Source organism: Mesorhizobium sp. M1273 (assembly GCF_040318195.1).
Lineage (GTDB): Bacteria > Pseudomonadota > Alphaproteobacteria > Rhizobiales > Rhizobiaceae > Mesorhizobium.
In genome coordinates, this window is sequence record NZ_JAMYLV010000007.1 from 55,633 (window position 1) to 110,802 (window position 55,170).

The following is a 55,170-nucleotide window of genomic DNA, read 5'->3' on the forward strand; positions in this document are numbered from 1 at the left end:
TGAGAATAGAGTTCGTCCGTCATGTCGTTGATCTTGTCGCCGCCGGAGCGGAGGCTGTCGCCGGTGCCATCGTTGGCCGATGTTCCGAGGGAGATGAGTTGGCGTCCCATTATGGCTCCTGATCGAAGGTGATTTCTGTGGCGTCGAAGGTCAGCACTGACGAATCGAACGTCGGCTCGTAGTTGAGCGGCACGTACCGTTGCGCCTGGTAGCCACGCCCTACGGCGGCGCTGATCATGTAGACGCGGAACAAAAGGAAATCCGGCACCGAGCCGAAGTCCGCCGTGATGTTTGCCGCCGAGTAATGAACGGATCCGGTCGCGCTCGTCAGCGTCCGCTTGATGGTCGACCCATCCATGATGTCGATCTCAAACGAGAGCACCGCCTCGCCGAAATTGGCCGGATTGGTGCCCGCCGCGAGGCGTGACCGATAGTCCCAAGACAGGTCCAGGCCATCCGGGACGCCAAACGCGGCAGCGAGGTTGACCGGCGCGTATGGCGTCTCGGCAGCGCCACGAAGCAAGTGAGATGCGGCAACCGACGCGGCCGGGCTTTGACCAAAGCCTACCGCCTTGTAGAATTTGGTCCTGTTCAGGTCTGCAGCCGGATGCACAACCGGTTCGATCCATGCGGCGCCGACCATTACGAACAGGTCGCCGGCCTGGTGAAGAGGTGCAAAGACTTCTGTGCCCCTATAGCCCCGCACTGTGAAGCCGGAGAGCGTGTAGGAGCCGTCGCCGTTGTTGGTGACAGTCCTGTAGCCAACACCCTCCCAGCGGCCCGCAGAGCCCACGAAGGCGAGGTTCTGTCCGGCAAGAACTTCGTCCTCAGTTCTGTCGGCAAGTAGCGTTGCATCACCGGAAATCTTGCGGATGGTCACCGTGGAGTCATCGGTCGTCGAAAATGGATCTAGGGGGTTGGCCAGGACGTCGACGCACACGCCAATGACGCCGCCGTGTGCCGCCTGGTCGTACTCAATCGAGAGTTCGTTCGCCGTGTCGCCGCTGTACAGACTGCCGCCCCCCCAGTTGGCTTGCCCACGCGATGCAACGACCCCGTACTGAACGAGCCAGGCGCCGCCGGCGTCGTCGGAATAGCGCAGCAACGGGATGTCCAGATGGATGTACTGAGACTGCACACTGGCTGTGGAAGTTCCGGAAAACCCGGTGTTTGTTACGGCGGCAACGTCGGCTGAAAGCGATGTTTGGAAATCGCGGGCGTCGAACTCGACAACCATATTTTCCTTGATATTCACCTTCGCAATTTCGACGGTGTAGGAGACGTCGCCGGATGCAATGGAGATGACATCGCCGGGGATCATTTTGGCGAACTCGCCATATGCCGAGAATGAGTGCGTCCGCGGCTGGATTTTCCAAAGGAGTTCATTGACCAGGCGTTCGCCGTCGACGTCAGAAAGGATGAGGGACGTTGAGAACTGCGATTCCTTGGTGGAGCGGGTCACCTCATAGAGCGCGCTGAAAGAGTCCGCGGTGACGGTGCGCGGCTGGTAATTGTCATCCTTCGAATTGTATTCGAGCGAGACCTTGGTCACCCGGGCAATGTCGCTCGCATCATCCGAATTGATCGAGCCGCCCTTTTTAAAGACGAGATCGGAATCTGCGACAACTTGGTCCGCAGTGAATGACCCGTCAGTCGGCGTTTTGCGGAAGACAATTTTGCTTCCACTGTCAGTCCAGACGAACCCGAGCGGATCCTGATAGGACCGCAGCAGGCTGCGGATGTTTGTGCCGTCCTTGTCGATGACGTCGCCCCAATCGACGAGGCCATCAAACCCTAAGAATTCGATCTGATCGATCGTGTACGGGCCAAGATAGATCAGGATATCTGAAATATGACTTTCAAGGGTGATTTGGCCTGGGGTTGTTCCCGGGATCGTGTACTCCGTCCAGACCGTGTCGCCTCTGGAGGAAAAATACGACAGGCGCGCGTGGTCAAAGAACCCGACCCTGGTCTCCTGCCCGGTCTCGTCTTCAAAATCAGCAAGCATCGTGGCTGTTTTGTTGCCGATGTCGATGATCCAAAGCTCTTGAGAATTAGAGCGAACCATGAGAAAGCCTGGCCGAGGAAAACTCCTTTCGGTCATAGTGAACTGCGACAATTGGAAAAAAGGCTGCGACACCGTGAACGCATCGGCCAGAAAACCAGTGTCTGGCGCAACCAGTTGAACATTGAAAGTGCCGCTCGGATAGTCCTCAAGTACAACGAGATATTCGGTCAACGGGTCGTATTGGATCGCCGTCATGATGCCAAACGACGTGTAGGCAAGGGCGGCTGACCATGTGTCGCCGTCGTAGATGACCTCATAGACAGCAGGGAAGCTACCTAAAAAGAAGGACGCTGAACTCGAACTGACACGACCAGTCGAGACAAATGTGCCATACCCGAGTGAGCCACGAGTTACGGTGAATGAACCGGCGGCGATGTCGATGACCGCAAAGACGCTAACTTGACCGCCGCTGGCGTCGGCATCACCTCCGACCAAAAGCCATTTGTCACCGAAAGCTTCACCGGCAAGCCATAATATTGACTCGTCGGCCGCCTCTTGCCACTCAGCGACTATTTCACCAGTGACCGCATTGTAGACCCTGGTCGGCGCGACCGGTTCTGCCTCGGTTGCGAAGCGAACGACCACATACCCAGACCCGCGGATGGCATTTGTCCACACACCGTTGTTGAAGAAACCGCCGCCGGCATAAGGCTCAGAACCGGCCAGCGGCACCCGATATCTTTCGACATGGCTGTCGACATCAAGGACCGATAAATAGCAGATCCCCAGACCACTGATTTCATCCGAGGTCAGCACCTGATATATGACGCCCTCGACAGGATCGTAGCATGCACCGATATACGACTGGTCCATGTCCGTCGGCGCGGTGCCGGTCCATGCGAGTTCCTCCGTTCCGCCCGTCTCAGTGGCGGCATTGGAGATCACGCAGGTGATCGTCGGTGCTGACGATGCCGGAAAGTCTTCAAGGAAAATCAGAACATCGCCTGTGTGCGCGCCGGCATTTGGCCCGACAACTTCCGTGGCGATCGGGTCAACGGCCGTCTGCAAACCATTGTAGAACCGGAACGCGCATTTCGGAATCGAGCCGTTTTCTGCGTCGAACTGGACCTCGCCGTTGGCCTCGAGCCGGATCAGTTTGTAGCCGCGGCGGAAGTAGTCCTTGCACAGAAGATAGCCGACGCTGATCGTTACGGCAGTCGTCGGCTCGGGCAGTGGCGCGTTATTATGGTCCCAGTATTGGTCAGCGTAACTCGTGTAGCTGTAGCTTGTACGGACTGCTTTCGTCAGTCCATAGACTGGGATGCCATCCACTTTGCCGGTCCCGACGACTGCGGGCTTCGGGCGCCCAAGCGCAATGGGAGTGACGAGGCCGGTGCGGCGCGCATCCTCGCGCTTGCTTGGCGGTCTAGTGGATGTGAACTGATAAGAGCCGAGTTGTCGTTGCTGAACATTGACCATCAGTCGCTCCGCGGCAAATTTCAGAGAAAAGAAAACGCCGCCGCCCGAAGGCAGCGGCTGCAATGACGGTCATTTGGCTTTGGAGCGGTCGTAAGCGGCTCGATTCCGGCATTCTGCGCAACAGTAGCGAGCCGCTGGACTGGCGGGCTGAAACATGTCGCCGCACTGATCGCATGTGCGCGGCGTAGCCTTCTGGCCCGCTGCTCTGCACTCGACCGAACACCAATTCTGGGTATGCCTGTGCGGCTTGAACACGCGCTGGCAATGGCTACAGGGCCGCTCCGGCTTCGTGGTCCGTCCCGCCGACGCGCACACAGGCGAACAATAGAGACCGGCTTTGCTGCGGCTGAGCGGCCGGAATGTCTTCGCGCATGCCGCGCACTCTCTTTGCTCGATGATGTCACCGCGGGCATGTCGCGCGCATGATGATGAGCAGAAGCGGGATTCCTCTACCGACGGCCGAAACGATGTGCTGCAGAATTCGCAGTTGCGCTTGCGAAGCTGCTGTTTTTTGCCCAGGTAGAAAGCCCGCTTCGTGACTTCCTTGCCCCGGTAATCGTCCGCCTGTTCACGCCGGATTTTGGTGGCCAGTCGGCAGAGTTCACTGCACCAAGAAACACGCCGCAACTGGCGCTCCGACGTGTCGAGTAACTGGCCGCAGCCGAGACAGTTCTCTCTATCGACGCCTTCAGGCTGGCCTTGCAGCCAGGTCGGACGCCGGTGACCTCGAAGACATGTTTCGATGATCGAGGCGGCTTCGTCGTCCGCCCGTTGCCAGGAATAGCCATCAAGGCACAGAGCGGAACGAAGCCCGGCGCGGCCGGCTCCCTCGAACTCGAACGGACTGAGCCTCCAATCCGCTATGACGTCCATCATTTGGCTGACGATGTGGCGTCGCTTGTCGGCCCCAAAAATCGGGTGCTTTGCAAGATTCTTCGTCGCCCGAAAGCTGAGCGTTATGGCGAGCATGTCCTGCGCCATGAGTGTTTAAGACTGGGATTCCGCCGTGATCTCAGTTCCATCGCGGAAGCCGAGTTCGCGCAGTCCTTTGATGTCGTAAGTGACTCTCTCGCATTCGACGCGGTCCACTTCGGAGATGTCTGCGAGATAGCGGATACGAAAGATGACCAGGCGCCCGGCGTAGCGCTGATGCTGATCAGGCGCGAAACGCTCGTCTTCTTTTTTGTGGATCTTCTCTGCCCAAACAGTCCGCCAAGTTTGCCACTCAAAAACGGGCGAGTTAAGCAAATCAGTGCCGGTCTCAACGCGCCGAAGGATGATAAGGCGCCGGTTCATGGTGCCGATGCGCATGGGGCTCACCGATAGATGCGAAATGGCGCGATCAGATCGCAGGCCAGGAGTGGAATTTCGTGCGGCGTGGAGAACGCTATTGGCTGCCGTTGTTCGTAGAAGTGGGCGGCCATGACGTTGATCGCTTGCAGAATCGGCGGCGGAACGTTCTCTTCGCTATCGCCGTAGCCGGCGCGAAAACGAATCTGCACCGCGTCCGCGACATAGCGGGTGTCGGGCCAAGTCTCGCCATATGCCGGGGCGATTTCAGGCCGCCAGGAACCGGCGCCAGAAACCCGATACGCCGACGGATCCAGCGTTTGCAGAACCCCGTCGGTATCGAGATATTTGATATGAACGACCTCCTGCAGCGGCGGTAGCGGAAGTTCGATGCAGGTTGGAAAGCAATCGAGGTACAGGGTCCACTCTTGCGTCAATAGGCACCGGCCAAGCCGTCCTTCTTTGCCGTCCAAGCGCGAGACCGCAGCACCGATGCAAGCCAGAATGTAGGCCTTGTCGGTCGGTAGCGAACCGCCAAATTCGACGCGAAGGTGATCGCATACCTGCCGCAAAATCAGGTCGGCGAGCGATTCCGGCGGGGTTTCCAGCACAAGGTTCATGGCGACTCTCGCAAAATGGAAAGGGCGGCCCTGAAGCCGCCCTCTGAGGTAAATGGTGCGCCTGATTACGCGTTGAGTGACGGAGAAGCGCCCAAGTCGAAATAGCCGTGCACGAAAGATTCCGGCCGGTTCACCGCAAGGGCGAGCCGCTCTTCGGCCCGGATAGCGACGAGGTTCCTGACGAAGAAGTCGTCGTGATCGGTGGACACCTCCACCGCGGCGTCTTCTCTGTCGAAAACTTGGGCTCCCATGGTCGCACCGACCAGGAATTCGCCTGAGGTGATTGCGGTCGTTTCGACAACCGCAAGGCGCCACAGTTGCATGGTGCCGCCCGTCTGGACCTGGATCCAAATATAGCGGTGATTGTCGTCCTTCGTCAGTTCGATCGACGCCCAATCGTTCGGGTTGAGCACCACGAACGTAGGCCGGTATTCGGCGTTGCGGACCTGAAGGCTGGCGCGGCGGATCGTGTCGATTCGCGTATCGGTGGCACCGGCGCTGAGCGTCGACTGGCTGAAATCCGTCGCCTGCGGAATAATGCCATGAAGGTTCTGCCCTGTGCCATCGCCGGCGAGAAGCTGGTTCTCCTCCACGTACTTCAGGCCGAACGTCGCGCGACCGTTGATGTAGGACATCAGCATCGGGACGTCAGAAAGAACCTGCTTCGAGGCTGCGAACCAATGCGCGATGCACCTGACATTGGTCGTGATGAGTTCGAATTTCAGATCCGATTGCGCCTTTACCGCGCCTTCCGCCACCGGCGCGGCGTTGTTGGTAAAGCCCGTTTCCTGCATGAATTCGATCGCGTTGGAAGATGTGCGGCCGGGCAGGAGAAGGTCTCGGATCGTCAGTTCGCGCACGGCCGGCGTGATGATGCCAGGCGCACGGTCCGGCCGGATGAGGTCGCCGGCGGAACCGGCGGCATCGGTCGTGGCCGAAGTGATCGTCGCTGCCTTGAGGTTCAGGCGCGCGGTGCCGCGGCCCTTGCTCTGCAGCGCCTTGAAGTCGTCCGTCTCGGTCAATTGTTCGCCGATGGATTTCGCGGGCTCGCTGCCGAACGAACGACGGGAAAGCTTCTGCTCAACCGCCATGAGGCGGTCCTGAAGGCTGGCGCCATCGGTCGAAAGCTTGGTGAGCGCCGCCTTGGTTTCATCCAAGACCTTGCCGTGCGTCTTGATTTCCTCGCTCGCCTTGGTGGCAAAGGTCTGGATTTCGGTGTCGCGCGCCTTGAGCGCGTCCATCACGCTCTTGAGCTCGTTCTGTTCGTCAAGGCGATCGCCGGCGGCCTTCCGCCTGAATTCGCGGGAGTGAATTGTCATTTTGATATCCTCAGATTGGGGGAAGAGAAAAGCCCTGCAGCGCCTTCACAAGGTCACTGGCGGCTGTTGCATTCGCCGGGTCTCCGACATCCGTCAGGAGATGCTTAAGGCCGTGTGCGGCGACAGTGGCGGCCTGCGTGCGAGAGAATCCAGCATCACGCAGGAGTCGCTCGAATTCTGGGAGAGACGGCAGAGAGCCGTGAGCCAGCTTGAACTTCACGGCTTCGACTCTGGAGTCATCATTTGCGGGAAATGTCACCAAACTCACCTCTTCAAGATCGACTTTGGTGAGGGTCCGGATTCCGGTTTTTTCATCGTAAGTGCTGGCCCTGGTCCAGTACCCAATGGAGAGGCCTGAGACGACACCGGACTTGAGAAGTGCGAAGGCTTCGCGGGCAAGCGCAACGTCTTTGACGAGGAGATAGCCCTCGACGTAGAGGCCCTTCTCATCCTCCCGGACGATCTCATAATAGCCGATCGGCATATCCGAGCGGTGCTGCCATAAGACGGGAAGCTTGCGGCCCTTGGTCTTGCGATCGGCCAACGTGTCGGCAAAGGCGCCGGGGGCGACGACTTCGTTGTACGAGTCGACCACGCCGAACACCGACGCATAGCCAGAAAAAAAGCCATCCTCGCGGACGGCTTTGATGGAAAGTTCAAAGTCGCGGAGCCTAATCGACATTCTTGTTTTCCTCGATGCCAAGCCATGACCGAAAAGCGGACTTCGCCGCGGCTGTGTTGTCGCCGCCAAGCCGGTCCAGTGGCGCGAGATTCGTCTGGGCCGTGAGCGCGTCGCCGCCGTCGACTGCTGGCAGGTTGAGCTTTCGACGTCCTTCGTTTCGGCTCATCAATGCATTTTGGACGGCGGTCGAAAGGAAGGCGATCTTGCTTGCGCTATCCGCCTGCAGAAGGGCTTCCCGGTTGAACTCGGCATAGATCCGGCGACGGTCACCTGGTCCGATCAGTTGCTTGAGAACCCGCTTTTCAATCCTCGTCAAAATCGGGTTCAGTCCGGTTGTGAGCCACTGCACTATTATGGCTCCGACTCCGGTTCCCCACATGGTTTGACCTTCGGGACTGTGACCGATGACGATCGGTGGAGTCCCGCACCAACGGCAAATTTCCTCTACGTTGAAACGCCGGGTTTCCAGCATTTGCATGTCTTCCGGATTGAGGGAGAGCTGTTCGAATTTCAGCCCCGCCTCCATTACCATGATCTTTCCGGCGTTCTGCGATGACGCATACTGCTTCAAGATTCCCTCAAGCTGTTTGCGTTGCTCATCGTTCAGTTCGGAATCCGTCTGGAGAAGGCCCGACGGCATCAAACCGTTGCCAAAGATCTTTCCGGCGGTCTCGTCTGCTGCGATTGCACTGCCGAGCGTCTGCACCCCAAACCTTATCGGTGAAAGGCCAAGGTCGCCGCCGAATCCAAAGCCACGAATATGGAGCACCTGTTCGGCCGGAAGATCGATCGCCTTACCGCGATCGCTGAACTTGTATCGGAGCTCGCCCGCCTGATCTCGAGTCACATTTACCTGGTCGGCCGGAAGGAGATTCAGCGCGGTAACACGATCACCGAGCTTAACGATCTCGGCAAAACAATTGCCCCTCACCATCAGCCAAGCGACCATCGCGCCCCAGAATTCGAAGGCCGTTTGGTCGCTGTTCGGGCTCTCCCCGATGATTTCTGCCAACGGATGGTCGACGGGGTTGCGGCCGCCCTTCAAATCCTTTTCGAACATCTGCAGCGGGAGCGAAGAAACGGCTTCAGAATTCAGCCGAACGCAGGCCCAGAACGTCGCAAGCTGCAACGCACTGTGATCAGTCACCGACTTGCCTGCAGCGCTTGAGCCGCCCGCGAAATACGACCATGGCGCCGTATCAGTGAGACCGAAACGACGGCCAATCCAGTTTTTGAAATTCATCAGATCACCATCACTGGATTTCTCAAGAAGCCCTTCAGTGAAGGCTTCACTGGCGGCGGTTCGAACCGGTTTGCGACCTGCAACGCCATGGCGAGCGCAACGGCGCCGTCCACGCGAACCGGGCCCCGGCCGTTTGATTTTTCTTTGTCGATCTTGAGATTGCCTGCCGCGTCAGAAATCGTTATTGCCCCGGCCACGGCCGCAGTTAATACGGGGTGCCCTGAGTGCCTCAGCTTCCCGGATAGGGCGAGCTCGGCAAAGCGCTCTACGGCTGGCCCAAGGCTCAAGAATCCTTGGCGGAATGGCTCGAGTGGCAACTCGCACGCGAGGTCATCCAGTTCTGTTTTCAGATCGTCGATTCTGTATGTGTCGAATCCGATTTTCTTGACGTCGAATTCTTTCGCGAGTTTCGCCAACTCCGCGGCTACGAATGAGTAGCGGACAGTCGGGCCAGGCGTGGCAAGCATGTGGCCGGCTGATATCCACTGTCGGAAACGTTCTTGCTCCGCGGGCCGCCGGGCTTCAAGCTGGCCTTGCGGCGTCCAGAAGAACGGCAAAATGTCGAATGTCGGATCTGGATCGTCTGAGGGAAAAACCAAAACCGCCGCAGTCAAATCGTGCTTGCCGGACAAATCCAAACCGCCGAAACAGGCGCGGCCCTTTAGGGCTGCCCGGTCGACCGGGCCGGCGTTCTGTTTCCAGACAGGCAGCGTTACAATGCGGCTTTCGGGATTGGCGTCGGCGCGCTGGTTGAGCCGCAGGCGCCGATATGAGCTTTCGAACGCCGGCATGCGCCGGGCGCGGTCGCGGGATTTCTGAAGCGCTTTGAGGTCGAGGAAATGGCCGTAAGCAGGATTGCAGGCCTTCAGTGTCTCATCGCTGAAGGGATCCGCGTCATCCGGCGCGGCGTGAAGCTGGAGATATGTGGAAGGGTCCGCACCTGTCAGCGCGTCATCGATCAGACGGGAAAGCGCGTGGTCGTCGTCTGCGCTTTGGGTGCTCAAGACGAGACCAAGCGTCTCGTCGCGCTTGCCCTCCGATTCCATCAGAACGCTGAGCAGCGCGCCGTCCGGTGCCTCACCGAGTTCGTCATAAGCCCAGCACGTCGGGCTCAACCCCTGGCTGCGTCTCGCATCTGCACTGAGTGCCTCAAATACGGAATCGACGCCGTCACCCTCGAGCACGTGAATCTTTTTGTGGAAGTCGACAATGTTCGTCCTGGCCGCAAATTCCGGGACGCGAAGGATCGTCGCCTTCATTTCATCGAAAATCAGTCCCGCCTTGCCGCGATCGATCGACGCCGAAAACACGGCGCCACGCTCTTCGGACTCCGGACCCAGAAGCGCCGCCAGGCAGATCCCGGCAATCAGGCCGGTTTTGCCGTTGCCTTTCGGCTGGCTGAGAATGGCGAGTGAGACCTTGCGTTTTCCGCCCTTGTTGGTCGCAAAGACGTTTTCGATGAATTCCCGCTGTGATGGCAACAGCCGCATTTTCTTGCCGCGGCGGATGCCCTTCGTGACAGGGAGCCACTGAAGGAAAGCAATCATCCGCTTCGCGCGGGACAGGCCTTTCTTTTTCCAAGGCAGGCGCCGCTTGGTTTCCGCCGCCTGTTCCTTCGCAAGGCGCTGGCGAGCCGCGCCCGGTCCGCGGAGCCCCATGCCGAAACCTCATTGAATAAGCGGCGGACGATCGCGCCGACCGTCCGCCTCGATCGTGTCGCCTTGACCCCTTTTCTCGCGAGCGAGTGAAGCGCCAGGGGAGGCGGACTTCCCGTTGTCGGCCCGATCTCAGAGGCCTCAAAGGAGACTGGCGCTCCAATGCGGAAAACTAAACGAAAATCGGAAACTAACTCTGCGTTGAAGAGGCACGCCGGTCTAAGCGGCAAAAAAGCTGACGACTTTTTACCCGCCCCTGCCTCAAGATAATCATCAACGACGTGACCTTCACTGGACAAGACTTATGCCGTCGCCATTTGTTACTTGCGAACGACTGAAGTTATTTGTTGGAAAGACTTGCGATGAGCGTGCAATTGATGCATGATCGCTCATCGAATTGAGAGCATGCCCGCGTCAACGGAACACAGGAGAGAACCAATGAGCCCCAAAGCCGCCCAGGTCGCACGTGAGATTGAAGACTATTTCAAGGACCGCCCTGTTGAGGATCTGCTGGCGTTTCGGGAATGGATGAGAGGCACCTTGCATGCGGCGCTTGTTGCTCCAACCGCCCCGGCCGGCCCCGCCGCAAGGCCCGATAGCTGAGGCGCTTTCCGGAGTCAGCCGCAATGCCAATGGTGGCGCGCGGCGGACTGGACTAACTGGCTGCCAATAGTGGCGACATGGCCAAGCCGTCCCTTAAACCGGGGGCGGCTTTTTCTTTGCCTGAGGCTGGGCCTTGTCGATATCGCCGCCGACGTGATCGAGGCTGACGACCTCCATGCCGAGCTGGCGATGATTGATGAGAACCTTTGCCGAGCAGAATTGTCTGCAACCGACAGAGCAGTTTGGACGGCTCGCCGGAAGGCGATCTATATCGAATTGCATCCCGAAACCGCCCAAGGGTCGGCTCAAGCACTCGGAATGAATAAGGCTGTTGGTAACGTCACGGAAAACTTTTCCGCCACGTCTTTTGCCAAGGATACCGCCGAGAAAACCGGCCAGACTGACCGCATCGTTCGCATGCATGCCGAGCGCGGCGAGAAGGTCATCCAGGAAGCCATAGATCTCATCCCGTGGCACCAAGCTCGACACTGGAACCTATCTCGACAAGCTGAAGAAGCTTCCTCCGAATGAACAGATATCGGTCGCTCGCCTGATGAATGTTTGGCGCTGCTTGGCAAAGAATAAATGCGAAATGCATTTCACATATTTAATATAGAGCGCAAATCTGCCATAGTCGGACCATGCTCGAATATGGCCCAATCATCATCTTGGTTCTGGTAGTCGTCGGGATAGTCATCGGCCTACTGCCGGAGGCGCACGACGCGCAGCTGCAAAAGTTCCGGCAACAGTGCCGCGATCAGGGCATGGATTTCCGAGAGACCGAGGCGGCGATTGCCCTTCGCACGGCCTTTGTCCGGCTCAGGCGGATTGCATCGGACCAATGCATCTCCCAAGGCGGCAAGATGGATCGCGACGAGATCAACCACATTGCGGGCCAGATTGCCATCGGCCTTGCGGCTGCGCGGGGGCGGGAAGCCGCGACGAGCTTTATCGGCTGGGTCGACTCCTGCCCCGACGAGGAAATCCTTTACGACGACGCGCGAGCCGCGCGGCATCGCCATGTCGTCGTGGCGCTGCGCAAAGCGGGTCTCTATCCGCCGAAGCACGTCGGCTTGAGCGAGGATGTCCGGAACGCCTTCCGGATCATCAAGCGTTGAACGGATGCCTCGCATCCGCCGGAATCCCGTCGGCGCCGACGTCGCTACTGTAGCCGTGGATCTCGGTTTTTTGCTTATTGCTGTCGTGACATGCCTTGCATAGCGACGAAAACGGCCCGGCAAAGAATTTTTGCCGATCGCCCCGGTGGCGCACGTCGTGGTCGCAAATAGTGGCAGGGGTTTTTACGCCAGCCCGAGCACAAATCGCGCAGTGCGGTTCCCTCCTCAACTGTCGAGCGCGAATTGCATACCACTCGCGCGTTTTATACCACTGCCGCCACGGCTGCGAAGCCCGGCGCTTGGCATCGTATTGCGAGCGGTGTTTCATTGGCGCCAGCCTGTTGCGGCAAAAGAAAACCCGCCGGCTGCTGATGGCAGGACGACGGGTGATTCGGCGTATTCGTCAGATGTATCGTTCTCGTCGCTTATGACTCGCGCCCGTCACCGACGCAAGCCCTAGATGAAAAATATTTTCTGCCACTAGATTTTGTGTTTACCGAAAGCCAGGGTTTTCGCTTTCTAATCTTGAAAAAAGCGACGGCTGCGATGTGGCGCCAACGACGGCGACGGCTATTCCCGAAGGGAAAGCGGGGGGTCCGGGGGCGATCATCGTCCCCGGGTCTTTCTTTCTTGAAACCCAGGCTGTCACTGGCGGGATGACCAATGACCGGCGCGATAGTCCAATTCGACGTTGATGACACGAATGAACTCCGAAACCTGTCGGTCGATTTCAACCTTAGGGATCCCGTTGGCTTTCATGTCGCGGCGGATTGCTTTGACTTGCCGGTTCCAAAACTTTCTGCCGTCAGATTGATTGCGGGTAGCAAGGCCTCGAGCGGTCTCGGCAATCAGATCCCTGCGGCGGCATAGCGGGAATGCGATCAGCAAAGGCTTTTGGGCAAGCTTGTAGTCGTTGAAAAGATCAAGCTGCGTCATGAGGGTTTACCTTCAGCGGTAGAGTCAAAGGTATTGGGACCACCCGTGTCCGTAAGGTATGGACCACCCGTGTCCATTTGGTCGTGCTCACCAAATGGACCACCCGTGTCCATTTGGTCGACGTCTTCAGTCAGGATTATTCCGTCTGGCAATCGAACCGGATAGGTGAGCCTGATGACCCTTCGCTTTCTCTTTTCCTTGGGGTCATAGACGCTTTTCACGTCGATAATACCGGCCGCTTTGTAGGCGCCCAGGTCGCGGGAAACGGTCTTGGGAGAGCAATTGCCGGCATGTTCGGCAAGGGTTTCGTCCATCGGCCATAGCGTGCCGGTAGACCAGTTCACAAACTTGAAGAACACCCCAAGAGTTCGAAAACTGCAACCCGCTGCGTTGGCAATCTGCATTGCGACGGTGTGCCAAACCTCAAACTGCTTCATCGCTTCAATTCGATTGTTCGGCCATCGAACGGGACGCGATTCTACTCGCGCGTGGTCCTTACGTTTCCCGGCGCCCTCAAAATATTCGGGGGTATCACTTTCTGGCCGGAAGAAGCTGGATGATTTTGCGTCGGATGCTTCGTTTGTGCGCTCGCTCATGCGGACCCGTGCCCTGATCCGGCTAGCAAAACGTCGTACCGCTGCCGAAAACCTTCGAAGGCGTATGTTTCGGCAAGGTCGATAGCCTCTTGCTGCCAGCGTCCTCCCGCCTGGAGGCGTTCAATGAACAATCTAATGAGTTCCTTGGCACCATCCTCGAACTGGCCGAGGAAAATTTGATGGGTTTCCGCGTCGACGTGATCGCGTGGATCCACCAGAAAGAAGTTCTCTGCGATGCCCCCGCCATACGCTCGCATAATCGATCTGAGCTCGGCTTCGGTCTCAGGATCGATCACGATCGCACCGCCATCCGCTGGTGCGCTCGCAATAGCGCCTGAGCGACTTCAAGACGGGCCTGGGCCTTCTCGATGTCCGAACGGGTAGGCATCAGCCCGGCGCCGTCTAGCGAGGCTTCTCGCCGCTCCACCAGGCCGTTCAAGCATGCTTGGGCGGCGTCGGCCTGTTGATGAAGGCGGGTGAGTTCGTCGGCGGGGCTCATCAGGCGACGTCCCGCTCGGCGATGCGGTCAGTGAACCATTGTTCAATTTCCGCTTTGATCCAGCGGTTCATTTTCGGCCCGAATTTCACGGGCTTGGGAAAAGTCTTGGACCCTACCCCGCGATAGATCGCGGATTCGGACAGGCCGACCAGCTTTTTGACATCGGAGATAGAAAGGAGGTCTGAGGCTTTTGGAAGTGTGATCAATAGTAGCTCCTATGGTTGGGGGAGCCACCACACAGAATAGATACAGCGACTCCGGTCATTGAGAGATCGCCTGCAGGGTCGCAGTCTCGATCACTCTATGCGGTCGCCGTCCACTCTTCACGCGGCCGTCATTCGACGGGTGCGCTTATAACAGTGAGCCGGACCTAAGCCGGCGTTGGACTAAGTGCCGTGCACCCGCCATGAGGGTGCGTTTCCTTCAAAACCAGCCAAATACATCAAGTAACCCACCATCTATGAGTTCGCAGGATTCCTTTCAAGAGCTTTTTTTCCGTCAGACAACGAAATGACATCCGCGCTTCCGGCCACTATCCCCCGCAGCCGGTCCGCCCAAAGCTCCAATGCTTCACGCTTCTCTTTCGCGTAATTGTAGCGGGCATAGACACGGCTAGTGATCGTCGCCTTCGTCAGACTGACGTGGTTCAGCACATGCGCAACGACAAACGGCGAGATCCCAAGCTCCTCCATTCCTGTTGCCGCGGTCCGCCGAAGGTCGTGAGCCGTCCAAGGATCGACCCTCATAATCTTCGCCACGCCGCGCTTGATGACCTCTTGGCGCTTGATCGCTTTCGCGATGGCGGCACCGGTGACGGAGGAACTGGCGCCGGGCCCAGGGAACACGAAGGTCGGAACCGCCCTTCCTTTCCGCTCCGACAGCGCCTTCACGTCTGCAAGTTGGTCATTGACGATCTCGACTGCCATCGACGACAGCGGGACCGTATGGGCTTTCTTGTTCTTCGAGCGCTCGGGCGGGATGGTCCACACAGCCGCGTCGAGATCCAACTCGTCGACCATCATTCCGGCGACCTCACCTACGCGCTGACTGGTGACGAGGCACAGGCGGATGACGCGCCGCGTCGACTCCCGCATGTCCGCGTCGACCAAGGCCGCCCACATGGTCCTGATTTCGTCCTTAGACAGATCCCGGTCCCGCACTACGGTTTCCGTAGGTTGGCTCATGCCTTCAGCAAGGTTGCTGTCCAGATCGCCACGACCGCGCGCCCAACGGATCATGGCGCGGATGTCCTCGAATACTCGATTCGCCTCAACACCCGCGCCCCTGTCCTTCACAGCATCGATGGCCTTGGTGATGTCGCGCCGATGCAAATCAGGCAGCCGCACGTTACCGATGCAGCCGGACGAAGCACCCTCAATCCTCTTTCCATTCGCGTCCTTGCCAGAGACGTTCTTTCTGAGCCGCCTCGCGATCTCATCCGCCGATCGTTTCGTGGATGCCCGCCGCGTCAGGTAGTTCTCTACCAGATCGGCTACCGTCATGACGGATGCGGTTTCCTGTGACCGAATCTCGTTGGCGACTATGCGAGGGTCTTTTCCTTGTTCCAGATAGCCGCGCATTTCGATCGCCTTCCCGCGGGCGTCTGCAAGGCTCACGGCAGGATAGGAGCCAAGCAGCATGCGAGCCCGCTTGCTCTGAAGCGTGAAGCAGAAGTTCCATGACTTGTGCTGTTCCGATACTCGCAAACACAGGCCGGTCGCATGGCTGTCGAAGTAGTCCGTACGGCCGTCTGAACCGCTCTTGGCGGCCGCCACCCACCTGTCCGTCATGGTCATTTTCGGCATACCGGTCTCACCACGGTTGGCCGCTGTTCCCGTACCCAAAACGCACCCTGTGGGTACGGACGCAAGCGCTTAGGCGGAAGACATGACAGGTATCGAAGGAGATGACAAGAAATTACTCTTTAATTTCCGATCGATATGGGGCACCTGAAAACGAGTGCAAAACCTGACATGAATATATGAAACCCTCTGTTAACCGGTTGGTCGCTGGTTCGAATCCGGCCCGGGGAGCCAACATCTACGCTGCGGTGCGATGCGGCCGCGGACCTATTCAATTTCCCTGTAGGATCATGCGCTTCGCTCCAGCCGGCGCGATGGGGAAGAAAGTTGTGGCCAACCTTCGCGCAAGCATCGACGCGATGTTCTGGTTATAACTAACGCTTCGAGTTGGATACCGGACCTCGACCTATGCCTTTCCTGCTGCGCCTATCGAGATTCAGGAATGAGCCGCTATCGACCACGCCCCTGAGTACAATATGACGAAGGGAACATCACGATCCCGACGGATCCCGATGCCGCAACGCGTCGACAATGATCTTGAACGCAGGAAGGTTTTGGCGGCGGCTCGGATAATAGAGAAAATAGCCATCGAAGAAGGGTGACCAGTCGTCGAGGACCTTCACCAGCAATCCTGAGACGACGTGCCGCTCCACGATGTTCTCGGGAACATAGGCGATGCCATAGCCACTCACTGCAGCGTCGATCATGGCGTAGGAGTTGTTGAAGGTAAGTTGACCGTCCACACGGACACGCAGCGCCTGTCCATCCTTCTCGAACTCCCATGCGTACAGACCACCGGCGGTTTCGTGACGCATGTTGATGCAGACGTGCCGGACCAGATCCTGCGGATGCACAGGCACGCTGTGCGCCGCGAAGTATCGCGGCGAAGCCACGGCGACTAAGCGCCAGTCCGGGCCGATGCGGACCGCGATCATGTCTTTCTCGACGCTCTCTCCAAGCCGGACACCGGCATCAAAGCCTTCCTCGACAATGTTGCGGAAGGTGCTGTCCAGGATCAGTTCGACGCCGATGTCGGGATAGCCGCTGAGGACCGGCTTAAGCTTCGGCCAGACCACGCTTTCGAGCGCGTGGTCGGACAGGGTCAACCTGATCGAGCCTGACGGCTTTTCGCGGAGCGCCATCAGCGCTGTGATCTCGTCTTCGATTTCACCAATGCGCGGGGTGATCGTCTGTAGCAGCCTTTCGCCCGCAACGGTCGTCGCGACATTACGCGTCGTGCGGGTCAGAAGGCGTATGCCCATGCGTGTTTCGAGCTGCTTGATCGTGTGACTGAGCGTCGATTGCGCGACGCCGAGCTTTGCCGCCGCCTTGGTGAAGCTGCGCTCTTCTGCGACAGCCTGAAACCACGTCAATTGGTTGAGATCGGTTCTGGCCATGAAGTTTCTCTCTCCGTCGCTTGCAGCGGATTATTCGATATAGTCGATAGGTTCATACCGATTTATAGGGCTAATCGCTTTATGGCAAAACCATTAGGTTTGCACTGCAACAATGCATTACCGCGATGTCGGTGATTTGGATGACATGGATGTCGCAAAATGCGGCCGAGGCCGCCGGCAGGCCTGATGGTCGCGGCGATCCAGGCTTCGATCCTTCTGGGCGCGGTAGTCGGAGGGGTGCTGCTGTATGGTCTGACGATCTCCGCGATCTTCATCGGCAGCTTGGTTCTGGCCGGCTTCGCAATCGCGCTGATCGGCAACGGTCGGCGTCTGCTCAAACTCGAAGAGGACTGGCCAAAGTGGCGAGTGGTTCAATTCCAACCAAACTTACAGGAGATCGGAAATGCCTTTGAATACCCCTGATACGAAAATACCAGCGCGTGAAATCCACCGGCGGGAGCTTTTGAAGCTGACCGGCTCCGGCATCGCCGCCTTCAGTGGGGCGTCACTCTTCAACTTTCCCTTCGCAAAGGCTCAAGACATGTCAAACGGTGCAAACAATTTCTATACAAGCGGTCAGGTGACGCTGGAGAAAGTGACCTTCAAAAGCCAATACCAGATGAATATTGCGGGAAATCTGCTCGTTCCCAAGAACCTCGACCGCAATGCACGTCATCCGGCCATCGTCGTCGGCCATCCAATGGGCGCGGTGAAAGAGCAAAGCGCGACCCTCTATGCCACCAAGATGGCCGAGCAGGGCTTCATCGCCATGGCGATCGACCTGCCATTCTGGGGCGAGAGCGAGGGCGAAGCCCGACAGATCGTTTCACCGGATGTCTACGCCGAGGCGTTCAGCGCGGCGGTGGACTTCCTCGGGACACACGCGTTCGTGGACCGCAACCGCATTGGCGCGATTGGTGTCTGCGGCAGCGGCAGCTTCGTCATCAGCGCCGCCAAGATCGACCCGCGCATGCGCGCCATCGCCACGGTCAGCATGTATGACATGGGCGCGGCGAACCGAAACGCACTCAATCACTCGCTAAGCGTCGAGCAACGGAAGCAGATCATCGCAGCGGCCGCCGAACAGCGCTACTCCGAATTCGAAGGCGGCCAAGTCCAGTATACGGGCGGCACTGATCTCGAACTGACCGCGTCGACGCATCCCATCCAGCGCGAGTTCTACGATTTCTATCGGACACCCCGCGGAGAGTTTACCCCGGCGGGTGTCTCCGACCAGATAACGACTAAGCCGACGCTGACCAGCAACGTCAAATTCATGAACTTCTACCCGTTCAATGACATCGAGACGATCTCGCCGCGCCCAATGCTGTTCATCAGCGGCGATCAGGCGCATTCGAGGGAATTCAGCGAGGAAGCCTACAGACTGGCAGCCGAGCCCAAGGAACTGGTTTGGGTCCAGGGCGCCGGTCACGTCGATCTCTACGACCGTGTGGACCTGATTCCGTTCGACAGGCTTACCAGCTTCTTCAATCAGCACCTCTCCGCGTGACTGACGAGATGGAGCCTGTGTTTGCTGGGGCGGGCTCCATCTGCCTAGAAAACGGATGACCCGTGCTGAAATCACTGCTGAGCGCTGGCGTTATTGCATTTGGAATGGTTGGACCCAGGATGGCTCAAGAACGTATTCGCATTTCATCAGACTGGGGCGAGGTCACGGCCGATCTTGCCGATAACGAAGCCGCAAAATCTCTTGCTCAGATGTTGCCGCTTACCATTGAGATGAGCGACCACCTTCGCCAGGAAGAAGACCGGTAAATCTACCGGCTCCATTTCCGGAACAGACACGGCAGCGCGACTTCTCGGTCGGCACGCTCGGGCTGTGGAGTTCCGATCATTTCGTGATCTGCTATCGGAATGGTCGCGTCCCGTCGCCCGGCATCGTGTGCTCGGGAGGTCGCCGGCGATGTTTCGAGCTTTGATCGTCCCGGTTCCGTCACGGTGAGAATTGAACGTGCTGGCTGAGGCGTGTGCAGCGCGGTGGCATCACGGGAAACAGCGGCATAAGCCGGGTGCGGATTTTCGACAGCGCCTGCCCTGCGGTCACAGACGCCATGACCGGCATGGAGCACCTCCTTGCCACCGCGGCGATCCGCTCCCTGATTTCCCTCGTGATCGTACTGATCCCCAGGCCGCGTTCAACACTGCCGCGCGATACCGTCCCTAGCCGACCTTCACGAGCAATCCTCCTCGGCCCGCCGGCAACGAGTAGCGCCTCAGTGCGATCACGGTCACGTTTCGTTTCCTGTGCGCTTGCGGCGAATCCTGGCGTCGTCCGATCGCGAACTCGTAGTTCTCAGCTTCATCTTTCATTTGCCGGACGACATTGCCAGTCGCAAGGCCGCCCCGCCCTGGAAAGCCGCCTGCCCTAGATTGGACAGCGGCGCGGCAATGTTCCCAATGTAGGCCGCCCAAGCCAACCTGAATGACGGGAATTACGGAATTACGGTGACACTTTTTGCGGCGGCATTCAGGGCGTTTCCGCCGCAAATCTCAAATGCGCGTTTTTTAGCCTTCCCTGACCGGCAGCGCCTTTTCACCGGAATTGACCGCCCTATTTCGCCTCGACAGGTGGGTGGCTGCTTGCTGGACGAGTCCCTTGCGGCGAGTACGGCATGTGCTTCGAGGTACCCCCACATGAACTTCCACGATCGGCACCTATTGCGGTTGCGGGTGAACGGAGAGGATCACAGCCTTTCCGATCTCGATCCCCGCGTCACGCTGCTCGACCTGCTGCGCGAGCGGCTTCATCTGACCGGAACGAAAAAGGGATGCAATTTCGGCGAGTGCGGCGCCTGCACCGTGCATCTCGACGAACGGCGTGTGAATGCCTGCATGATACTTGCCGTGTCCTGCGAGGGACGCGAGGTCACGACGATCGAAGGGCTGGCAGACGGCGACGCGCTTCATCCCGTGCAGCAGGCGTTCATCGATCATGATGGTTTCCAGTGCGGATTCTGCACGCCCGGCCAGGTGATGTCGGCGGCGGCGCTGATCGAGGAGGGACATACCGGCTCCGATGCCGATATCCGCGAATGGATGAGCGGCAATCTGTGCCGCTGCTCCGCCTATCCGCAAATCGCCGAGGCGGTGCGCGCGGCGGCCGGGAGGGTGAGCCAATGACCCCATTCGTCTACGCGCGCGCCGATAGCCTGGGCGACACGATCGCGGCCGGTGCCGCGCCGGACAGCGCCTTTCTCGCCGGCGGCACCGAATTGCTCAACTGGCTGCGCCTTGGCATTGCCGAGCCGGTGCGGATCATCGACATCTCCCGCCTCGACGGGCTGGATCAGATCGAGGCACTGCCCGGCGGCGGCTTGACGATCGGCGCGCTGATGCATCTCAACGATGTCGCGCAGCATGCGCTGGTCATGCGCGACTATCCGGTGTTGAGCCAGGCGATCCTCAACGCAGCGTCGCCGCAGCTGAGAAACCTCGCAACGATAGGCGGCAATCTGCTGCAGAAGACGCGCTGCGCCTATTTCCGTGCCGAAGAGCAGCTGCCATGCAATAAACGTGAGCTCGGCTCCGGCTGCTCGGCATTGCATGGCATCAACGACAATCACGCAATCTTCGGCTGGACCAAGGATTGCGTCGCCACCCAGCCATCCGACCCGGCGGTGGCGCTGGCAGCACTTGATGCGGTCATCGTCACCGCGCACCGCAGCGGCGGCCGGCGCATTCCGGCAACGGAATTCCACCTGCTTCCCGACACGCGGCCCGAGGCGGACAATGTGTTGCAGCAAGGCGAACTGATCACGGCAATCGAGCTGCCGGCAGCGGCACCGCGATCGGCTTACCTCAAGGTGCGCGAGCGCGAATCCTACGAATACGCCATCGTCTCCGCCGCCGCTGTGCTGGAGATGGACGGCCAAACTATCCGTCGGGCGGCCCTGGCGTTGGGGTCCGTCGCGCTGCGGCCGTGGCGGCTGAGCGCCGCCGAGGAGCAGCTCGCCGGTGCCGAAATCGGCGATCGCGAGGCGTTGAGCACCGCTATCGAGCAATCCTTCGCCGAAGCGCGTCCCTTGTCGCAGAACGCCTACAAGATCGAACTGGCCAAGACCGCCGCTTTGCGGGCGATCGAAAGAGCAGCGAGGATGCCGTCATGATGATCAGCCAGCCTGTTGCCCGCCCTGACGGCGGCGCCAAGGTGACCGGCCGCGCCCGCTATGCGGCCGACTATTTCGCCCCCGACCTGCTCTATGCGGTACTCGTGACCGCGCCCGTTCCGGCCGGCCGCGTGACGTCGATCATGGTCGACGACGCGCTCGCCGAGAAGGGCGTCGTGCGTGTGCTCACGCATGAGGACATGCCAAAATTCGGCCGGTTCGCATCGCCAAGGGGCAAGCTGACCGCAGTACAGCAGGACGTGGTCAACCTGACCACCGTGAGCGACGATTTCGTCGAGTTCGCCACCGAAGCCTCGAAGGGTCTCTACGCCACGCCGGCGATGCGTCTCAGCCAGCGCGTCGAGCGCGCGAACGTCGCCATGCCGACGGCGCTGCGCGCGCCGGTCGAGGGTCCCGGCACCTGGGCCCTCGAAAGCGCGATGGACGAGCTCGCCCACCGCCTGGGCGTCGATCCGCTCGACCTGCGTCTGATCAACCATGCGGACACGGATCCGGCCACCGGCCAGCCCTGGTCATCGAAGAAGCTGCGCGAGGCCTATGAGGAAGGCGCCCGCCTGTTCGGCTGGCGCGAGCGCCCGCGCAAGCCGCAACGCGACGGCGATTGGCTGATCGGCTACGGCATGGCGACCTGTACCATGGGTTGTTTCCGCCACCCGACGCCTGCAGCCGAGGTCAGGCTGCACAGGGACGGCACGGTGCTCATCCGCACCGGCACGCAGGACATAGGGACCGGAACACTCACCATCTTTCCGCAGATCGCAGCCGACGTGCTGGGCCTGCCGATGGAGAAGATCGAGTTGGAAATGGGCGATACGCAGCTGCCGGAGGCGGGACCGACCTATGGCTCGTCATCGACCATGGGGGTGGGCGCGGCGGTGCTTGCCGCCGCCGAAGATGCGCGTTCGCAGCTTGCCCGTCTTGCCAATCTGCTGCCGGACGAGGTGGAGATGCAGGACGGCAAGATTCGCCGCAGGGGCGCTGCCGGCGGTCAGACGATCGCCGATGTGATGAGCCATACCGACATCGGCGAGATCGTCGGCTCCGGCTCGTTCGATCCGGCGCAGCATGGCAAAGGCCTCGCCATGCGCACTTTCGGCGCGATTTTCATGGAGGTCGGCGTCGATCCGGGGCTCGGCCTGCTCAGGCTCCGTCGCGCCGTCGGCAGCTACAGCGCCGGCCGCATCGTCAATCCCCGCACCGCACGCAGCCAGATGACGGGCGGCATCATCTGGGGCTGGGGCATGGCGGCCATGGAGCAGAGCAGGCACGAACCGGTGCTTGGGCGGTTCCTGTCGAAGAACCTTTCCGGGGTCGCCATTCCGGTCAACGCCGACATTCCCGGCGACATCATAATCCACTTCGTCGATGAGGTGGACGAGCATGCCAGCCCGATCGGCGGCAAAGGCATCGGCGAACTCGGCGCCACCGGCGTTGCCGCTGCTGTTGCCAACGCCGTCTTCGACGCCACAGGCAAGCGGATCCGGGAGTTGCCGATCACGCCGGAAAAACTGCTGTCGAAGGATCGGCCCGCGGAAGCGTCTGCTCGACCAGGTTGACGTAATAGCGCATCACCGTCGGCACGATCTCGTCGTTGAAAACGTAGCGGTCGCCATGCAGGCCTTTGCCCGGGCCAGCCTCGCCGGCGCCGATCCAGGCATAGCAGCCGCCGGCGTCGCGGATCATGAAAGCGAAATCCTCGCAGCCGAGACTGGGGCTGAACTCGGTCAAGACATTCTCCCGGCCGACGACGGGGGCGGCGGCCTCGACGGCGCGGGCCGTCGCATCCGCCGTATTGATCAGCGGCGGATAGCCCTTCCTGTAGTCGAGCCTGGCCTTGAGCGAATGCGCGGCGGCAATACCTTGTGCGATCTCGCCCATCAGCCTCTCGCAATGGTCGGAAAGGCCGTGCTCGAAGAAGCGGCAGGTGCCTTGCAGCCAGACCTTGCCCGGCACGATGTTGCCGACATTGCCGCCATGGATCTGCGTGATGCTGACGACAAGCGCGCTCTGCGGGTCGACCGAGCGGCTGACGATGCGCTGGACGGCTTGCACGAAGGCGCTGGCGGCCAGGATCGGGTCGTCGCCGAGCTGCGGCATCGCGGCATGCGCGCCAAGACCCTCGAAGGTCAGCTCGAAATTATCGACGGCCGCCATTTGCGGCCCGACGCGGGCGGCGATCGTCCCCAGCCTGATGCCCGGCCAGTTGTGGACCGCATAGACCGCTTCGACCCGAAAGCGCTTGAACAGGCCGTCCTCGATCATGCGCATGCTGCCGCCCTCGTTTTCCTCGGCCGGCTGAAAAATGAAAGTGACTATGCCGTCGAAGGTGCGCGATTGACTGAGCAGTTTGGCGGCGCCGAGCAGCATGGCGGTGTGGCCGTCATGGCCACAGGCGTGCATCACGCCCTCTCTCCTCGAAGCATAGGGCAAGCCGGTTTTCTCCAGCACCGGAAGCGCGTCGAGCTCGGCGCGAAGGCCGATGGCGCGTGTGCCGCCACCGCTGCGCAGGACACCGACGACGCCGGTGCCGCCGATCCCCTCATGCACCTCGTCGACGCCGAAAGAGCGCAGTTTCTCTGCAACGAAACGGGCCGTTTCGTATTCATTGAATCCGAGCTCCGGATTGGCATGGATATGGTGCCGCCAGCCTATGACCTCTGGTGTCAGTGCGGCGATCCGGTCATTATGCAGCATGACGCCTCCTCTCTCGCCGACAAAAGGCGGCTTGGTTTGCCAGCCATAGAAGGCCCCGCGAGAGGCGTCTTGAACCGGATTGACCATGGCAAGGACAAACGAAGCGGCAGAGACCGGGAAATACTGGCGCCATCCGTGCTTCCCCGACCTTGGCCTGTTCGAGGCGCGCTTCACCCGGCACCGCTACGACCTGCACACGCACCCGACCTATGTGATCGCCCTGATCACCTCTGGCTGCGAGCGCATTCGCATCGGCCGCAAAAGCGTTCTCGCTCCGGCAGGCACCATTGCCGTCGTCAATCCCGAGGAGTGGCATGACGGCGAACGCGGCGCGGATGAAGGCTGGGCCTACCGGACGTTTTATCCTTCGGTGCCGCTGATGAGCGCGCTTGCCCGCGAACTCGGCCGCGACGGCGCTCCGGTGTTTTCGCGCGCGACGATCGAAGACAGCAGTCTCGCCGCAGTATTGACGGCAGCGCACCAGGGCTCGACATCCCCGGACACGATGACGGCCGAGACGTCTCTGCTCGTGGCGCTGCGACGGCTGATCGTTCGCCATGGCGATTCGAGCGGACAGGCCGAAGAGATCGAAAGCTCCGGATCACAGCGAAGATTTTCGCTCTGTCGCGACCTTATCGAAAGCGAACTTGGTTCGCAGCTCGACCTCAAGCGGCTTGCCGGCGTGGCAGGCGTGACCCGGTTCCAGGTCATCCGCGACTTCAACAAGGCGATCGGCCTGACGCCGGCGGCCTATATCCGCGACCGGCGATTGCGCCGGGCGAGCACGCTGATCGAACAGGGATTTGGCCTTGCCGACGCCGCCATCGCGGCCGGTTTCGCCGACCAGAGCCATCTGTCCCGTACATTCCGGGCCATGCATGGCATGACGCCAGGCATGTTCAGAAAAGCGGGATAAACGCTGCTGAACAGGACAAGCTTGCGCGCCAATGCGCGCTGCGCAATGCTGGCGCAGCTCGGGGGGAATCATGCGAAAAATCTTGGTATCGACGCTGCTGCTCGCGGTAGTTCTATCCGCAACGGCTGCCCAGGCGCTGGATGCCAGCGGGACGCCGGTAGTGGTGACCCCGCTTGCCTCTCGCACCGAGACCGCGTCCGGCCAGCCGATCACGCTGCCGCAGAACAACGTCCAGGTCCTGGTCTCGGCCTATCAGATCGCGCCGGGCGCGACCTTGCCGGTCCACAAGCATCCGTTTCCGCGCTATGCCTATGTCGAGGCCGGCACGCTTCAGGTCACCAATGTCGAGACCGGCAAGAGCAACACCTATCAAACAGGTGATTTCATCATCGAGATGATCGGGCAATGGCATCAGGCGACCAATGTCGGCGCCGACCCGGTCAAGCTGCTGGTCATCGACCAGGTCGAAGAAGGCACCAAGAACACGGTGTTGCGCCAGTAGCTGCCAGGTCTGAGAACGGCGTCCGGGGCGGATCCAGCACAGCGCGTAACAGACGTCAGAACGCGAACCCCTCCGGCAAATTGTGATTCCAATAGCCTTCCTCGACCAGTTCACTTATGCGCCAGCCCTCGGACGTGCGTACGACGCGGTCTCGATACCAAAGCCCCTGGAAGAAGACCTGCCTTTTGCCTTCGCCGAGGTCTACCACCATCGGGCATGAACAATGCACGCGCGCGCTGGCCTCGTCCCCTCGGAGATCCAGAAGGATTGTCGAAATGGCGTGCTGCGAGATCAATATCTTGGAAAGGGCGCCTTTCATGTAAGCAACATGCTCATCCACACCGCTCCTGATTCCACCTGTTACAGTGTCGTCAAGCAAGGCATCGGGTGTGAATATTTTGCGATAGGCTTCCCAGTCGCGATCGTCCACCGCATAGCAATAGCGAACAAGCAGCTGTTCGATCTCAAGCCTATCGGAAACCTCCTGCAATGAAAGGGTCATGTCCTGTCTCCGCGGTTGGCGGCACTAATGCCGCATGCGCCAAGCCTGCCCCGACATTTCGATCAATATTCACGTTGCCGATGCTCCGAGCAACCTCGCCGCGCGATTGGGCCTGCGCAAACCCGAACACTCATTTGGCCTTCGCCTTTACCCGGTCGGCCGCAGCGGCCAGAACGGCGCGATCCCCCTCTTCGTACAAGCGGCGGATGGAGATTGCCTTGACGCGCCAGCCTTCCGGCGTCCGCACCAGCCGGTGGAGATACTGCCGCCGACCGTCCAGAACCTGGCACCGATCCAGTGGGCTGCGCGGACATGGCTGCGTGCAACCGCGTCATTGCCCGCGCCTTCGACAATGATGTTGGTGATGAGGTGCTGGGTGGCGTCGAAGCCCGGCAGCAGCCCTTGCCACTGCGCGATCAGCGCGTCGCTGCCGCTGGTCGCGGCTTCGCCGCCGAAGAGGCTGGTATAGTCGGTCGTGACGGACAGCACTTAGTTGGCGGCATGGTGCGACCCTAGCTGCCGCTTGCTGATAGCTCGGGCAAGTCCGGATCTGGTGCTCGGCATACGGCACGATGAATGGCCCGGTTTGGCCTTTGCGGACATCAACGCGAATACAAGAAAGCCGTCTTAGGTCTCCGACGTCATTTCTTTTGCCAATTCGCCGATCATCGAACGCAACCACATGTGGGCTGGGTCGTGGCGGTAGCGAATGTGCCAAGCCATCTGCACTGGAAAAGTGCCGAGGTCGACGGGCGCCGGTAGTATCTTCAGGCGCGGATCCCTCTCAAGGCTGCGGCAGATCAGTCTCGGCAGCGTTGCGCAGTAATTCGTGACGGCAAGCATCTCTGGTACGGCCAGGAAGTGCGTGACAGAAAGGGCAATCTCTCGCTTGAGGTTTTGTTGCTCCAATGCCTGGAAGAGGCCCGCCCGCAGCCGGCCCGGCGGGAGCACGTTCACGTGCTTGAGCCTTTCATACTGTTCTCGGGAAATATGGTCTCGAACGTCGGGATGATCCTTGCGCACCGCGCAGGCGAGCCCATCGTCCATAAGATGCTGGACGACAAGATTGCCCGGCGGATCGACGATCCGGCCAATCACCATGGCCGTGGTACCGGAAATGACGCCGGTCTCGGCGAGATCGTTGCCAAATGCTGTCATGCGGAGCTTGATACCAGGCGCCAGCTCACGCGTCCTCGCGACGAGGGCCGGCATCAACACAAGCTCCACGTAACTGTTGGGGGCAAGCGTGAACAGCCGTTCGGCCTTTGCTGGCTGAAACTCCTGCTGGTTCAAAATGAGATCGTCCAGTTGCGCCAGCGCTGCTTCGATCGTCGGAGCGATCTCCTCGGCCAATTGCGTCGGCTTTATGCCATACCTTTCCCGGATGAATAGCGGATCCCGGAGGGTGTCGCGCAGGCGGTTCAACGAATTGGACAGCGCCGGCTGGGTGATGCCCAATCGCGCTGCTGCCCGTGTCACGCTCCGCTCTTCCATCAGGGCCAAGAAAACCGGGAGCAGGTTCAGATCGTATCTCATCGAGATATAATCTCGACATGAATATATAAAATAAATGAAATAAATTTCTGAAATACATGGGCAGGTGCCATTATCCGTGCATCGACAGGCCGACGCGGCCGATTGAGCTCCAAATCAACCAACTACGACGCCTCATCGGCGCGGCATCACCTGAGAAAAGGATCCGACAATGAAAGTCCTGATGGTACTCACCTCCCACGACACTCTCGGTAACACCGGCAAGAAGACCGGCTTCTGGCTCGAGGAACTGGCAGCCCCCTACTACGTCTTCAAGGACGCCGGCGCCGAGATCACCCTCGCCTCGCCGAAGGGCGGCCAGCCGCCTCTCGATCCGAAAAGCGACGAGCCTATGTTCCAGACCGACCTTACACGGCGCTTCAGTGCTGACGAGGTTGCCAAGGCGCAGCTCGCAGAAACCGTGCGCCTGGACAGTGTCGACCAGAAGGACTTCGACACGGTCTTCTACCCCGGCGGCCACGGCCCGCTGTGGGATTTGGCCGAAGATCCGAATTCGATCAAGCTGATCGGATCCTTCATCGCGGCCGGTAAGCCGATCGCCCTCGTTTGCCACGCACCGGGCGTTCTGCATCGCGTGACCAGTCCCGACGGCACGCCGTTTGTGCAGGGACGCTACGTCACCGGCTTCACCAATAGCGAGGAGGAGACCGTAGGTCTCACGAATGTCGTGCCGTTCTTGGTCGAGGACGAGCTGATCAGCCTCGGCGCGGTTTTCTCCAAGGTCAAGGACTGGGGCGTCCACACAGTCGTCGATGGCCAGCTTATCACGGGTCAGAACCCAGCATCATCGAGCGAGGCAGCTGAGGCGCTGCTAGGCGCTTTGAGCCAGAGGAAGAGCAAGACCGCCTGAGCGGTCTGGAACAACCGTGATCTGCCGACGGCTCGCGTCGGCGGATCAACTTCAGAACCCGCTACAGTCTCAAGCCTATCGGAAACCTCCTGCAATGAAAGGGTCATGTCCTGTCTCCGCGGTTGGCGGCACTAATGCCGCATGCGCCAAGCCTGCCCCGACATTTCGATCAATATTCACGTTGCCGATGCTCCGAGCAACCTCGCCGCGCGACTGGGCCTGCGCAAACCCGAACACTCATTTGGCCTCCGCCTTTACCCGGCCGGCAGCGGCGGCCAGCACGGCGCGATCCCCCTCTTCGTACAAGCGGCGGATGGAGATTGCCTTGACGCGCCAACCTTCCGGCGTCCGCACCAGCCGGTGGAGGTAGCTGCCACCGACCGTCCAGAACCGCCCGCCGATCCAGTGGGTTGCGCGGACATGGCTGCGTGCGACCGCGTCATTGCCCGCGCCCTCGACGGTGATGTTGGTTATGAGGTGCTGGGTGGCGTCGAAGCCCGGCAGCAGCCCTTGCCACTGCGCGATCAACGCGTCGCGGCCGCTAGTCGTGATCTTGCCGCCGAAGAGGCTGGTGTAGTCGGTCGTGACACGGGCTGCGAGATAGGATCTGACCCGGTTCCATTCACGCAGATCGGCATAGAGGCCGATCCCGGCAATCGCCTCGGCGATTGCGATCCTGTCTTTGACCGTCAGCGCATCTCCCGGAGCGCTCGAGGCGGGCGCCGAGACGGCGGAAATCATCGCAGCGGAAACCGCCGAGGCCAGGACATGCCGGCGCGTGACGAGGCTCATTGTCCCGCCTCCCCCGCACTGCCCAGCGTCGCGCGGAAGTGCGCGGCGACGGCATCGCTTGCGGCCTCCACCGGCGCGGCACGATCGTAGAAATCGAATTGGGTGACGTTGTCGAGCCACAGCTCCCGCTTGGAACTGGTCAGCCGCGTGTAGAATTTGTGCGCCCCCTGCGGAATGGCAGCCGCCTCGCTGTGCACCATCAAAAAAGGCTGGTGCAGGCGCGGAGCAGCCTGGATGGCGTCGAACGTCAGCCAGCCGCGCCAGAACGCCGGATCGGCCTCGTTGCGCCAGGCCGGGATCATGCCGCGATCGGGCTCGGTGTAATAGGGCACCTTGAACATGACCGCGCGCTCGTCGGTCAGGCTCGCGGCCGGCAAGAACGCTTGCTTGCCGGTGCGGCGATACTCAGCCTCGGCCGCATCGCCCACGGCCTCAAGCCTGGCGACGCCATGCCGGCCGCCATAGGCCTGCTCGACCACTTCGGCATCCTGCAACCAGGGCGCAACGAGGGCGACCGATTTGATCGCGGCGTTTTCGGCGGCGGCGGTGACCATATAGCCGGAGCTGGCGCAAATGCCGAGCCCGCCGATGCGGTCCTGATCGGCTTCGGGCCGGCGCGAGAAATAGGCGACCGCCGCTTCGATGTCGGCGATCTTGGCCCTAGGATCCTCGTACTGGCGGCGTAGGCCGCCGCTTTCGCCCCACCCACGAAAATCGAAGGTCAAGGCGACGAAGCCACGATCGGCCATCTCGCGGGCGTAGCGGGCCGGCATCTGTTCCTTCACCGTCATCCAGGCGCCGGTCACGACCAGCGCCGGCCGAGGTTTTGCCGCGTCCATATCCTCCGGCAGATAGAGCTCGCCGACAAGCTGCTCACCATGCGAGGAGAATGTGACGTGCTCGACGCGCGGTGCGGCGACGGCATTGGTGACGGCGAGCGCGGCGGTGGTTGCTACGGCAAGTGTCAGGGTTTTAAACATCGCAAGTCTCCTTTGGCTTGGAGTGAGAAGCGCTGCGCGTTGCGAGAAAGACCGCCGTCTCAGCGCTCGCCAGCCAGTCGGCCGGGCAGCGGCTTCAGCGGGTAATGCGCCCAGTAGAAAGCGTCCGACTGGTACATGTCGGTCAAAAAATTCTGTGCCTCGGCGATCTTGCCGTCCTTGATGCGGAACATCAGCGCGTAGAACTGGTCGATCTCGGGACCTGAGCCGACATTCGACCAGCCGCGATGGACGTCGACAACGAGGTCGCCTTGCGCCTGGAAGAAGATCGGCTCGGCCTTGAACTTGCCATCGGCCAGGCCGCGGAAGAAGGCGACCACCTCGTCCGGCCCGCGCTTGTCGCCGGCGAGCGGATGATGGCCGGGAATGCGCCACACGATATCAGGCGCGAGGAAGGGCCGCACGGCCTCGGGATTACCGGTCGCGTAAGCTGCGTAATAGCCTTTGATGAGCTGGATATTGCGGTCTTCCAGTGGCCCGCTGTGCGCCGGGGCGGCAGACACCGCCAGAAGAGTGCCGGCGGCGAGTAAAGCAAGCCTGGTCATCGGTCCTGTCTCCTTGCCTGTTCGAGCCGTTCCCAACACCGAGGCCCGTTCGTCAGACCCAACATGACGCCTTTCGTTCGCCGGAAAAACCGGTAGAATTCGACAGGGCTATTTGGAAAATCCTTACAATGCGCCTCGACCAATTCAGCGGCATCGTCGCCTTCGTCAAGGTTGCGGAGGCCAAAAGCTTCACCCGCGCCGCCGCCGAGCTCGGCGTCGCTCCGGCTTCGTTGAGCGAGGCGATCAAGGGGCTCGAGGAGCGCCTGGGGGTGCGGCTGCTCAACCGGACGACCCGCAGCGTTGGCTTGACCGAAGCTGGCGCCCACTACCTCGACCATGTGCGCCCGGCAGCCGAAGACATCTGGGCGGCTGGTGCGGCTCTGCGCGACAGCCGCGATCGTCCCGCCGGCGCGCTGCGGCTCAGCCTGCCGTGGATCGCCGCTCCGCTGCTGATCGAGCCGCTGATGCGGCCGTTCATGGATGCTTATCCCGAAGTGCGGCTTAGTCTGATTTTCGACGACAGCTTCGTCGACATCGCCGCCGAGGGCTTCGATGCCGGCCTGCGCATCGGCGAGCTTCTCGAGAAAGACATGATCGGCGCGCGTCTGGGCGGGCCACTGCAGATGGTCGTGGTGGGTAGCCCCGATTATCTGGCGCGCAAAGGCACACCGAAGCGGCCGGCCGACCTCGCCGCCCATCGCTGCATCGCATTCGCCCTCACCCGCACGCGCGCGATTTCGCCCTGGGAGTTCACCGTGGATGGACGCGAAGTCGCATTCACGCCGGACGCATGTCTGGTCGTGAACACACTTCCGCTGTGCATTACCGCCGCCGCGCAAGGGCTGGGCCTCGCCTTCGCCGTCGAGGGCCTCGCCGCGCCGCTTCTCGCCTCAGGCGCGCTGGTCAAGGTGCTGGAGCCTTTCTGTCCCGCTTACGAGCCGCTCCACCTCTATTATCCGAGCCGCCGCCTAGTACCGCCGAAGCTGCGGGCCTTCATCGACTTCGTCCGCGCGAATTCGTACAAGCTGCGGATCTGAAGTGGCTTTTCGAGAACCCGGCCCCGTTCAGCCCCAGGCGCCGACCATCTGCCTGGTGGTTGCGTTGAGCCGGTTGAATGCGTTGATCAGGGCAATCTGGACGACCAGGGCGGCAAGCGCCTTTTCGTCATAGTGCCGGGCGGCCTTGTCCCAGACTGCATCCGGCACCGGATCCGGCCGATCGGCCAACCGGGTTGCCGCCTCGGTCAGTGCCAGCGCGGCGCGTTCGGCGTCGGTGAAGTAGGGTGTCTCCCGCCATGCGGACACGGCAAAGATGCGCTCGTCCTTCTCGCCGGCCTTCTTCAATTCGCGCGCATGCATATCGACGCAGAGGCTGCATCCGTTGATCTGGCTGGCGCGTAAATGGACGAGCTTGCGCGTCACATAGGACAGGTCGGCCGTCTCCGTCGACTTGTCCAGCGCGAGCAGTGCCTGCAAGGCGCCGGGAATGAGCATCACCGGGTTTCTCAACCGTGCTTGCATGGTGGTCTCCTTAGGCGTGTTTCTGCCGGCCGCACATTTAGCTTTCGGTCGGCTGTGCTGTTAATCAATCAATAACTCGCTGGCTATGAATCGACATATAGCTGAACGGTTATGGATGTGTCAAGCGGCAAAATTGGAGCACCGCCGGCCGCCCTGTCGCGTGTTGAGCCAACAGTTCCGGCTTTCATCGCACCATGCCCGATGCTACCGCTGGGCAGCTGAAATCATCGACGGATCGCCTATGATCGAGACCGAACGCCCTCGCCTGCCGCTGATCGAGATCTGCGTCGAAGGCATAGACGGCCTGCTGGCCGCGCAAGCCGCCGGCGCCGACCGTGTCGAGCTCTGTGCCAGCCTGATCGAGGGCGGCATCACACCGAGCTTCGGCACGGTGCGCACGGCGCTCGAGCTGGCGACGATCCCCTTCCACGTCATCGTGCGGCCGCGCGGCGGCGATTTTCTCTATGGCGAAGCCGAATATCGTTCGATGCTCGCCGATGTCGGCGCGCTTGCCGAGCTCGGCGTCGCCGGTGTCGTCGTCGGTTGCCTCACTGCCGACGGCACCATCGACGAACAGCGCATGAGCGAATTGGTTAAGGCGGCGGGAAACTTGAACGTCACCTGCCACCGCGCCTTCGACATGACCCGCAACCCGACAGAGGCGCTGGAGACGCTGATCCGCTGCAAGGTCGGCCGCGTGCTGACCAGCGGCCAGCGCGACACGGCGCTCGAGGGCGCGGACCTGCTCGCCGATCTTGTCAGGCAGGCCGGCGACCGCATCATCATCCTCGGCTGCGGCGGGCTTGATCCCGAGAACATCGGCAAGGTGCGGGGGAAAACCGGGTTAAGCGAAATGCACTTCGCCGCGCTCAAGGACGTGCAGAGCGCTATGCGTTACCGCAACCCAAGGGTCGGCATGGGCGGCACCGACCTCGACCGCGAATACCGCAACACCGTGACCGACGAGGCGCTGGTGGCGGCGACCATCGCAGCCGCCCGGCTGTGATCCTGGAAGATCGAACAACATGATCGAAGTGCGTTTGCCGATCGAACGGGTTTCGCCGCGTGATGAGTCCGCAATCCTCGCGCTCAACAACGAGCATGCCGCCGAATTGTCGTGGCTCGAACCCGAGCGCCTGTCCTTCCTGCTCGCCGAAGCGTTTTACACGCGCCGCATCGGTACGCTCGAAGCCTTCATCATGACCTTCGACCAGGACGCCAGCTACGACAGCCCGAACTTCCTGTGGTTTCGCCAGCGTTACCCGCGGTTCGTCTATGTCGATCGCGTCGTGGTCGCCGCCGCAGCGCGCGGGCGCGGCCATGCCCGCCGGCTGTACGAGGATCTGTTCGAGCAGGCGTCACGCGCGGGCCAGGCGATCGTCACCTGCGAAGTCAATGCCGAGCCACCCAATCCGGCTTCGGACGCTTTCCATGCCACACTCGGCTTTGCGGAAGTGGGCGACGCGGTAATCCACGGCGGCAGGAAAGCCGTGCGGTATTATGCAAGACGGATCGCCGGCTGAACGGCGGGCGCCGTACGCCCTACCAATTGCGGTTCAGCCAGGAGCGGGCCGGCTTTTCGATGATGTAGTAGCTGCACAGCGCGCAAGCGAACGCCGCCGCAAGCATCAACCACGGCGAACTGCCTTTTATGTCGACGAATTGATAAAAGGGCTGCTGCCAAAGATAGAGCGAATACGACCACAGCCCCAGCATCGTCATCGGCAGGGACGATAGAAACCCGGTCAGATACCGGCTGCCGAAGTCGAGCGAATTGACGGCGAGTGCCAGCAGCGGCACCGCGACCAGATAATGGATCGGGGTTGGCACGGCAGCCATGAAAAGGAGCACAGCCAGTACTGAGGCCGCCAGGGCGACATGTGGCCCCTTGAACAGCGCCGGCAGCCTGTCGTCGGCCTTGAGCAGGCATATCACCGCCGACAGCAGGATCGAGGCGATGTGCACGTCGGTGCGCCAATAGGTGCCCTCGTAGCCTATTGCGAGCACCCAGTAGGAGATGGCGCCGTTTGCCATGGCCAGCACCGACAATGCACCGAGCAACATGATGACCCGGGACCGCCCCGAGACGACGACGCTGATCAGCGCCAGGATGATATAGGCGTGCTCTTCGACGCAGAGCGACCAGATATGGTCGAGCGCGCCGGCGCGGGTGACGAGAATTCCGGCATAGTTGTAGGTGAACGTCAGCGCCGTCAGCGCCGCCTTCCACTTGAAGGCGATGAATGTGCCGGACAGGGCAACCATCGCGGCGACGACAAAAATCAGCAGTGCCGGGTAGATGCGGGAGAACCGGCGCTTGAAGAATTTCTTCAGCGGATAGTATTCGACAAACAGGATCTCGGCCATCAGCCGGCCGCTGAGCACGAAGAAGAATTCGACGCCCAGGACGCCGAGATTGATGCCGGGAACGGGGAAGAAATGGCCGATCAGCACCAGCGCGATCGACAGGCCGCGCCAGCCGTCGAGATAGGCAAGCCTGGTTCTTGCCGAGCTATCGGCCACAGGCCTGGACACGACAAGACGCGTCGCGGAGATGTCCGTCATGCCGGTCCCTTCATTGAACCTGCGAAAGGCGGGCGGAAGGCCGCATTCCTCCAGCTATATTGCAGCGCACCAGAGCTTTGTGCAAGTGCGAGATAACGACACGCCCGAAGTACAGGACGACCGAAAAGGGGCTCTCACGTCCGTTACTCGAAACCAACGGTCGACAGTCTCAGGCGTTGGCGGCAGGCGCTGCGCGCCATGGCCAGCCTAACGGCAAATGGTACATCTCCATCTTGGCCGGCAGAGCAAAATGTACCGGCGATTTCCGCGGCACCGTGCGGCAGGCCTGCTCTTCCGCCATCCAATGCCTTGCCCGTTTGCCCAAATCGGCCGAATGTGCCGCGGACAGATCCACTGAACAGAGACAGTGCATGACCGGCTTCGTCCTTCCCCTGCCCGCAACCTCGTCGGTGGCCGTGGCCGGCTCGCCGGAGCGTTTTGCGGTGCGCCGGATCTTCTGCGTCGGCCGCAACTACGCCGCTCATGCCCGCGAGCTCGGCAATGACGAGCGCGACCCGCCCTTCTTCTTCACCAAGCCAGGCGACGCAGTGGTCGATGCGGCGGTCGGTTCGGGCACGATTATCCCCTACCCGCCGCTGACCCAAAACCTGCATCACGAAATCGAGCTGGTCGTCGCGATCGGCGGAGCCGGCTTCCGCATCCGGCGCGAGCGCGCGCTGGACCATGTCTGGGGCTACGGCGTCGGCGTCGACCTGACTCGCCGCGACCTTCAGGACGAGGCAAAAAAGGCGGCAAGGCCGTGGGACTGGTCGAAAGCCTTCGACCGTTCAGCGCCCTGCGGCCCGCTGGTTCCGGCGCAAAAATCCGGTCATCCCGACAAGGGCCGCATCTGGCTCGCGGTCGACGGCGAGATCAGGCAGGACGGCGACCTCGCCGAACTGATCTGGCCGGTTCCCGACATCGTCTCGATTTGCAGCGAGGCGCTAGAGCTTAAGCCCGGCGACCTGATCTTCACCGGAACACCGGCTGGCGTCGGCGCCGTCGGGCCGGGCGAAAAGATCACCGGTGGCGTCGACGGCATCGGCGAAATCGAACTGACCATCGGCCAACCGATCCGATGAGCGACATCGTCCTCCATAACTACTACCGCTCCTCGACCTCTTACCGGGTGCGGATCGCGCTGGAGATGAAGGGCCTGTCCTACGACTACGTGCCGCATCATTTGCGCCACGGCGAGCATCTCGAACCCGCCTACCTCGCGGTCAATCCGCAAGGGCTGGTGCCGGCACTGGTCCTAGACGACGGCAGGCTACTGACGCAATCGCTGGCGATCATCGAATATCTCGACGAGACCACGCCTGAGCCACCGCTGCTGCCCACGGATGCGCCTGGCCGCGCCCGCGTCAGGATGCTGGCGCAGATGATCGCCTGCGACATCCATCCGGTGAACAATCTGCGCGTGCTGACCTCGCTGCGCACACTGTTCGGCGCCGGCGACCAGGATGTCGTCAACTGGTTCCGGCACTGGGTCAACGAAGGCTTCCAGCCGCTTGAAAAGATTCTGGCTTCCTCGCCCGAGACCAAGACATTCTGCCATGGCGACACGCCGGGGCTGGCCGACATCTGCCTGGTCGCACAGGTCACCAGCAATGCCCGCTTCGGCGTCGACATGACGCCCTACCCGACGATCTCGCGCATCAATGCCGCCTGCACGGCGCTGCCGGCGTTCCAGAAGGCCGCGCCTGAGAACCAGATCGATGCCGAATAGACCGCAAATCGCAGAAGTCATGAGGAACAGCCGATGAAAGCCGTCGTCTTCGAAAAATTCGGCGAGGCGCCGACGATCCAGACCGTGCCGGATCCGACGCCGGCGCCGGAAGGCGTCGTCATCAAGGTTGAGGCCACCGGCCTCTGCCGCAGCGACTGGCATGGCTGGATGGGGCACGACGACGGTATCCGCCTGCCGCATGTGCCTGGCCACGAGCTTGCCGGCGTCGTGGCCGCGGTGGGCAACCAGGTGACCCGCTGGAAGGGCGGCGAGCGCGTCACTGTGCCGTTTGCCGTCGGCTGCGGCCGCTGCTTCGAATGCACGTCGGGCAACCACCAGGTCTGCGAACATCAGTTCCAGCCCGGCTTCAGCGCCTGGGGTTCGTTCGCCGAATATGTCGCCATCGACCATGCCGACACCAATCTCGTACGCTTGCCCGACGAGATGGAATTCGCCACCGCCGCTAGCCTCGGCTGCCGCTTCGTCACCTCGTTCCGCGCCATCGTCGATCAGGGCCGGGTGACGCCCGGCGAATGGGTTGCCGTGCATGGCTGCGGCGGCGTCGGCCTGTCGGCGATCATGATCGCCAGCGCCATGGGCGCCAATGTCGTCGCCATCGACCTCACGGACGAGAAGCTGGACTTTGCCAAAAAGATCGGCGCGGTGGCGACGATCAACGCGGCAAAGACGCCGAACGTGGTCAAGGCGGTCAAGCAGATCACCAATGGCGGCGCGCATATGTCGATGGACGCGCTCGGCCACCCCACAACCTCTTTCAACTCGATCGCGAACCTGCGCCGTCGCGGCCGCCACGTGCAGGTCGGCCTGATGCTCGGCGACCATGCCAGGCCGCAGATACCGATGGACAAGGTGATCGCATTCGAGCTCGAAATCCGCGGCAGCCACGGCATGCAGGCGTTTCGCTACCAGGCGATGATGGAGATGATCCGTACCGGCAAGCTGAAACCCGAACTGCTGGTCGGCAAGAAGATCAGCCTCGAAGAGGCGCCGGCCGCATTGATGGCGATGGGCGGCTTCGAAGGCATAGGCATCGGCGTGGTGACCAGATTCTAGATCACGCCCTGAGTTTGGATCAGCGAAACGACGCGCAGACCTCCCGCACGCAGGCTCGCAGCCAGCGTTGTGCCGGATCGGCATCAAGTCGCGGATGCCACAGCATCGAAATGGTAACCTCCTCGATATCGACCGGCAACGGGAAGCTGTACATGCCCGTGCGCGCGCCCAGCGTGTGCCGTTCGGGGACGCTGGCGATCAGATCGGAGGCGCGCGCCATGGCGAGCGTGGCCGAGAAGCTGGAAACCATGCACACGATCGTCCGCTGGAGACCGAGCAGTTTCAAGGCCTCGTCGATCGGGCCCTTTTCGCGGCCACGCCGCGAAACGCTGATGTGGCGGCCGGCCGCATAGCGTTCCGGCGTCATTGGGCCCTCGCCCAGGCTGTGACCCGTTCGCACCGCACCGATGAAGCGGTCGCGAAACAGCGCCTGAATGCGCATTTCAGGGTTCGTTTCACTGGCAACCCCGATTTCGAGGTCAACCGCCGCGTCACGCAACGACATGTCGTTCTTGTCGGATTTCGGCGCAAAACGCAGCCGCACGCCAGGTGCATCCGCTTCGACACGGGTCAGAAGACGCGGTGCGAACTCCTCGACGAAACTTTCGTTGGCGCGCAGCGTGAAGACCTTGTCGAGAGCAGGGAGGTCGAGGAGCTTGGCCGGGCGCAGCAGCGCTTCCGCATCCTGAACGACGCGGCCTACCTGTTGCTGCAATTCGAGCGCGCGCGGCGTCGCAACCAGGCCACGGCCGGCCCGGACCAACAATGGGTCGCCTGTCGCCTGGCGCAACCGCGCCAACGTCCGGCTCATCGCCGAGGGACTGAGGCGCAGCCGCCCGGCCGCGCGCGCCACACTGCCCTCGCTCAGCAGCACATCGAGGGCGACAAGCAGATTGAGATCGGGTGACGACATGGAAGGACCGTAGCACAGCTCGGCCGCGATGTGGCGTTTCATGCACGAATAAGATGCAAATACTGCGCCTTACGCCACATCATGCGAGGGAATAGCGTCCGACAGCTCCGATTGGGGGCTGCCGGCAAAGGAGTTCACCTTGGCATCGACCGCTGAAAAGACCTGGGACGAAGTTGCCCCGGTGAGCGCACGCTCGACCCGATGGGCATTGGCAAGCCTGTCGCTTTCAACGCTGCTGTCGTCGCTCGCCACCAGCATCGCCAGCGTCGGGCTGCCATCGCTGATGCAGGCATTCGGCGCATCGTTCCAGCTCGTGCAATGGGTCGTCCTGGCCTATCTGCTCGCCATCACCACCTTGATCGTCAGCGTCGGGCGGCTCGCCGACATATTCGGCCGCCGACCGCTATTGCTCGGCGGCATTGCCCTGTTCACGTTCGCATCGGTGCTTTGCGGGCTCGCGCCGACGCTCTGGCTGCTGATTGCCGCTCGGGCGGCACAGGGGCTCGGCGCGGCCATTATGATGGCTCTGACGCTGGCCTTTGTCGCCGACACGGTTCCCCGGGATAAAACCGGCAGCGCCATGGGCCTGCTCGGCGCCATGTCGGCGATCGGCACCACGCTTGGCCCCTCCCTTGGCGGACAGTTGATCGCCGGCCTCGGCTGGCGCGCGATCTTCCTCATCAATCTGCCATTGGGGATGCTGGCCTTTGCGCTTGCCTGGCGCTTCCTGCCGGCCGGAAAAAAGACGCCAGGTCGGCGCGGTTTCGACGGGATCGGCACGGCTTTGCTCGCGCTGACGCTAGCCGCCTATGCGCTCGCCATGACCCTTGGGCGTGGCAGTTTTGGTTCTCTCAATGTCGGCTTGCTGATTGCCGCAACCGTGGCTGGCCTGCTGTTTGTCATTGCGCAGACAAGGGTCCAGAACCCTTTGATTCAACCTGCGAGGTTCCGCGACCAGGCGTTGAACGCAAGCCTCGCCATGAACCTGATCGTCGCCACGGTGATGATGGCGACGCTGGTGGTCGCACCATTCTATCTGTCGCGCGCGCTTGGGCTAGACGCGGCCATGGTCGGGCTGGTTCTGTCGACCGGCCCTCTGGTTACCGCATTGGCGGCGCTGCCGGCCGGACGCCTGGTCGATCGTTTCGGGGCGAGCCGGATGATGATCGTCGGCCTGTTCGATCTCGCTATTGGCACCTTTGGTCTGTCGCGGGCGGAATTCGGTATTGCCGGCTATGTCGTACCAATCATCATCGTCTGCACCGGCTACAGCCTGTTTCAGACCTCCAACAATTCGGCCGTGATGACGGGCGTCGCATCCGACCAGCGTGGAGTCGTCTCCGGCCTGCTCAATCTGTCGCGCAATCTCGGCCTGATCACCGGTGCGTCGGTGATGGGCGCGGTGTTCGCCTTCGCATCGGCTGGGGAAGGCACTGGCTTGGCAGTGTTGGCACCTGCGGCAGCGGCACGAGGGATGCAGGTCACTTTCCAGCTGGCGACGGGCCTGGTGCTGATGGCGCTGATCCTTGCGGTATTTTCAGCCCGCGCCACGGCCGGGCGAACTGATATCGTTGCCAAGCATCCTTGAGGGTTTCCACCCCGTTCGCATGCAACTCCGGCAGCTGGCGCACCTATCTCGCATATCTCTTGGCACCGACGACGCAAAGTACGACGGCGGCGGTGACGGCGATCATGGCGGGACTGACCTGCTCATGCAGCAGCGCTGCCGCCAGCCCGAGGCCGAAGAAGGGCTGCAGCAGTTGCAACTGCCCGACGGCGGCGATGCCGCCTTGCGCCAGGCCGCGATACCAGAACACGAAACCGATCAGCATGCTGAACAGCGAAACATAGGCCAAACCGATCCAGGCGCCCCTGCCGGCACTTTCGAGCGACGGCGGCAAAGTGATGAACGTCAGCGCCAGCATGAGGGGCAGCGACAGCACCAGCGCCCACGAAATCACCTGCCAACCGCCGAGTTTGCGCGACAGCGCCGCTCCTTCGGCATAGCCCAATCCACACACGATGATGGCGGCCAGCATCAAGATGTCGCCGAGCGGCGAGACCGACAGGCCTTGGGTGACTGCGAAACCGGCGACAAGGGCGCTGCCGAGGCACGAGAACAGCCAGAACGCCGGCTTCGGGCGATCACCGCCTCGAACCACACCGAAGATCGCGGTCGCCAACGGCAACAGGCCGACGAAGATGATGGAGTGAGCCGACGTGATGTGCTTGAGCGCCAGCGCCGTCAGCAGGGGAAAGCCGACCACGACGCCAAGCGCCACGATCGCCAGCGGGAACAGATCTCGCCGCTCCGGACGCTTCTGACGAAAAATGAGCAGCAGCGCCAGGCCGAGGATGCCCGCCGAAGCCGCACGGGCGACCGTTACGAACACCGGATCGAAATCCATCACCGCCACGCGCGTCGCCGGAAGCGAACCGCTGAAGATCAGCACGCCTATGAACCCGTTAACCCAGCCACTCGCCGCCCAACTACTCGCCGCCCAACGACTCGCCGCCTTGTTCATTGATGCCCCGCTGATTTCGCCCTCTATCGGGCCGGGCGTATGGCTCCGCCAGAGACAATCAGGTACAGTTTGACAAAACCGTTATGGTAGGGCGAGCAGTACGGATGGATGAGCAGACGACAACAGATGAGGGCGGCCGGACGCTTGTCGAAAGCGTCATGGCGACGATCAGGCACAGGATCGCCGCGCGCAGCCTCACACCGGGAATGCGGCTGCCTTCGATCCGGGCGTTCGCCAAGGCCATGCAGGTTTCCAAATCCACCGTGGTCGAAGCCTATGAGCGTCTTGCAGCGGAAGGCATGATCCGCTCGCGGCCGGGCTCGGGCTTCTATGCCGCCGGACCGCTGGCTCCGCTGTCGCTGGCCGAGATCGGCCCCAGGCTTGACCGTGCTGTCGACCCGCTCTGGGTCTCGCGCCAATCGCTGGAAGCCGGCGACGGCGCCCTGAAACCGGGTTGCGGCTGGTTGCCGGCGTCATGGATGCCCGAGGCCGGATTGCGTCGCGCGCTGCGGACGATGGCCCGCGCCGACGACGCAGCGCTGACCGATTACGGCACGCCGCTCGGCTTGCCGGCGCTACGCCATCTGCTGGCGCGGCGCATGGCCGAGCACGGTATCGAAGCCTCCCCGGACCAGATCATGCTGGCGGAATCGGGCACTCAGGCGATCGACCTGCTGTGCCGGTTCCTGCTCGAACCGGGTGACACGGTGTTGGTCGACGATCCCTGCTACTTCAACTTCCATGCCCTGTTGCGCGCCCATCGGGCCAAGGTGATCAGCGTCCCCTACACGCGCTCGGGTCCGGACATCGAGCTGTTCGCGCAGGCACTGAACGAGCATCGGCCGCGCCTCTACATCACCAATTCGGCGCTCCACAATCCGACCGGCGCCATATTGTCCCCGGTCGTTGCCCATCGGGTGCTGAAGCTCGCCGACCAGTCAGGGCTGACCATCATCGAGGACGATATCTTCGCCGATTTCGAACACACGCCCGCGCCCCGGCTGGCTGCCTTCGACGGCCTCAGCCGGGTCATCCACATCGGAAGCTTTTCCAAGACGCTGTCGGCATCGGTGCGCTGCGGCTTCATCGCCGCTCCTCGCGACTGGATGGAAGGATTGACCGATCTCAAGATCGCCACGTCGTTCGGCAGCGGTCGGCTTGCATCCGAACTGGTACTGACGCTGCTGAAGGATGGCCTCTATCGCAAGCACGTGGACCTGCTGCGCGCGCGGCTTTCGCGCGCAATGGAGGAAACCAGCACCCGCCTGAGGGCGATCGGCATCGTGCCATGGATAGATCAGCCGGCCGGCATGTTTCTGTGGTGCAGGCTGCCGGAGGGGATAGATGCCGCGGATGTCGCCCGCCATGCCCTGTCGGCCAACGTCGTGCTCGCGCCCGGCAATGCGTTCAGCCTGTCCCGGTCGGCCAGCCGTTACATGCGCTTCAACGTCGCCCAATCGGGAGACGACCGGGTTTTCAGGGCGCTTGAACAGGCGATGTCGCGTTGATTGCGCTGCCGCAAAACTGAGGCTGAACTCTCAGGCCCCTGCCCGCTTGCGGCGTGCATAAAGCATGACGAGCGTCTCGGCGGTCAGCGCCGGCCTCTGCTCGCCTTCGATCTCGACCGTATTGGCGGCCTTCATCAGATATTGCCCCGGACCTTTGTCTTCCATCGACAACAGCGTGGTGCGCAGCCTGATTCGCGAGCCGACCCTGACCGGCGCCACGAAGCGCACTTTGTCGAAACCGTAGTTGAACGCGGCCTGCGTGTTTTCGGGTACGATCCCCATCTCGAGCGCCAGCGCGCCGATGATGGACAGAGTCAGATAGCCATGCGCGATCGTGGTGCGGAACGGGCTTTGCCGCTTCGCCCGCTCGGGATCGACATGGATCCATTGATGATCGCCCGTGCATTCGGCAAACTGGTCGATGCGGTGCTGATCGACCAGCGTCCAGTCCGAAACGCCCAACTCCTGCCCGGCCATCGCCCTGAGTTGCTCGAAGGTCGGCGGCGTCCTCGGCCGTATCTGCGTCATTCCTGCTTTCCCGATCGCTTGCCTGTTCCGGACCACGACGGGCCGCCCCTGTCAATTCGCCAGTGCGATTCCAGCCCATAATCTTCGGCCGCGAACCGCCGGTCTTCGCTGCCGGCAAGCGTGCCGCCGGGGAACAGCTTACCTCTTGTCGTGGCCGGCGCGGATCTCCTCCATCGCCTCCTTGATGCGGCTGCGCAGGATTTCAATTGATTCGGTGCCGGACGCCCTTGCCAGTTCGGCCATCTCGCCGGCATTCTTCAGCGCGGTCTCGAAGGATTTCCTGGCGAACGCCGCCTGCTTCTGCATCATTTCCTGCGGATTGCCGGGCGCTCTGTAGCTTTGTGCCATGTCGGTGATTTCGCGCAGCGTGTCCTGCAGCATCTCGCGTTGCCTTGACAACAGCGCCGACGCTCCGGCGGCACTCGCCCTGGCCGACTTCTCCAGCGCTTCCAGGTTCCTGGCGTGGTGGGCGAGGATCGCCTCGACATCGACATTCGGCAGCTTCAGGTCGCGGCCGAACTTGCCGAACATGTCGATGAAGGACTCGGACTCCGGTCGTTTTGCCATGCTGGTTCTCTCCCCCTGTTGCCGCGAACGCCGCCACTGCACGGAAGATAGTGCAGCGAAGCTCAGCGGTCCATTCGGACTAGTCAGCCGACAAGAAACAGCCGTTCGGCAGTGTAGAGCACGAGGCCGGCAAGGCCACCGATGATCATGCCGTTGAAGCGGATATATTGCAGGTCCTTGCCGATGTTCATTTCGATAAGCCTTGTCAGTTGCGCGAGGTCCCAGCGCTTGACCTGGTCGGCGATGAACTTCGACACGCCGCTCTTCTGGCTTTCGACGAAGGAGGCCAGCGCCACGATGAACCCCTGGTTCATGTCGGCCCTGATCTGCGCGTCGTCGGCAAGATGGCGGCCGACCTCGACGAACATGGTGGCGAGATGGTCGCGGATCATCGAATTCGGCGCCTTGGCGTCCTGTTCGATGAACAGCCGCAGGCTGTCCCACATATCGCCGGCCAGCGCGCTGAGCTCCGGCCGGGCAAGGAAATCGCGCTTCAGCTTTTCGGCGCGCCTGGCATATTGTTTGGATGTCCTCAGCCGCTCGACGAAGGTTTCGACGAAAAGGTCGAATTCGGCTCGCATCGGGTGGTGCGGATCGGCCCGCACCTCATCGAGCAGCGAGCCGGCCGACGCAACGATCTTCTTCAACAGATAGGCGTCGGCGCGAAACAGGTTGAACAGCGACGGCAGTTCCTCGCGGATCTTCTCGCGTATCGTCGCCAGCGCCTGCTCGTCGCTCAGGAAGCGGCCGACCACCTTGGTGAACTCGTCGAACAGTTTCTGGTGGCGGCGATCGTCAGTCAGCGCCGACAGCAGCTCGGCGGCGAGCGGCGCCAGCGGCACCTTTTCGATCTGCTCCAGCACACGGCTGGTGACGAAGCCGCGCAGTCCGGATTGCTCGACCGCCGCCAGCGTCTGCGGCACCAGCCGGCCGACGAAGCGCGATAAATCGGCGGCGCGGTTCGGGTCGGCCAGCCAGTCCGCGACCAGCGCCGAAAAGTCGACCTCGGCGAGCTTTTCGCGCACCGGTTCCGGCGCCAGGAAATTCACCTCGATGAAGCGGCCGAGATTGTCGGCGATGCGATTCTGGTTTTCCGGGATGATGGCCGTATGCGGGATCGGCAGGCCAAGTGGCCGCCGAAACAGCGCCACCACCGCATACCAGTCGGCCAGCCCGCCGATCGTCGCCGCCTCGGCGAAAGCGGCGACGAAGCCCAGCCATGCATGCCGGCTCTCGAGCGATTTCGCCACCGCGAAGATCAGCACGCAAAACGCGAGTGCTGCGGCGGCGACGAACTTGGTGCGCCTGAGCGCCGAAAGCTTGGCGTCGGCATCGGCGTCGAACCGGACGGACGCGACGGATGCAAATGCCGGGGCTGGTCGTGACATGATGGGCCGCTCCTGATCGTGTATGCGAACTTATCTAGTGCCGCCTGCCCTAGAAAGCGCGCCGCTGGTTCCGGTGCGCGCAATCGTGCACGCAAACTTGACGCCGGAATTCATCTATTATGCAGCGCCAGTCTGGAATTGTTCCAAACTATAGGCCATATTGACGCCAACCACTGTTATGTGAGGACACAATGCGGCTTACCCGTCAGACCAACTACGCCATGCGCATTCTGATGTATTGCGCCGCCAACACAGAGCGGTTGAGCCGCATCCCCGAGATCGCCGCCGCCTATTCGGTATCGGAACTTTTCCTGTTCAAGATCCTGCAGCCGCTGGTCGAAAACGGCCTGATCGAAACGGTGCGCGGCAGGAATGGCGGCGTCAGGCTCGGCCGCGCGGCCGAATCAATCAGCCTGTTCGATGTCGTGCGGGTGACGGAGGAAAGCTTTGCCATGGCCGAGTGCTTCGAGAACGACGCCGCCGAATGTCCGCTGGTCGACAGCTGCGCGCTGAATTCGGCATTGCGCGAAGCGCTCAACGCCTTCTTCGCCGTGCTGTCGCGCTACACGATCGCCGATCTGGTGGCGGCGCGCCCGAATGTGCGGCACCTGCTCGGCATCGACATGCTGGTGCAAAGGGCGCCGGCCGCCTGATTCTGGTCGCATCTCAGTTGGTGAGGTCTGTTGAGATTCAGGTCAGGCCGAGCCGGAGTCGAAGACGGGCGCGAAGCGACCAAAATGGTGGGTTCCGAGAACCGGAACCGAGCGTACGTTTGGGTACGTGAGTACCGGCCTGCGCCGGCCATAGCCTTAACTGCCGCACCTCTCATGAATGCTTCGGCCGGCGAAGGCCGGAAGCGCAGGAAACCGCCATTTGCAGGCCCGACTGCGGCAATACGAACGGCATGTTTGCCGCCGGCAACACGCCGACCTTCAGCCGGCAATCGAAGACCTTTTCGATCAGCTCGTCGCTGAGCACCTGTTGCGGCGAACCTGTAGCGGCGAGCCTGCCGCGATGCATGACGAAAATCCGGTCGGCATACATCGCCGTCAAATTGAGGTCGTGCAGGATGGCGACCACGCCGCCGCCGCGTCTGGCGAAATCGCGGGCGATGTCCATGATGATCAGCTGGTGTTTGATGTCGAGGCTGGACACCGGCTCGTCGAGGAACAAATAGCGCGGCTTGCCGTCGAGCACCGGCGCCCAGACCTGGCAGAGTACGCGAGCAAGCTGCACGCGCTGCTGTTCGCCGCCGGACAGCTCCTGGTAGAAGCGGCCGGCGAAACCGTCGAGGTCGACGCGAGCCAGCGCCCGTTCGGGCAGGCGCTGGTCCTCGCCGGACAGCGCGCCGGAGCGCCCGCCGACCAGGCCCAGCCTGACGATCTCACGCACGGTGAACGGAAACGACAGCGTCGTCGCCTGCGGCAGCACCGCACGGACCGTCGCCGCATCGACCGGCTTCATCGCCGATAGATTGCGGCCGTTGACGGTGACCTCTCCCGAATAGCCAAGATCGCCGGACAGTGCTCTGAGGAAGGTCGTCTTGCCCGAACCGTTGGGGCCGACGATGGCCGCGATTTCGCCGGGCCGCGCCTCGAAATCGACATTGGCGACAATGCGCTTGCCGCCAATCGCCACCGAGACATCGCGCGCTTCGATCATAGGCAAAGTCTCACAAGTCGATGACGCCGCGCTTGCGCAGCAGGATCCACAGGAAGAACGGCGCACCGGCGACCGCGGTGACGATGCCGATCGGCAATTCGGCCGGGGCAACGATGGTGCGGGCGACGGCGTCGGCCAACAGCAGCAGCGCGGCACCAAGCAGTGCCGATGCCGGCAGCAAATAGCGGTTGTCGGGGCCGATCAGCAGGCGCAGCAAATGCGGCACGACGATGCCGACGAAGCCGATGCCGCCGCTGACGGCGACCGACGCGCCGACCGCTGCCGAGACGCCGACAATCGCGGAGTATTTCAGCCGCTGCACCGGAATGCCGAGATGGCCGGCCGTGGCCTCGCCGAGCGCCAGCGCGTTGAGGCCGCGCGCCAGGAACGGCATTGCCGCCAGCGCCAGCACGATGACCGGCCCGACCGAGCCGATCTTCTGCCAGGTTGCGCCGCCCAGCGAGCCGAGCTGCCAGAAGGTCAGGTCGCGCAATTGCCGGTCGTCGGCCATGAAGATCAGGATGCCGGTCAGCGCCATGGCAAGCGCGGCCAGCGCGATGCCGGCGAGCAGCATGGTGGCGACGGAGGTCTGGCCTTGCCGTGTCGCGACCCGATAGAGCAGCAATGTCGTAGCCAGCCCGCCGCAGAACGCAGCCAGCGGCAAAGCCATCGTGCCGAGCGCCGAAGTCAGCGGCGCCAGCATGGTCGAGCCAAGCACGATGACGGCGACCGCACCGAGGCTCGATCCGGCCGAAACGCCGATCAGGCCGGGGTCGGCCAGCGGATTGCGGAACAACCCCTGCATGACGGCACCGGAGACTGCAAGCGATGCGCCGATCAGCACGCCCAGAACAACGCGCGGCAGACGGATGTCATGGATGATCAGGCGGTCGCGGGCGCTCAATGCCGCGTCGCCGGGCAACGCGCCGAACAGCCAGTCGTGCATGACGCCGATGGCCGAGGCATCGGATGCGCCGGAGGTCAGCGACAACATCGCGGCGATAGTCAACCCGACGCAGAGCAGCACGATGACAAGGCGGGCGCGCCGCGAACGATCACCCTCGGCTGCCGTCGCCATGATGCCCGCCGCACCGGCGATCGAATGATCCGCCATCGCGCTCAATCCGTGACCTGGCCGCCATAGAGCGAGACGGCGAGGTCGTGGATGGCGTCGGCCGTGCGCGGGCCGAAGCCGAGCAGATAGCCGCCGTCCATGCGGATCAGCTTGCGGGCGGCACCCGCCGGCGTCGAAGCCACGGCAGGGTTCGAAAACAATTCGTCATCCGCGGTGGCCGGCCCGGCGTTGTTCATCATCAGGATCACGTCGGGCCTGGCGGTGATGACTGCCTCGTCCGACAATTGCTTGTAGCCGGCAAAGCCGTCGATGGCGTTGATGCCGCCCGAAAGCTTGATGATGCCGTCGGCGGCGGTGTCGCTGCCGGCAGCAAGCAGCTTGCCGCCCTGCATCGACAGCACGAACAGGATGCGCCTGCGCTCCTTGATCGAGGCGGTCTGCTTTTCGGCTGCCTTCAGCTTGGCGTCTATCTGGGCCGCCAGCGCATCGGCCTTGGCCTCGGTGCCAAGCGCCTTGCCGACGATGTGGATCTTTTCGAGAATGCCTTGATTATCATAGCGCTCGGTCACCTCGATGAACGGGATGCTTGATTTCTTCAAGACGTCGACGGCTTCCTTCGGTCCGCTGCCGCGCAGGGCCAATATGCCCGACGGCTTGACCGACAGCACACCCTCCGGCGACAGCTGGCGCATGTAGCCGATATCCGGCAGTTCCACCGCCGCTTGCGGATAGCGGCTGGTCGAATCGCGTGCGACAAGACGATCCTGTTCACCGAGCGCGTAGACGATCTCGGTGATCGAGCCACCAATAGCCACGATCCTCGAGCGATCGGCGAAAGTCGCGATGCCCTCAGCGGCTTGAGCCGTTATCAGCGCGGCGAAGGCCAGGAAAACGGCGGCCGCAGGACCAAGCGCCGACCTGGAGACCGATGCCAGCCTGGAGACAAGAACCATCGTCGTTTTCCTCAGGCTGCGGTCGGGCTTGGGATACGCGGCAGGTTTTCGGCCAGAAAGCGCCAGTCGTCGCGCTCGCTTTCGCCTTCATGCCGCTTACCGAAGAACTGGATGATCATCTTGCCGTCGGCGCCATAGACTTCGAGCGACGTGACATGGCCGTCCCCGGTCGGCTTGCGCACGGCCCAGACCTCATCGATGTGGTCGGTCCGCAGGTGCAGATGGAAGGTCTCGTCGAGCACGTTGAGCCATGGTCCCATCGGCTTGATCGAGGCGACGGGGCCGGAATGGATCTGGATGCAGCCGCGATTGCCGACAAAGCACATGATCGGGATGGCGCCGGCAGCGGCGTGGTTGAACATGGCGTTCACTGCATCCTTGTCGACCAGCCAGGCGTAGTCCTGGCCGACCATGCGCACCGCCTGTCGGCGGCTGATCTTCAGTGTCTTCAGCATGCCGAAGAACTGGTGCACGTCGGTCAGCCGGCTCCAGCGGTCGCGCAGATCGTCGATGCTCGCCGAATTGTCCGCAGTCTCGGTCTCGTCAGCCGTGCCCGCTGAAATCGCCACCGTCGGCTCCTGGTTCGGCGATTCCAGCCCGGCCACCAGTTTCTGATAGGCGTAGAGGTTGGAGGCTGGCCTGAGATGCACCTTGTGTACCGCCTCGCCTGCGGTGTCGAAGAACTGCAGGCTGCGGCGGATGTCGGCGCCATCGCGCTTTTCCACGGCAAAGCCGTGCGCCCAAACTTTTGGGAAAATACGCAGGTCGATATTTTCGCCGAGCACCATGGCATTGTGATTACCGGTGACAACCTTGTCGTAGACGCCGATCTTCTCGTGCACCGCGCTTTCGTTGCGGGTCAGCGCCATCACCTCACCGACAGCTTCGAGGCCAGTCAAAAGGTCGTTGACACGCGGCTCGACGCGCACGACGCCGTCGCCGCAATGCGCGGCGACCAGTTCGGCCTCCGAAATACCGAGCTGGGCGGCGAGGTCGCGCTCGCGCATTTTCGGATTGTCTGCCCGTGCCCGCCGGATCTCGTGCGGGGCGGGTTTTACGCGCTGGTCCATTTCTGCCACCTACTTGTTGAGGATGAGCTTGCCCTGCCGGGTGATCTTCAGCCGGTACAGCGCACCATGATGCTCGATGCCGATCTCGTGCTCGCCCTGGAACAGCGTGTTGCTGGACAGCGTTCTCACGGCCGATTGGACCCGGTCGAAACGGACGGAATTTTCGTCGGAACGGCGGACGCGATAGCGAAAGTCGCTGGGATTGTGCGTGTTCATTGGTTCGATCCCTTTCCTGTGCCGGGCATCTGGCGCGGCGCCTGCATGAAATGCCGATTCAATTCTTGACTCGAATGATCATGTTATCTAGCAGTGCAATACCGGAGAAATGAGTCAACATTTAAGACGCCGGACACGATGAAAAATGCCAGCGAGCCCCAAGCCAGCCAGCATCGAACATGGATTCTTGGAGCTGCAGCATGGGGTTGGCGAATTGGGGACGGCTGGCGGGCAGCGGCCTGACACATTGTTCTATGACAAGCAAAATGGCCGCGTTGCTGGCCGGCGCGGCGGCGATCCCGCTGCTTGCCACACCGGCCGGCGCCCAGCAGGCCGCCCAACCGGCAGCCGACCAGCAGCAGACTGACCCGTCTCAACAGCCCGAAAAGGTAAAGCCGGCCCCGGCGGGTACCACACTGCTCGACAAGATCCTGATCCTCAGCCGTACCGGCGAGACGGCGATCGAGTCGCTTGCTTCAGCCAGCCATGTCGACGAGGAACAGCTCGAGCGCCGCATGGCGACGACGCCCAACGAAATGCTGTTCGGTGTGCCGGGTGTCGCCGTCCAGGCCGACACAAGGCGTGTCAGTTCCAGCATCAACATCCGCGGCCTGCAGGACTTCGGCCGCGTCTCCGTCATCGTCGACGGCGCCCGCCAGAATTTCCAGCGCTCGGATCATGGCACGCAATCGACCTTCTACATCGATCCCGAATTGATCAAATCCGTCGATGTGATCCGCGGTCCGGTCGCCAACACCTATGGCTCCGGGGCGATCGGCGGCGTCGTATTTTTCGACACCAAGGATGCGCAGGATTTCCTCAAGCCCGACGAGACCTGGGCGGCATCCGCGACCGGGCGCTACGAAACCAACGGCGAAGGCTGGACCACCAGCGCCACCGGCGCCTATCGGATCAACGAGAACTGGGACGTGCTCGGCAATATCGTCTACCGCGACTATGACGACTACAAGCATGGCGGTGGCGACACTGTGGCGGGCACTGGCTTCGACGTCTTGAGCGGCCTCCTCAAGACGACCATCCGCCCCAGCGAAAACAGCGAGCTGAAGCTGGGCTGGATCGGCTCGAACGACGGATGGACCGAGACCAGCGGCAGCGCGCCGGTGAACGACGCCGACCTGAAGGCGAATACGTTCACGGCCCGCTACAACATCACCGACGAAGACAAGAGCTGGCTCGACCTCCACATCAACGCATCCTACAACAAGACCAAGCTCGATCTGACGACCCTTGTGGCGCAAAACCGGTTTGATCCGGTCACCGGTCTGCCCGTGGTTTTGCCGGCGGGTTCGAAATCGACGTTCGACATCGGCACCTCCGGCATCGACATTTGGAACACGTCGAGATTCGAGACCGTCGGCATTGCGCATGAGCTGACCTATGGCGGCGACTGGGTTGGCGACGATGTCGAGACAGGCGGCACGGCGGGCGGCGACAGCTTCTATACGCCCTCGGGCAACAGGAACGTCTCCGGCGCTTACGTTCAGGACAAGCTCACCTGGGACTGGCTCGAGATCGTCGCCGGGCTGCGCTACGACAGCTACAAGCTTGACAGCGATGTCGGCGAAACCTCTGGCGACCGGCTGTCGCCACGCATCACAGTGGGCATTTCGCCCTTCGAGAGCGCCAGCCTTTCCGGGCTGCAATTCTACGGCACCTACGCTGAAGGCTATCGTTCTCCGTCGCTGTCGGAGACCCTGATCAGCGGCAACCATCCAGCCGGCGTCAGCTTCCCGTTCCTCCCCAATCCCAATCTCAAGCCCGAAACCGGCAAGACCGTGGAGTTTGGCGTCAATTACAGCACCAACGGCGTCATCGAGGCTGATGACGCGCTGCGGCTGAAGGCGGCCTATTTCAACAACAACGTCGACGACTACATTGATGGCGTAACGCTATCACCGTTCGACCCGACCAGCGGCTGCCCGTTCGGCCCGGGCATCCCGATCTGCTTCCAGTATCAGAACTTCGCCAAGGCCAAGATCCACGGTTTCGAGATGGAGGGCGTCTATGATGCCGCCTGGGGCTTTGCCGGGCTTTCGGCGTCGTTCACCGACGGCCATACGATTTCCTATGAAGGCGAACGGGCGGACCTTGTCACCGTCCCTTCCTCCCAGGTCACCGGGCAACTCGGCTTTCGCTTCCTCGAGGACAGGCTGACCATCGGCGGCGAGGTGCAATACAACGGCAAGCCGCAGGGCAACCCGGTGGCCAGGGACTACACGCTGGTCAATGCCTTCGCCAGCTACCAGGCGACCGACAATTTCAAGGTCGATTTCCGCGCCGACAATCTGTTCGACGTCAAATACGCCAACCCGCTGAACGCATCGACCACCAGTGTTGTCTACGAGCCAGGCGTCACCCTGAAGCTGGCGGCGACCATGAGGTTTGGAGGCTGAGACAATGAAAGGCATGACGGCATCCCTTCGTCTGTTCGCCGCGGTGCTGGCAATGTCGCTTGTTGCGGCTCCAGCGTGGACACAACAGCAAGCACCGGCGCTGATCCTCGAGCTGAACGGCGCGCAGCCCTCCGACAAGGGCTGCCGCCTGACCTTCGTGGTCACCAACAATCTCGGCGCCGACCTTTCCAAGGCGGCATTCGAGATCGCATTGTTCAACGAGGCCGGCGTCGTCGACCGGCTGACCGTGCTCGACTTCAAGGAGCTGCCGGCAGGCAAGACCAAGGTGACGCGTTTCGATCTTGCCGGCACGGATTGCGGCAAGGTCAGCCGCGTGTTGATCAACAGCGCCACGGAATGCGCCGGCGCCGAGCCGAATGCCTGCATGCGCGGGCTGAAGACGCAGACCAGGACCGGCATCGCCTTCGGGGTCTGAATTTTGGGACCGGAACCCGCATTCGCGCGAAACGCCGTGGCGTGGCCACTAGCCGGTTTCCTGCCGCCGGAGCCGGACGATCCGGACTTCGCCATCCCGCGCGAGGCGCTGCGTGTTTCGCTGCGCGACAGGCCGGAAGACAGTTACATCGCCGATGCCGACGGCGACTTGCCGACGGTGCCTGCGGAGCCATTGCGGCAGGCACGACAGACGCGGCGCCGCCGCAACTGGACGGTGGCGATCGCCTGCTCTTGCGCATTCCACGTAGCCGTGGCGCTGGCCTTTCTCACGCTGCCGGACGACCGGCCAAGCATCGAAGGTGCCGACCAGCAAGGCGAAATGCTGCTCGGCGCCGACCCGCAGCAGGCGGCCGGCGATGTCGCAGACGACCCGGAAGTGGCCAACGTGACGATGGTGACCATGCTGGACGCCAAGCCGGTCGAAACGGTCGAGGCGCAGGCGGCCGCGGCAGAGGAGACGCTCCAGCCGGTCACCGATGCGGCGGAGACATCGGACAAAGAAGTGGTTGAGCCGGTCAACGAGGCCGCCACGGAAATCGCTGTGCCTGCCGATCGCACCGAGCCAGCACCTACGCAGCCGGCGCGCCAGGACCCATCGCCCGACGTTCTTGCAACCGACAGGCTGGTGCCTGCCGACGACAATGCCGTGCCGCCGCCAGTCAGCGCGGTCGAAACGGCCGAACCTGCCGAGACGAGTGCACCGGCACCAACCGACCCGGCGCCGGCGGAAACGGTTCAGACGACCGAGATAGTCGGCGCGGCGGAAGAACCGAAGCCGGACAGGCCGGAGCCCAAGCAGCCGAAGAAGGCAACCGCAAAGAACAAGCCGGTCAAAAAAGCCGAACCGACTGAAACCGAAAAGCCGCCCCTGCGCAAGAAGGCGGGCAAGGCTGCGGCCAAAGCCGACACCAAGAAGAAAAAAGCCGGCTCCGGCGGCCGTGACGAAATGGATGTCGCGCGCGGCATGGCCGACGGCAGGAAGGACGGCAAGATCCTGACCGCCAGCAGAGGCGGCAAATCAGGCATCGGCAATGCAGCCGTCACGAACTATCCCGGCAAGATCAGGTCAAAACTGGTGCGGGCCTTCAATTCGACACGCACACGCGCCACCGGCACCGCAACCGTTGCCTTTACCGTCGGCTCGAATGGCAGCGTCCGGTCAGCCAGGCTGACGGGCAGTTCGGGTGTTGCCGCGCTGGACAAAGCCGCACTCGACGCAGTCCGCCGGGCTTCTCCGTTTCCTCCCATTCCGGAAGGAGCCGGTCGCTCGGCCTGGCAGTTCGAAGTTCCGCTCGCTATCAGGTAACGATCGTCCTCATGTGGATACCAAAGTCGGCGCCGCCCCTGCCCCGCGATACGCGAACCCTGGCGAAACCTACGCAGCGGCCAGCAGGCTGGCATTGCCGCCCGCCGCCGTGGTGTCGACGCAGACGGCGCGCTCGTGCGCGTAGGCGGCCGGATAATAGACTTCGCTGACCAGCGGCACGATCGGGCCGGCGCGCTCCGCGATGACCTTGCGCACGATGCGCGCGGCCTCGGGCGTGCCGGAAAAGGCAACGACATCGACCCGCAGCGAGCGCGCTTCGACCGGGTCCGGTCTGCCGTCGATGGCCGCCAGCGGCAGTCCCTTGCCGGTCAGTGACGAAAGTGCTGCCGGCGCGCCGGGCGCGACGGCGAGCACCGCATTGCCGGCGGCCAGCGCCTGGATCGTCTGCGCAAGCAGCGTATCCGCGTCGGGACCCAGACACAGCACGCGCCCGCGCGGCGACAGCGACAGCGTGTTGGCCTCGCCGGTCGGCCCGGGCAGGTCGACCTGGCCGAAATCGATGCCGGCGGCAGTGCCGATAGCCGCGGCACCCTTGCCGCGCAGATGTTTCCTCAGGATGGCGACGCGATCCGGCCGCGTCGACCAGCCGCCAAAGGCCGGGTCCGGCAGATTGTCGGCGAGCTCGGTCGCCGTCACCTTGCGGCCTTCGGCAAGATGGGTGCCGGCTTCCGGCCCCTTGCGGAAGCGCCGGAGATAATGTGGCCCGCCGGCCTTCGGCCCGGTGCCGGAAAGGCCCTCGCCGCCGAACGGCTGCGCGCCGACGACGGCGCCGATCTGGTTGCGGTTGACGTAGATGTTGCCGGCATGGATGCCATCGACGAAATGCTGGGCGCGGCCTTCGATGCGGGTGTGCAGGCCAAAGGTCAGGCCATAGCCTTTGCGGTTGATCGCAGCGATCACCGCATCGATCTCGTCGGCATCGAAGGTGGCGA

Annotated in this window: 61 protein-coding genes (2 of these 61 cut by a window edge); 24 read left to right on the forward strand and 37 right to left on the reverse strand. The window is 62.0% G+C overall.

The features are described from left to right. The 9 genes from NKH30_RS10325 to NKH30_RS10365 form a co-directional block, all read right to left on the reverse strand. On the reverse strand, positions 1–110 hold the 5' portion of the coding sequence (locus NKH30_RS10325) for a hypothetical protein (RefSeq protein ID WP_352995191.1). Its footprint begins 319 nt before the window's first position; the window shows 110 of its 429 coding nt (coding positions 1–110); its start codon is at positions 108–110; its stop codon lies off the left edge, out of view. Next, positions 110–3,550 carry a phage tail protein gene (locus NKH30_RS10330; RefSeq protein WP_352995194.1) on the reverse strand — a complete coding sequence of 1,147 codons (3,441 nt, stop codon included), beginning with the start codon at positions 3,548–3,550 and terminating at the stop codon, positions 110–112. Before NKH30_RS10330 ends, NKH30_RS10325 begins: the two co-directional genes overlap by 1 nt. A 6-nt stretch (positions 3,551–3,556) precedes the next feature. Further along, a complete protein-coding gene (locus tag NKH30_RS10335) occupies positions 3,557–4,456 on the reverse strand; it encodes a hypothetical protein (RefSeq protein WP_352995197.1) in 900 nt (299 codons plus the stop codon). A gap of 18 nt (positions 4,457–4,474) precedes the next feature. Continuing rightward, positions 4,475–4,798, reverse strand: coding sequence for a phage head closure protein (locus tag NKH30_RS10340; protein ID WP_352995199.1), 324 nt, complete (start codon positions 4,796–4,798; stop codon positions 4,475–4,477). 5 nt (positions 4,799–4,803) lie between these two features. Beyond that, a complete protein-coding gene (locus NKH30_RS10345) occupies positions 4,804–5,397 on the reverse strand; it encodes a head-tail connector protein (protein ID WP_352995202.1) in 594 nt (197 codons plus the stop codon). 65 nt (positions 5,398–5,462) lie between these two features. Further along, positions 5,463–6,638, reverse strand: coding sequence for a phage major capsid protein (locus NKH30_RS10350; RefSeq protein ID WP_352995205.1), 1,176 nt, complete (start codon positions 6,636–6,638; stop codon positions 5,463–5,465). A gap of 88 nt (positions 6,639–6,726) precedes the next feature. After that, complete coding sequence (locus NKH30_RS10355; protein ID WP_352995208.1) at positions 6,727–7,398, reverse strand: HK97 family phage prohead protease; 672 nt, start codon at positions 7,396–7,398, stop codon at positions 6,727–6,729. Continuing rightward, entirely contained in the window at positions 7,388–8,641 is a 1,254-nt protein-coding gene (locus NKH30_RS10360) for a phage portal protein (protein ID WP_352995211.1), read from the reverse strand. The genes NKH30_RS10355 and NKH30_RS10360 overlap by 11 nt, the downstream gene beginning before the upstream one ends. Further along, the gene (locus NKH30_RS10365) at positions 8,641–10,299 is read right to left on the reverse strand and encodes a terminase large subunit (protein ID WP_352995214.1); all 1,659 of its coding nucleotides are present in this window, start codon (positions 10,297–10,299) and stop codon (positions 8,641–8,643) included. Before NKH30_RS10365 ends, NKH30_RS10360 begins: the two co-directional genes overlap by 1 nt. Positions 10,300–10,734: 435 nt before the next feature. Here NKH30_RS10365 and NKH30_RS10370 point away from each other — a divergent pair, with 435 nt between their 5' ends. The 3 genes from NKH30_RS10370 (at position 10,735) to NKH30_RS10380 (ending at position 12,017) form a co-directional block, all read left to right on the forward strand. Beyond that, entirely contained in the window at positions 10,735–10,899 is a 165-nt protein-coding gene (locus NKH30_RS10370; RefSeq protein WP_352995217.1) for a hypothetical protein, read from the forward strand. Between the two features lie 69 nt (positions 10,900–10,968). Beyond that, positions 10,969–11,430, forward strand: coding sequence for a hypothetical protein (locus tag NKH30_RS10375; protein ID WP_352995220.1), 462 nt, complete (start codon positions 10,969–10,971; stop codon positions 11,428–11,430). Positions 11,431–11,762: 332 nt separating this feature from the next. Beyond that, entirely contained in the window at positions 11,763–12,017 is a 255-nt protein-coding gene (locus NKH30_RS10380; RefSeq protein WP_352995223.1) for a hypothetical protein, read from the forward strand. Here the strand turns inward: NKH30_RS10380 and NKH30_RS10385 are convergent. The 8 genes from NKH30_RS10385 to NKH30_RS10420 all read right to left on the reverse strand — a co-directional run bounded on the left by NKH30_RS10385 (position 12,007) and on the right by NKH30_RS10420 (position 17,247). Next, positions 12,007–12,345 (reverse strand): HNH endonuclease, encoded by a 339-nt coding sequence (locus NKH30_RS10385; RefSeq protein WP_352995226.1) that lies wholly within the window; start codon positions 12,343–12,345, stop codon positions 12,007–12,009. The genes NKH30_RS10380 and NKH30_RS10385 overlap by 11 nt on opposite strands. 317 nt (positions 12,346–12,662) lie before the next feature. Further along, complete coding sequence (locus tag NKH30_RS10390) at positions 12,663–12,953, reverse strand: DUF6074 family protein (RefSeq protein ID WP_352995229.1); 291 nt, start codon at positions 12,951–12,953, stop codon at positions 12,663–12,665. Then, complete coding sequence (locus tag NKH30_RS10395; RefSeq protein WP_352995232.1) at positions 12,950–13,549, reverse strand: hypothetical protein; 600 nt, start codon at positions 13,547–13,549, stop codon at positions 12,950–12,952. The genes NKH30_RS10390 and NKH30_RS10395 overlap by 4 nt, the downstream gene beginning before the upstream one ends. Further along, on the reverse strand, positions 13,546–13,845 hold the full coding sequence (locus tag NKH30_RS10400; protein ID WP_352995234.1) for a hypothetical protein: 300 nt from the start codon (positions 13,843–13,845) through the stop codon (positions 13,546–13,548). The genes NKH30_RS10395 and NKH30_RS10400 overlap by 4 nt, the downstream gene beginning before the upstream one ends. Continuing rightward, a complete protein-coding gene (locus tag NKH30_RS10405) occupies positions 13,842–14,048 on the reverse strand; it encodes a hypothetical protein (RefSeq protein ID WP_352995237.1) in 207 nt (68 codons plus the stop codon). Before NKH30_RS10405 ends, NKH30_RS10400 begins: the two co-directional genes overlap by 4 nt. Continuing rightward, positions 14,048–14,254 carry a helix-turn-helix transcriptional regulator gene (locus NKH30_RS10410; protein WP_352995240.1) on the reverse strand — a complete coding sequence of 69 codons (207 nt, stop codon included), beginning with the start codon at positions 14,252–14,254 and terminating at the stop codon, positions 14,048–14,050. The genes NKH30_RS10405 and NKH30_RS10410 overlap by 1 nt, the downstream gene beginning before the upstream one ends. A gap of 252 nt (positions 14,255–14,506) precedes the next feature. Further along, entirely contained in the window at positions 14,507–15,853 is a 1,347-nt protein-coding gene (locus NKH30_RS10415) for a tyrosine-type recombinase/integrase (protein ID WP_352995243.1), read from the reverse strand. 488 nt (positions 15,854–16,341) lie between these two features. Continuing rightward, positions 16,342–17,247, reverse strand: a complete 906-nt coding sequence (locus NKH30_RS10420; RefSeq protein ID WP_352470378.1) for a LysR family transcriptional regulator — start codon at positions 17,245–17,247, stop codon at positions 16,342–16,344. 186 nt (positions 17,248–17,433) lie between these two features. On the opposite strand from NKH30_RS10420, the gene NKH30_RS10425 reads away from it, so the two are divergent. From NKH30_RS10425 to NKH30_RS10450, 6 genes are all read left to right on the forward strand, one after another. Then, entirely contained in the window at positions 17,434–17,670 is a 237-nt protein-coding gene (locus NKH30_RS10425) for a hypothetical protein (protein WP_352995246.1), read from the forward strand. 40 nt (positions 17,671–17,710) lie between these two features. Further along, positions 17,711–18,757, forward strand: coding sequence for an alpha/beta hydrolase (locus NKH30_RS10430; protein ID WP_352685030.1), 1,047 nt, complete (start codon positions 17,711–17,713; stop codon positions 18,755–18,757). A 62-nt stretch (positions 18,758–18,819) separates the two neighbouring features. Next, on the forward strand, positions 18,820–19,023 hold the full coding sequence (locus NKH30_RS10435) for a cyclophilin-like fold protein (RefSeq protein ID WP_352470375.1): 204 nt from the start codon (positions 18,820–18,822) through the stop codon (positions 19,021–19,023). An 879-nt stretch (positions 19,024–19,902) separates the two neighbouring features. Further along, positions 19,903–20,388, forward strand: coding sequence for a (2Fe-2S)-binding protein (locus NKH30_RS10440; RefSeq protein WP_352470467.1), 486 nt, complete (start codon positions 19,903–19,905; stop codon positions 20,386–20,388). After that, positions 20,385–21,374 (forward strand): FAD binding domain-containing protein, encoded by a 990-nt coding sequence (locus tag NKH30_RS10445; RefSeq protein WP_352995249.1) that lies wholly within the window; start codon positions 20,385–20,387, stop codon positions 21,372–21,374. The genes NKH30_RS10440 and NKH30_RS10445 overlap by 4 nt, the downstream gene beginning before the upstream one ends. After that, a complete protein-coding gene (locus tag NKH30_RS10450; protein ID WP_352995252.1) occupies positions 21,371–22,951 on the forward strand; it encodes a xanthine dehydrogenase family protein molybdopterin-binding subunit in 1,581 nt (526 codons plus the stop codon). The genes NKH30_RS10445 and NKH30_RS10450 overlap by 4 nt, the downstream gene beginning before the upstream one ends. On the opposite strand, the gene NKH30_RS10455 is transcribed toward NKH30_RS10450, so the two are convergent. Continuing rightward, positions 22,890–24,089 (reverse strand): amidohydrolase, encoded by a 1,200-nt coding sequence (locus tag NKH30_RS10455; RefSeq protein WP_352995254.1) that lies wholly within the window; start codon positions 24,087–24,089, stop codon positions 22,890–22,892. The two genes, NKH30_RS10450 and NKH30_RS10455, sit on opposite strands and share 62 nt — an antisense overlap. An 85-nt stretch (positions 24,090–24,174) precedes the next feature. On the opposite strand from NKH30_RS10455, the gene NKH30_RS10460 reads away from it, so the two are divergent. Then, entirely contained in the window at positions 24,175–25,005 is an 831-nt protein-coding gene (locus NKH30_RS10460; RefSeq protein WP_352995257.1) for an AraC family transcriptional regulator, read from the forward strand. Between the two features lie 70 nt (positions 25,006–25,075). Continuing rightward, positions 25,076–25,507 (forward strand): cupin domain-containing protein, encoded by a 432-nt coding sequence (locus NKH30_RS10465; RefSeq protein ID WP_352470368.1) that lies wholly within the window; start codon positions 25,076–25,078, stop codon positions 25,505–25,507. A 55-nt stretch (positions 25,508–25,562) separates the two neighbouring features. Here the strand turns inward: NKH30_RS10465 and NKH30_RS10470 are convergent, their stop codons facing one another. The 3 genes from NKH30_RS10470 to NKH30_RS10480 all read right to left on the reverse strand — a co-directional run bounded on the left by NKH30_RS10470 (position 25,563) and on the right by NKH30_RS10480 (position 27,545). Continuing rightward, a complete protein-coding gene (locus NKH30_RS10470; RefSeq protein ID WP_352539721.1) occupies positions 25,563–26,009 on the reverse strand; it encodes a nuclear transport factor 2 family protein in 447 nt (148 codons plus the stop codon). Between the two features lie 147 nt (positions 26,010–26,156). Further along, a complete protein-coding gene (locus tag NKH30_RS10475; protein WP_352539720.1) occupies positions 26,157–26,498 on the reverse strand; it encodes a nuclear transport factor 2 family protein in 342 nt (113 codons plus the stop codon). Between the two features lie 138 nt (positions 26,499–26,636). After that, positions 26,637–27,545: a LysR family transcriptional regulator gene (locus NKH30_RS10480; RefSeq protein ID WP_352995260.1), complete on the reverse strand. Its 909-nt coding sequence runs from the start codon at positions 27,543–27,545 to the stop codon at positions 26,637–26,639. Positions 27,546–27,714: 169 nt separating this feature from the next. On the opposite strand from NKH30_RS10480, the gene NKH30_RS10485 reads away from it, so the two are divergent. Further along, positions 27,715–28,413, forward strand: coding sequence for a type 1 glutamine amidotransferase domain-containing protein (locus NKH30_RS10485; protein ID WP_352897817.1), 699 nt, complete (start codon positions 27,715–27,717; stop codon positions 28,411–28,413). Positions 28,414–28,650: 237 nt separating this feature from the next. On the opposite strand, the gene NKH30_RS10490 is transcribed toward NKH30_RS10485, so the two are convergent. Genes NKH30_RS10490 through NKH30_RS10500 form a run of 3 tightly spaced genes read right to left on the reverse strand, consistent with a single transcriptional unit; the run spans position 28,651 to position 30,748 of the window. Further along, complete coding sequence (locus NKH30_RS10490) at positions 28,651–29,205, reverse strand: nuclear transport factor 2 family protein (protein WP_352995263.1); 555 nt, start codon at positions 29,203–29,205, stop codon at positions 28,651–28,653. Then, complete coding sequence (locus NKH30_RS10495; RefSeq protein WP_352995266.1) at positions 29,202–30,185, reverse strand: alpha/beta hydrolase; 984 nt, start codon at positions 30,183–30,185, stop codon at positions 29,202–29,204. Before NKH30_RS10495 ends, NKH30_RS10490 begins: the two co-directional genes overlap by 4 nt. A gap of 59 nt (positions 30,186–30,244) precedes the next feature. Then, entirely contained in the window at positions 30,245–30,748 is a 504-nt protein-coding gene (locus NKH30_RS10500) for a nuclear transport factor 2 family protein (RefSeq protein WP_352614021.1), read from the reverse strand. A 128-nt stretch (positions 30,749–30,876) separates the two neighbouring features. On the opposite strand from NKH30_RS10500, the gene NKH30_RS10505 reads away from it, so the two are divergent. Next, on the forward strand, positions 30,877–31,785 hold the full coding sequence (locus NKH30_RS10505; protein ID WP_352995269.1) for a LysR family transcriptional regulator: 909 nt from the start codon (positions 30,877–30,879) through the stop codon (positions 31,783–31,785). Between the two features lie 27 nt (positions 31,786–31,812). Here NKH30_RS10505 and NKH30_RS10510 read toward each other — a convergent pair whose 3' ends face one another. Continuing rightward, entirely contained in the window at positions 31,813–32,268 is a 456-nt protein-coding gene (locus tag NKH30_RS10510; protein ID WP_352830980.1) for a carboxymuconolactone decarboxylase family protein, read from the reverse strand. Positions 32,269–32,509: 241 nt separating this feature from the next. Here NKH30_RS10510 and NKH30_RS10515 point away from each other — a divergent pair, with 241 nt between their 5' ends. Both NKH30_RS10515 and NKH30_RS10520 read left to right on the forward strand, forming a co-directional pair. Next, on the forward strand, positions 32,510–33,274 hold the full coding sequence (locus NKH30_RS10515; RefSeq protein WP_352830982.1) for a copper homeostasis protein CutC: 765 nt from the start codon (positions 32,510–32,512) through the stop codon (positions 33,272–33,274). Positions 33,275–33,293: 19 nt separating this feature from the next. After that, complete coding sequence (locus tag NKH30_RS10520) at positions 33,294–33,791, forward strand: GNAT family N-acetyltransferase (protein WP_352995272.1); 498 nt, start codon at positions 33,294–33,296, stop codon at positions 33,789–33,791. Between the two features lie 19 nt (positions 33,792–33,810). On the opposite strand, the gene NKH30_RS10525 is transcribed toward NKH30_RS10520, so the two are convergent. Next, the gene (locus NKH30_RS10525; protein WP_352470357.1) at positions 33,811–34,833 is read right to left on the reverse strand and encodes an acyltransferase family protein; all 1,023 of its coding nucleotides are present in this window, start codon (positions 34,831–34,833) and stop codon (positions 33,811–33,813) included. 371 nt (positions 34,834–35,204) lie between these two features. On the opposite strand from NKH30_RS10525, the gene NKH30_RS10530 reads away from it, so the two are divergent. The 3 genes from NKH30_RS10530 to NKH30_RS10540 are packed head-to-tail and all read left to right on the forward strand — an operon-like array spanning position 35,205 to position 37,636. Next, positions 35,205–35,915 (forward strand): fumarylacetoacetate hydrolase family protein, encoded by a 711-nt coding sequence (locus tag NKH30_RS10530; RefSeq protein ID WP_352614016.1) that lies wholly within the window; start codon positions 35,205–35,207, stop codon positions 35,913–35,915. Next, the gene (gene maiA / locus NKH30_RS10535) at positions 35,912–36,562 is read left to right on the forward strand and encodes a maleylacetoacetate isomerase (RefSeq protein WP_352500892.1); all 651 of its coding nucleotides are present in this window, start codon (positions 35,912–35,914) and stop codon (positions 36,560–36,562) included. The genes NKH30_RS10530 and maiA overlap by 4 nt, the downstream gene beginning before the upstream one ends. 33 nt (positions 36,563–36,595) lie before the next feature. Then, a complete protein-coding gene (locus NKH30_RS10540) occupies positions 36,596–37,636 on the forward strand; it encodes a zinc-dependent alcohol dehydrogenase family protein (RefSeq protein WP_352500893.1) in 1,041 nt (346 codons plus the stop codon). Between the two features lie 19 nt (positions 37,637–37,655). Here NKH30_RS10540 and NKH30_RS10545 read toward each other — a convergent pair whose 3' ends face one another. After that, positions 37,656–38,549, reverse strand: coding sequence for a LysR family transcriptional regulator (locus tag NKH30_RS10545; RefSeq protein ID WP_352470466.1), 894 nt, complete (start codon positions 38,547–38,549; stop codon positions 37,656–37,658). 139 nt (positions 38,550–38,688) lie between these two features. Here NKH30_RS10545 and NKH30_RS10550 point away from each other — a divergent pair, with 139 nt between their 5' ends. Beyond that, on the forward strand, positions 38,689–40,137 hold the full coding sequence (locus tag NKH30_RS10550) for an MFS transporter (protein WP_502911456.1): 1,449 nt from the start codon (positions 38,689–38,691) through the stop codon (positions 40,135–40,137). 43 nt (positions 40,138–40,180) lie between these two features. Here the strand turns inward: NKH30_RS10550 and NKH30_RS10555 are convergent, their stop codons facing one another. Continuing rightward, the gene (locus NKH30_RS10555; RefSeq protein ID WP_352614013.1) at positions 40,181–41,074 is read right to left on the reverse strand and encodes a DMT family transporter; all 894 of its coding nucleotides are present in this window, start codon (positions 41,072–41,074) and stop codon (positions 40,181–40,183) included. Positions 41,075–41,157: 83 nt separating this feature from the next. Between NKH30_RS10555 and NKH30_RS10560 the strand changes: the two genes are divergently transcribed. Beyond that, entirely contained in the window at positions 41,158–42,582 is a 1,425-nt protein-coding gene (locus tag NKH30_RS10560) for an aminotransferase-like domain-containing protein (protein ID WP_352995275.1), read from the forward strand. Between the two features lie 30 nt (positions 42,583–42,612). Here NKH30_RS10560 and NKH30_RS10565 read toward each other — a convergent pair whose 3' ends face one another. The 3 genes from NKH30_RS10565 to NKH30_RS10575 all read right to left on the reverse strand — a co-directional run bounded on the left by NKH30_RS10565 (position 42,613) and on the right by NKH30_RS10575 (position 45,065). Then, entirely contained in the window at positions 42,613–43,110 is a 498-nt protein-coding gene (locus NKH30_RS10565; protein WP_023676428.1) for a MaoC family dehydratase, read from the reverse strand. A gap of 138 nt (positions 43,111–43,248) precedes the next feature. Continuing rightward, positions 43,249–43,677, reverse strand: a complete 429-nt coding sequence (locus tag NKH30_RS10570; RefSeq protein ID WP_352614011.1) for a phasin family protein — start codon at positions 43,675–43,677, stop codon at positions 43,249–43,251. A gap of 83 nt (positions 43,678–43,760) precedes the next feature. Further along, complete coding sequence (locus tag NKH30_RS10575) at positions 43,761–45,065, reverse strand: DUF445 domain-containing protein (protein ID WP_352872032.1); 1,305 nt, start codon at positions 45,063–45,065, stop codon at positions 43,761–43,763. Positions 45,066–45,256: 191 nt separating this feature from the next. Here NKH30_RS10575 and rirA point away from each other — a divergent pair, with 191 nt between their 5' ends. Further along, the gene (rirA, locus tag NKH30_RS10580) at positions 45,257–45,718 is read left to right on the forward strand and encodes an iron-responsive transcriptional regulator RirA (RefSeq protein WP_023676431.1); all 462 of its coding nucleotides are present in this window, start codon (positions 45,257–45,259) and stop codon (positions 45,716–45,718) included. 172 nt (positions 45,719–45,890) lie between these two features. Here the strand turns inward: rirA and NKH30_RS10585 are convergent, their stop codons facing one another. From NKH30_RS10585 to hemP, 5 genes are read right to left on the reverse strand one after another with little or no spacing between them, the layout of a single operon-like run. After that, positions 45,891–46,727 (reverse strand): heme ABC transporter ATP-binding protein, encoded by an 837-nt coding sequence (locus NKH30_RS10585; protein WP_352995279.1) that lies wholly within the window; start codon positions 46,725–46,727, stop codon positions 45,891–45,893. 10 nt (positions 46,728–46,737) lie between these two features. After that, positions 46,738–47,841, reverse strand: a complete 1,104-nt coding sequence (locus NKH30_RS10590; RefSeq protein ID WP_352614008.1) for a FecCD family ABC transporter permease — start codon at positions 47,839–47,841, stop codon at positions 46,738–46,740. A 5-nt stretch (positions 47,842–47,846) separates the two neighbouring features. Further along, positions 47,847–48,755, reverse strand: coding sequence for a heme/hemin ABC transporter substrate-binding protein (locus NKH30_RS10595; RefSeq protein WP_352470347.1), 909 nt, complete (start codon positions 48,753–48,755; stop codon positions 47,847–47,849). Between the two features lie 11 nt (positions 48,756–48,766). Beyond that, positions 48,767–49,825 (reverse strand): hemin-degrading factor, encoded by a 1,059-nt coding sequence (locus tag NKH30_RS10600; protein ID WP_352995281.1) that lies wholly within the window; start codon positions 49,823–49,825, stop codon positions 48,767–48,769. 9 nt (positions 49,826–49,834) lie between these two features. Further along, positions 49,835–50,041 (reverse strand): hemin uptake protein HemP, encoded by a 207-nt coding sequence (hemP, locus tag NKH30_RS10605; protein ID WP_352451949.1) that lies wholly within the window; start codon positions 50,039–50,041, stop codon positions 49,835–49,837. Between the two features lie 200 nt (positions 50,042–50,241). Here hemP and NKH30_RS10610 point away from each other — a divergent pair, with 200 nt between their 5' ends. Genes NKH30_RS10610 through NKH30_RS10620 form a run of 3 tightly spaced genes read left to right on the forward strand, consistent with a single transcriptional unit; the run spans position 50,242 to position 54,217 of the window. After that, positions 50,242–52,455 (forward strand): TonB-dependent hemoglobin/transferrin/lactoferrin family receptor, encoded by a 2,214-nt coding sequence (locus tag NKH30_RS10610; protein ID WP_502911457.1) that lies wholly within the window; start codon positions 50,242–50,244, stop codon positions 52,453–52,455. 4 nt (positions 52,456–52,459) lie between these two features. Continuing rightward, positions 52,460–52,891: a hypothetical protein gene (locus tag NKH30_RS10615; RefSeq protein ID WP_352995287.1), complete on the forward strand. Its 432-nt coding sequence runs from the start codon at positions 52,460–52,462 to the stop codon at positions 52,889–52,891. Between the two features lie 36 nt (positions 52,892–52,927). Continuing rightward, positions 52,928–54,217: a TonB family protein gene (locus tag NKH30_RS10620; protein WP_352995290.1), complete on the forward strand. Its 1,290-nt coding sequence runs from the start codon at positions 52,928–52,930 to the stop codon at positions 54,215–54,217. 69 nt (positions 54,218–54,286) lie between these two features. On the opposite strand, the gene putA is transcribed toward NKH30_RS10620, so the two are convergent. Next, positions 54,287–55,170, reverse strand: partial view of a bifunctional proline dehydrogenase/L-glutamate gamma-semialdehyde dehydrogenase PutA gene (gene putA / locus NKH30_RS10625; RefSeq protein WP_352995292.1) — the 3' end only. 2,728 nt of this gene lie beyond the right edge of the window; 884 of the gene's 3,612 nt are visible here — the last part of the coding sequence; its start codon lies off the right edge, out of view; its stop codon occupies positions 54,287–54,289.

Coding starts and splice junctions, on each gene's coding strand:
- NKH30_RS10485 (WP_352897817.1), top strand. CDS start 27,715: ATGAAAGTCCTGATGGTACTCACCTCCCACGACACTCTCGGTAACACC.
- NKH30_RS10570 (WP_352614011.1), bottom strand. CDS start 43,677: ATGGCAAAACGACCGGAGTCCGAGTCCTTCATCGACATGTTCGGCAAG.
- NKH30_RS10390 (WP_352995229.1), bottom strand. CDS start 12,953: ATGACGCAGCTTGATCTTTTCAACGACTACAAGCTTGCCCAAAAGCCT.
- NKH30_RS10520 (WP_352995272.1), top strand. CDS start 33,294: ATGATCGAAGTGCGTTTGCCGATCGAACGGGTTTCGCCGCGTGATGAG.
- NKH30_RS10450 (WP_352995252.1), top strand. CDS start 21,371: ATGATGATCAGCCAGCCTGTTGCCCGCCCTGACGGCGGCGCCAAGGTG.
- NKH30_RS10540 (WP_352500893.1), top strand. CDS start 36,596: ATGAAAGCCGTCGTCTTCGAAAAATTCGGCGAGGCGCCGACGATCCAG.
- NKH30_RS10510 (WP_352830980.1), bottom strand. CDS start 32,268: ATGCAAGCACGGTTGAGAAACCCGGTGATGCTCATTCCCGGCGCCTTG.
- NKH30_RS10340 (WP_352995199.1), bottom strand. CDS start 4,798: ATGCGCATCGGCACCATGAACCGGCGCCTTATCATCCTTCGGCGCGTT.
- NKH30_RS10600 (WP_352995281.1), bottom strand. CDS start 49,825: ATGGACCAGCGCGTAAAACCCGCCCCGCACGAGATCCGGCGGGCACGG.
- hemP (WP_352451949.1), bottom strand. CDS start 50,041: ATGAACACGCACAATCCCAGCGACTTTCGCTATCGCGTCCGCCGTTCC.
- NKH30_RS10560 (WP_352995275.1), top strand. CDS start 41,158: ATGGTAGGGCGAGCAGTACGGATGGATGAGCAGACGACAACAGATGAG.
- NKH30_RS10480 (WP_352995260.1), bottom strand. CDS start 27,545: ATGAGATACGATCTGAACCTGCTCCCGGTTTTCTTGGCCCTGATGGAA.
- NKH30_RS10545 (WP_352470466.1), bottom strand. CDS start 38,549: ATGTCGTCACCCGATCTCAATCTGCTTGTCGCCCTCGATGTGCTGCTG.
- NKH30_RS10370 (WP_352995217.1), top strand. CDS start 10,735: ATGAGCCCCAAAGCCGCCCAGGTCGCACGTGAGATTGAAGACTATTTC.
- NKH30_RS10420 (WP_352470378.1), bottom strand. CDS start 17,247: ATGGCCAGAACCGATCTCAACCAATTGACGTGGTTTCAGGCTGTCGCA.
- NKH30_RS10385 (WP_352995226.1), bottom strand. CDS start 12,345: ATGAAACACCGCTCGCAATACGATGCCAAGCGCCGGGCTTCGCAGCCG.
- NKH30_RS10440 (WP_352470467.1), top strand. CDS start 19,903: ATGAACTTCCACGATCGGCACCTATTGCGGTTGCGGGTGAACGGAGAG.
- NKH30_RS10350 (WP_352995205.1), bottom strand. CDS start 6,638: ATGGACGCGCTCAAGGCGCGCGACACCGAAATCCAGACCTTTGCCACC.
- NKH30_RS10460 (WP_352995257.1), top strand. CDS start 24,175: ATGGCAAGGACAAACGAAGCGGCAGAGACCGGGAAATACTGGCGCCAT.
- rirA (WP_023676431.1), top strand. CDS start 45,257: ATGCGGCTTACCCGTCAGACCAACTACGCCATGCGCATTCTGATGTAT.
- NKH30_RS10345 (WP_352995202.1), bottom strand. CDS start 5,397: ATGAACCTTGTGCTGGAAACCCCGCCGGAATCGCTCGCCGACCTGATT.
- NKH30_RS10530 (WP_352614016.1), top strand. CDS start 35,205: ATGACCGGCTTCGTCCTTCCCCTGCCCGCAACCTCGTCGGTGGCCGTG.
- NKH30_RS10415 (WP_352995243.1), bottom strand. CDS start 15,853: ATGCCGAAAATGACCATGACGGACAGGTGGGTGGCGGCCGCCAAGAGC.
- NKH30_RS10490 (WP_352995263.1), bottom strand. CDS start 29,205: ATGAGCCTCGTCACGCGCCGGCATGTCCTGGCCTCGGCGGTTTCCGCT.
- NKH30_RS10425 (WP_352995246.1), top strand. CDS start 17,434: ATGGTCGCGGCGATCCAGGCTTCGATCCTTCTGGGCGCGGTAGTCGGA.
- NKH30_RS10455 (WP_352995254.1), bottom strand. CDS start 24,089: ATGCTGCATAATGACCGGATCGCCGCACTGACACCAGAGGTCATAGGC.
- NKH30_RS10590 (WP_352614008.1), bottom strand. CDS start 47,841: ATGGCGGATCATTCGATCGCCGGTGCGGCGGGCATCATGGCGACGGCA.
- NKH30_RS10405 (WP_352995237.1), bottom strand. CDS start 14,048: ATGAGCCCCGCCGACGAACTCACCCGCCTTCATCAACAGGCCGACGCC.
- NKH30_RS10445 (WP_352995249.1), top strand. CDS start 20,385: ATGACCCCATTCGTCTACGCGCGCGCCGATAGCCTGGGCGACACGATC.
- NKH30_RS10395 (WP_352995232.1), bottom strand. CDS start 13,549: ATGAGCGAGCGCACAAACGAAGCATCCGACGCAAAATCATCCAGCTTC.
- NKH30_RS10495 (WP_352995266.1), bottom strand. CDS start 30,185: ATGTTTAAAACCCTGACACTTGCCGTAGCAACCACCGCCGCGCTCGCC.
- NKH30_RS10360 (WP_352995211.1), bottom strand. CDS start 8,641: ATGAATTTCAAAAACTGGATTGGCCGTCGTTTCGGTCTCACTGATACG.
- NKH30_RS10615 (WP_352995287.1), top strand. CDS start 52,460: ATGAAAGGCATGACGGCATCCCTTCGTCTGTTCGCCGCGGTGCTGGCA.
- NKH30_RS10610 (WP_502911457.1), top strand. CDS start 50,242: ATGGGGTTGGCGAATTGGGGACGGCTGGCGGGCAGCGGCCTGACACAT.
- NKH30_RS10585 (WP_352995279.1), bottom strand. CDS start 46,727: ATGATCGAAGCGCGCGATGTCTCGGTGGCGATTGGCGGCAAGCGCATT.
- NKH30_RS10355 (WP_352995208.1), bottom strand. CDS start 7,398: ATGTCGATTAGGCTCCGCGACTTTGAACTTTCCATCAAAGCCGTCCGC.
- NKH30_RS10525 (WP_352470357.1), bottom strand. CDS start 34,833: ATGACGGACATCTCCGCGACGCGTCTTGTCGTGTCCAGGCCTGTGGCC.
- NKH30_RS10595 (WP_352470347.1), bottom strand. CDS start 48,755: ATGGTTCTTGTCTCCAGGCTGGCATCGGTCTCCAGGTCGGCGCTTGGT.
- NKH30_RS10565 (WP_023676428.1), bottom strand. CDS start 43,110: ATGACGCAGATACGGCCGAGGACGCCGCCGACCTTCGAGCAACTCAGG.
- NKH30_RS10505 (WP_352995269.1), top strand. CDS start 30,877: ATGCGCCTCGACCAATTCAGCGGCATCGTCGCCTTCGTCAAGGTTGCG.
- NKH30_RS10500 (WP_352614021.1), bottom strand. CDS start 30,748: ATGACCAGGCTTGCTTTACTCGCCGCCGGCACTCTTCTGGCGGTGTCT.
- NKH30_RS10555 (WP_352614013.1), bottom strand. CDS start 41,074: ATGAACAAGGCGGCGAGTCGTTGGGCGGCGAGTAGTTGGGCGGCGAGT.
- NKH30_RS10575 (WP_352872032.1), bottom strand. CDS start 45,065: ATGTCACGACCAGCCCCGGCATTTGCATCCGTCGCGTCCGTCCGGTTC.
- NKH30_RS10380 (WP_352995223.1), top strand. CDS start 11,763: ATGGATCGCGACGAGATCAACCACATTGCGGGCCAGATTGCCATCGGC.
- NKH30_RS10465 (WP_352470368.1), top strand. CDS start 25,076: ATGCGAAAAATCTTGGTATCGACGCTGCTGCTCGCGGTAGTTCTATCC.
- NKH30_RS10515 (WP_352830982.1), top strand. CDS start 32,510: ATGATCGAGACCGAACGCCCTCGCCTGCCGCTGATCGAGATCTGCGTC.
- NKH30_RS10335 (WP_352995197.1), bottom strand. CDS start 4,456: ATGCTCGCCATAACGCTCAGCTTTCGGGCGACGAAGAATCTTGCAAAG.
- maiA (WP_352500892.1), top strand. CDS start 35,912: ATGAGCGACATCGTCCTCCATAACTACTACCGCTCCTCGACCTCTTAC.
- NKH30_RS10470 (WP_352539721.1), bottom strand. CDS start 26,009: ATGACCCTTTCATTGCAGGAGGTTTCCGATAGGCTTGAGATCGAACAG.
- NKH30_RS10365 (WP_352995214.1), bottom strand. CDS start 10,299: ATGGGGCTCCGCGGACCGGGCGCGGCTCGCCAGCGCCTTGCGAAGGAA.